This window comes from Persicobacter diffluens, assembly GCF_036244895.1.
In the GTDB taxonomy this organism is placed as follows: Bacteria; Bacteroidota; Bacteroidia; order Cytophagales; family Cyclobacteriaceae; genus Persicobacter; species Persicobacter diffluens.
Genome location: NZ_BQKE01000001.1, coordinates 2,941,243 through 2,998,913 on the forward strand (window position 1 = coordinate 2,941,243; position 57,671 = coordinate 2,998,913).

The following is a 57,671-nucleotide window of genomic DNA, read 5'->3' on the forward strand; positions in this document are numbered from 1 at the left end:
AAAGCACGCATTTGAGAAGGCAAATAATTACTCTGTACAATGACGCCCTCCAGTTCCATGGAAGCTTCATCCATTCTGATTGCTCCAAGGTTCACCCGATCGCCTGCCGGTATGGTGACTTGCTTTTTCAGCTCCTCATAACCGATAAAGCTGAAGATAATCACCTGCTCGCCGGCAGGAACATTACTAAAATAGAATTTACCCGAAGGATCGGTAATCGTACCCATGGCGGCACCCTCCAAACGAATACTTACTCCAGGCAATGCCCCTGTGGCATCCTGTACATTTCCAATTACCGCTCCTTTATCTTGAGCAAAGGCAAAATTACTCCCCAGTAGGAAAGTCATTAGTAAAGTTAAAGAGTAGAAATACTGCTTCGATTTCATCTTATTTGGTTTTAAATGATGCCCGAAATAAGGATCATCATTTAAAAAAATCGTCCATTTTAATTATCACCCTCAAAAAAGGTGAAGCCCAATCAACAAACACCTCTTAGCTACTAACAATCAAATAATTACATCGTATTACGAAAGCGTTAACAAATCATTTTGACAATGTACTTTTACCTTTTCCGGCAAAATGTAACCCAAAATTTTACTTAATTTCTTGCTGCCATCCGGTAATGACTCGGGGTATGTCCGGTCATTTTTTTGAAATAAGCATTGAAAGTCGCCTTAGTATTGAAGCCACAATCAAAAGCCAAATGCAGCAGCTTTCTCCCGGGGTTTTCTTCTATCAGACGCATGGCCTCCCGGACACGATATCCATTGACAAACTGATAAAAGTTTTTACCCAAATGCAGGTTCAGAGATTCTGATAAATGATGCTTGGGGATGCCGGTTTTTTCAGATAAATCAGACAAGGAAAGCTCCTGATTTAAGAACATCTTTTGTTGGGTCATTAAGCCCTCCAGCTGCCGGGCATATTGCTGTGCCTGTTGAGGAGTCAGAGCTGAGCGTTCATATTTTTCCGACTTTTGCACGGGCACTTCCTTTTCGGGCATGGATTCCTGTGCAGACTTCCATTCCTGCACCTGCTTCCGGACTTCCAGTTCATATCGCAAATACTGAACCGCCAGCATAATAAAGCTGCAATAAATCCCCCAACGCAACCAGAAATCGGGCAGAAGTTGTACCCAACCAACCAGCAAAAAGAATACAACCGTTGCAGAAATGGGAATAATGGATTTAAGCACCTGCACAGGATAAGTAGATTGGCGAAGCAAGTAAAAAAAGAGATAGGCAAAATAGCCAATTAAAGAAAGGAACATCAACAGGATGATATAAGACCTGTAAAATTCCATATAGATCATTTCATGGGTTGACAGCGTCATTCCACCTACAAAAAGGTAAATCACCCCGAATAATACCGCCGGAAAAAAATGTAGCCGGTGTAATCGTTTCCTGCCATATTGCATTTTCACAAAATCCAGAATCAAGGGGCCGTAAGCAAAGTTAAAGCAGGTGCCAAAGTATTGAAACATATACTTATCCTGCAGGACATACAGCAAAAAGCCCTTGATGGAAAAATGAAAGGAAAGAAAAATCAGCAAAATAATCATGGGGCTTTCCTTCAGCCGGACCGGTCCGCGGTCAAAAATCAAAAAAAGCGAAATGATAAACTGAACAATTCCGATGGTTAGTAAGGTCTGCATAGTCTTGGTTTTGAACCTCCAAATTAACCAATGAAGTTTACCTGCATTTTATGAGGATGTTGTCAAGTGAATAATGTCGCGAGCTCAGCTACTTCACTATCATTTTAAGCTACCAATTTTAAAAAACATCAATTCCGTGGATAATTTCATTAATTTGAGCCACCTAAATCACGCTACTTTCTGTTCATGAAAAATTTCGCGGCAGTCAGGCCACTACCTTTTGGGGTTTATTTACATGCACTGATTATCCCTGCCTTTTTGCTTGGGGCATTCATCAGTAACGAGCCTCAGTTTATTCCCCTGCTCCTGCTCCTCCCGCTGGCTTTTTATCGGCTTAAAAGAAACACAGGGGTTCGGGAGATCCCCTTTCAGGTGGAAAAAAGAGAATGGAAATGGTGATCAGACGCGCAAACCGGGAAATAATAGCCTCTCAGACTACAGAAAATGAAGGATGGATCAGACTGAGCACTCATGAGCGAATGCCTAGAACGTCAGAAGTATGTCGGGTAAAATTACTGGAGGAATCATTTTTGGTTCAGCCTTATACCGAAGAAAATAAAGCCTTCACAATTCTTTTCCGCCGCCCGGACTTAATTGAATCGAGCCTAATCCGTCACGCCCGCGATGTCGAAAATGGTATCCCTTTCGACAAACGGCTACCCAAAATTCGGGTGGAAAAAATCGCCAAAGTGAGGCGCAGATCCTTTGATCTCTTATTCCTTTCGGTCATTGCCTTCTTCCTGTTCATCATCATTTATGCCCTGACCAGTCATCCAGATAATCCTGATACTGTGTTAGGGGTTCTACTTTGCCTGATTGGCATTTTCATTATGATTTTAGTCAAATATCAGTTAATTAAAACAAGAGATTATTAGTAGCCCAACAATATCTTTTATCGAAAAAAAAAGTCCGGCGATCAAACCGGACTCCTGTGTATCATAGATATTATTATCACCTAACTTTTCTCCTGCTCATAAATATCAAATTCCGCCGATACCGATTTCATCAATTCCGCATCCGCAAAATCACTGTCTGACATTTTGGAAAGCTTTTCCAAATACTGATCAAAACGACCGTTCTTGAAAATCGTCAGCATCTTCCCGCCTTCCTTACAACTCGCAGCATGCCAAACATTCGGTGGAACCGTCAGGGTATCCCCGGGCTTTAGGTTAACCGTCTCCTCATCAAAAATCAAACCCACCTCCCCTTCCAGTATATAAAATACCTCCGTCATGATTTTATGGTGATGACGCCCCAGGTAAAAACCCGGCTTCAGCGTATCCTCCACAAAACACAATTCCCCATTGGTCTTCAGAGAAGATAATTTCACAAAACAATGGTCCTGCGCGTAATTATAATTTTCGCCTTCCCCTTTTCTGATAAGTTCCTTTTCCTTCATAAAGTGTTTTTGTAATGAGTAATGAACCGGCCCGCATATCTATTCAGTTTACGAACCTCATTACTAACTACCGCCCACCCCTTGAATTGTTACTGAACAAAAGTCAATCGATGGTCTTCCTCAAAATCGGCAATGCTGATCGGTGCTTTACTTTTCAGTAATTGTATCGCACGCTCATCCCGCTTGTACTTCACCCCAACCGTATAGTTTTCAAACTGATAGACAAAAACCGAACAGTCATACAATTCATACTTCATCTCCAATGGCTTTCCCCAGCGGCCCACATCCTGCACCACCTTGAAGGTTTTATAATAAGCCTCCTCTTCCGTCTCAAAGCGTGTCGATTCCAGATAATAAGCATGCCCGTTCAGCTCCAAATGCCGTTTACTGCTTAACTTCCCATATTTCATAAGGCCCCGCCTATCCCCATAAACCAGCACGAGGATCATAATCAAAACTAAAACTACAAACCACCACATACGCTATTATCTCTTGGTAATCTTCTAATTTGTATATACAAACATGACGCCAACTTGAGCTCCTACAAATGGTTATTTTGGGGCGCCTCACAAGTTCGGCCGGGCTGGCGCAGCTCGCTCTTTTTCCGAGCCGCTACGCTTTAAGGCTGGAAAAAGGAGCTCAGACAAACCTGCTTCATCCCTTCGCCAACGCGCTTCGATCATCCATTCTGCGAAACGCTCAAAACGAACAAATACCTATTACTCCAACTCCAACAAAGCCAGATAAGGATCCCCCTCCAAAGCCAGCAAATAAGCAAAGGCTGGCTCCGTCTTCATGCCCTCCGTTTTCAATCGTATCACTTCGGCTTTGAAGCACACTCCCCTTTCCTGTAAAATCCGATGTTCCACCAACATATGGCGAAAGGCATGTTGCTGAGCGGAGGGATATTGTTGTCCGAAGATTTCAACGGGAATGCCCTCCAGGGTAAAATTCGCAATCGTCGAAGTCCTGCCTTGGAACATTTTCATTTTCATTTCAAAGCCTTCCATCGTCCCGAAGGTCTCCTTCAAAAAAGAGGCAAAGTCCTCATGATCCCCGCACTCACAAATGATATCTAAATCACTACCGGGCAAATCAATTTCAATGGGAATTGTTCCAGCCAGTAAAGGCGTATAGGGTTTCAGCTTTTCAAAAACCTGAAAAGCCGTCAGGACATCATAAGCCTTTTGCTGTCGCGAATTCCCCATCTTCAAATAATCGATCTGCTTAAAGTCCATCCAACAAATATTTTCGACCTCACTAAACTACAAAAATATTTTCAACCTCTATTTCTCCCCCAAAATGAGCGATGCCATTTACATAAAAAAGCCCATCAGACACGTTCCATCTGATAGGCTTTCCATTTTAAAAAATTCCAACTATGCTATTTGGCTCTACTATTAAAAGCCTCCAAATCTCTCTTACATGGCCAGTCAATATCCTCATAAACCCCAATCTCCCGGCTCCCCGGATAACCTGTCGCCACTTCTTTCTGCCAGTCATCCCCGGCCTGAATCAACTCCTCCACCAAGTTCGCGTAGGCAGGATCATTTGCCAGGTTATGTTTTTCAAATGGATCTGTTTTCATATTGTACAGCTCCACTTGCTTATTGCGTAGACGCAACAATTTCATATCTCCCCGGCGAAAAGCCATTTTCTCCCGATGCATCCACACCATATCACGCGCTTCTGCAGGCTTATCCTCCGCCAAATTAGACCAAAAAGACTGCCCGTCGCTTTTCCACTTTTCCGGATAAGGCATATTTACCGCTTCGCATATGGTCGGGAACAGATCCTGTATAAACATGGGCGTATCATTGGTCAGTCCCGCCTGTAGCTTTCCTTTCCAATAGAAAATTGCCGGCACCCGGATCCCTCCTTCATACAGCAATTCCTTATGCCCACGGAACGGCCCGTTCACCCTGCCCTGCCTCATGCCAATGCGCTCCCCGCCATTATCCGAAGTAAAAATGATCAGGGTATTCTCTTCCAAATCATGCTTACGCAGCGTCTCCATCATTTGCCCCACTCCTTCATCCATGGCCTTTACCATTTGGGTATACCGGCGCATATAATCCGTGGAATCCATTTTCCCATCCGCCCGATAAGCATAGAAATCATCTGTTCGGAGCGCAGGATCATCCGGTCCCTGCATGGGTACATGTACTGCCGCATGCGGAATGTAAGCGAAGAAGGGTTGGTCCTTATTCTCCTCAATAAAATCAGCCACCGCATCATTCAATAAATGGGTCACATAACCCTCCCGGTCTACCGGCTGGTGATGCTCATACCAGTCCACTTCGCTTTCGGTATTGTGTTTGGAAATAAAATCTATATTACCATCCAAAAATCCGGTAAATTCATCAAATCCAGCGGACGAAGGCAAGTACTTTTCTCCGGACCCCAAATGCCATTTCCCGAAAATTCCGGTGGTATATCCGGCCGCCTTAAAGGCTTTTTGAATCAAAGGATTCTCTGCCGGATCCAGCCCCTTATCCCTTTCACAATAATAGTAAATGTGATCAAGTCCAACGCGCTGCTGGTACCTTCCGGTCAATAGGGCCACCCGGGTTGGCGTACAAACCGAACTGGCCGCATAGAACTGATTACACTTCACCCCATTTTCGGCTAATGCATCCAATTCCGGGCTTTCAATCCCCATTCCACCATAGCTACTTAAACCAGCCCAACCGAGGTCATCCGCCAGAATAACGATTACATTCGGGGGATTATCCACCCTCCCGGCACAGGAAGACAGCAACAAAGCTAAAATAAAAAAATGAAATAAACGCTTTAATAACAACATCGCTAATAGTCTAATTTTCAGTTAAAAACAAAATCGGAACTTACGAATAAATCATTCCACTTGGGTTAAAAATCAATAAAAAAATATTGATGTATACATTAATCCAATGATGCATACTCAAACCGGATTATTCAAGCTAAAATCCTCCATTAACCGCAAGGCGGGAAAGGGGAAGGAATAATTTCCTGTTTCGAGTGTTTTCCATGAAAGCAGACGAATCAGCAGAAAGCAAGCCCACTCATCACAACTCTATCAGAACAAAAACAGAAAGCCTACTTCCGGGCCTTCATGTGAACCGCTTCGAAGCCTAAAAAATATTAATTAAATTGCCCTGAAGAATGAAGATTTACCCATGGAGCAGCTCACCTTTATAGACTTAGAAATCAGCCCGCAGCAAAATAAAATCCTGGATATTGGCGCTATCAATACGGAAGGGCAACACTTTCACGAGGGCGCAATTGGGCCATTTTTTCATTTCCTGTCCAACTCCAAATTTATTGTGGGCCATAATATCCTCCGCCACGATTTCCCTTATCTTTCAGGAGCTTTGTCAGACTTCAATATTTATCAGTCAAAAATCATTGACACCTTATTGCTGTCTCCACTTCTATTTCCCAAAAGGCCTTACCATTCCCTTTTAAAAGATGATAAACTACAAACCGAGGAATTAAACAATCCCCTGAATGATGCAAAAAAGGCCCGGGATTTATTCTGGGAAGAAGTAAATGCTTTCCGACTCCTTCCAGCGGAACTGCAACAAATTTACTGTCAGCTACTGCAAGCACTGCCGGAATACGCTGCATTTTTTCAATACATTAAGCTGAAGTTCGAACCCTCCTCCCCGCTTATTCCATTAATCCGGGAATACTTCCGGGATTTGATCTGCGAAAACAGTACACTGGAATACCACATTCAGCACCACCCGCTGGAACTGGCCTTTTGCCTGGCGCTGATTCAAACTCGTAGCAGGCATTCCGTCAGTCCGCCCTGGGTGCTCAAAAATTATCCAAAAGTGGAGCAGATCATGCGACGCCTGCAAAGCACGCCCTGCCTTTCCGGTTGTACTTATTGCCATCAGCGGCTAGATATTCACCGCGGACTGAAGGAGTTCTTTGGCTACGATGAATACCGCACTTTTGATGGAGAAGCCTTGCAGGCCAAAGCCGTTCAGGCAGCTGTAAATCATCAGTCATTATTGGCCGTCTTCCCCACAGGAGGAGGGAAATCCATCACCTTTCAAGTTCCCGCCCTGATGGCCGGAGCTAATGAAAGGGCGCTTACCGTAGTCATCAGCCCACTGCAGTCTCTGATGAAAGATCAGGTCGATAATCTGGAAAAATCAGGCATCACCGTCGGGGTGACCATTAATGGACTGCTGGACCCTATCGAACGCGCCAAATCCATTGAGCGGGTAGCTGATGGCTCGGCCTGTCTGCTGTATATCTCCCCGGAATCCCTTCGCTCCAGGACGATCGAAAATCTTTTGCTGGGTAGAAATATCAGCCGGTTTGTCATTGATGAAGCCCACTGTTTCTCCTCCTGGGGGCAGGATTTTAGGGTAGACTATCTCTATATCGGTGATTTTATTCAAAAATTACAGCAGATCAAAAATCTGGAAGCGCCCATAGCTGTTTCCTGCTTTACCGCTACGGCCAGACAAAAAGTGATTGAAGATATCCAGCAATATTTTGAGGATAAACTGGGACTGGAGCTGGAACTCTTTACCGCCGGAACAGGAAGAAAGAATCTCCACTATCAGGTATTTGAAAAACCTGAAGAGGAGGAAAAATACCAGGCGGTGCGTGATCTTTTGGCCGAAAAAAAATGCCCCAGTATTATCTATGTTTCCCGCACGCGTCGCGCCTATGAATTGGCCGAGCGCCTGAGTCGGGATGGTTTTCCTGCTTTGGCTTACCATGGCAAGATGCCGGCAAAGGAGAAAACCAACCATCAAAATGCCTTTATTGCCGGGGAAATTCCCACCATCGTGGCTACTTCCGCTTTTGGTATGGGAGTGGACAAGAAGGACGTCGGCATGGTGATCCATTATGAAATTTCCGATTCCCTGGAAAACTATGTACAGGAAGCAGGCCGGGCCGGAAGGGATCAGTCCATGGAAGCGGACTGTTTTGTACTTTTCAATGAAGAAGACCTGGGCAAGCACTTTGTTTTGCTTAATCAAACCAAACTTTCCATACGGGAAATACAGCAGGTATGGAAGGCGATCAAAGACATTACCCGCTTCCGGGGAACGGTATCCAACTCTGCATTGGAAATTGCCCGAAAAGCAGGATGGGATGATAGCGTTATGGAAATCGAAACGCGTGTCACCACTGCCATTGCGGCATTGGAGGAAGCCGGATATTTACGCCGCGGCCAAAATATGCCGCGCGTATTTGCCAATAGTATTCGCAGTAAAAATGCCAATGAAGCCATTGAGAAGATTAATCAATCTGAAAAATTCAATCCCAGGCAAAAAGAAAAAGGAGCCCGGATCATTAAAAAACTCATTTCCAGCAGAAGTCGAAAGGAGGAAGAGGGGGCAGAATCCCGCATCGACTATATCAGTGACCACCTGGGCATTGTAAAGGAGGAAGTGATCAATATCATTAACCTGTTACGGGAAGAAGACATCCTGGCAGACGCCAAAGACCTGACCGCCTACGTCCCGGTAAAAAATGCACAACGGGGCCCAACAGCTCTCTTAAAGTCATTTAGTAAAATTGAACTATTCCTATCCAAACAGGTCAACCAGGAAGAACAAACCCTGCACCTTAAAAGCTTAAATGAAGAAGCTGAGCTTGCTGATATAAAAGAAATTTCCCCACAGCGGATCAAGACCATCCTTAATTTTTGGGCGATAAAAAACCGGGTTCAACAAAAGCGATTACCGACCTCGGCCAACCACATTGCCACCCTTAGTCTCTACCCGCCGAAAGAGCTAAAGCAGTGGATTGAAAAACGCCAGCAGCTGGCAGCCTTTATCCTGTCCACCCTTGTCAAAAAAAGCCTCCAACTGCCTGCCACTTCAGATCAGAGGGAAGTCCTGGTAGAATTTTCCGTGCAGGAGCTTCGGGATCAGTACGAATACAGTCAGCTTATTTTTGGTCAAAAAACCAGTATTGCAGAAGTGGAAGAAGCCCTGTTTTTTCTTAGTAAAATCAACTGCCTGCAAATTGAAGGCGGCTTTATGGTGGCCTACAATCGCCTGACCATTGAGCGGCTGGAAACGGACAACCTTAAACGATATACCAAAAACGACTACCAGAAGCTGCAACAGTTTTACGACACCAAGGTGCAGGCTGTGCACATTGTGGGGGAATACGCCCGAAAAATGATCGACAACTATCACGATGCGCTGCAGTTTGTCGAAGATTATTTCCAACTGGAATACCGCACATTTCTCAAAAAATATTTCCCCGGTAGCCGCCTGGATGAGCTTCAGCTGAAGATGACCCCAAAAAAATTCCGGGAACTATTTGGGGAACTCTCCCCCGCACAACTGGACATTATAAAGGACAACGAAAGCAAACACCTGGTAGTGCCTGCCGGGCCAGGCTCCGGAAAAACGCGCCTGTTGGTACACAAGCTGGCTTCGCTATTGCTGATGGAGGATGTCAAACATGAGCAATTATTAATGGTCACTTTCTCACGGGCTGCGGCTACTGAATTTAAAAAACGGCTGCTCAAGCTTATTGGCAATGCCGCCAGCTATATTGAAATCAAAACCTTTCACTCCTTTTGTTTTGACCTGTTGGGAAAAATGGGAGACCTGGAAAAATCGCAAAATATCATTCAACAAGCGGTAGAAAAAATTAATGACGGAGAGGTAGAACCCAGCCGCATGACTAAAAGTGTGCTTGTGATTGATGAGGCGCAGGACATGGATGAACAGGAATTTCAGCTGATTCAGGCACTGATGCGCCATAATGACGAAATGCGCGTCATTGCGGTAGGAGACGATGATCAGAATATCTACGAATTCCGTGGAGCAAGTGCCCAATACCTGGAGCAATTTATCCATGACAACAAAGCCATCCGTAAAACACTGCTGCGAAACTACCGCAGCAAAGCCAATCTGGTAGATTTCAGCAATCAATTTGCGCAGACCATCGGCCATCGGCTGAAGCAACAAGACATCGTCGCACATCAGACCGACTTCGGCGAAATCAAGCTCACCCGATACCAACATCACCACCTTTTCCAACCGGTGACCGAAGCCCTCATCAATGGAGATATTCAGGGCAGCACCTGTCTGCTTTGCATCAGCAATAAGGAAGCCCTTCAGCTCACTGGCCTACTACGTACTGCCGGCCTGAGCGCCAGTCTTATTCAGACTAATGAACATTTTAACCTCAAGCACCTGGTAGAGATTGAAGCTTTCCTCCAACTTCTCAAAACCCATCCCGGCCAACACCTCATCGCGAATGAGCAATGGGAACAGGCCAAAACAAGCCTAAAACACCGCTTTTCAAAAAGTGACAAGCTTGGACTGTGCCTCAACATATTGAAAGACTTCGAGGCCACCAATCCCAAAACCAAATACCTGTCCGATCTGGACGTTTTCCTGAAGGAGTCTCGTCTGGAAGATTTTTATAGCAGCAAGGGTAGTAATATTTATGTCTCCACCATCCATAAAGCCAAGGGAAAGGAATTCGACAATGTCTTCCTGATGCTGGACCATTTCGTCCCTAAAACCGATGCCGACAAACGCATGCTTTATGTCGGGCTAACACGCGCAAAAAAACGACTGGAAATCCACTACCATGGGGATTATTTTGAATCCATTCAAACGGCCAACTTGCAAAAACATTTTGACCGCCAGCAATACCCGCTCCCTAAAAAGCTCATCAAGCAGCTCAACCACAGGGAAATTTGGATCAGCTTCGCCGCAAATTGCCAGCCGGCCATCAACAGGCTGCAAGCCGGTGATACTTTATTACTTCACCCTCAGGGTTGCCATAGCCCACAGCAGGATACGGTAGTACGCTTCTCCAAAAGCTTTCTGCAGTTTCTTCAAGAACTCCAAAGCAAAGGCTACAAGCCACATCGTGCGAAAGTAAATTTCATCATCTTCCAGATAGAAGATAACCGCAGGTATAAAGTTGTACTACCCGAAATTACCTTCAAAAAAATTATGCCTGTAGCAGCATCCATTCCGGTCACCTAAAGCCCAAAAAGCATACGGAGGCTCGCATCCGCCTGGCGGCAGTCGCTCTTTCCGGCCTTCAGTTCCACCGAATCCTTGCATGTCCGGCTGTCCGAAAGGAGCCCTACCACTGGCACCGCACTTCTTGTTAAACCCCGGCCTTTCTCAAATAAATATCACCGGAAACGGCTTTCAGCTGAATCAACTTTCCTCCCCCCTTATATTCCTGCGCTAATTTGAGCCCTACCCCTGATCCCTGCTTTTTCCGGAAATCAAAATCAGTATAAATTTCACCTTCAATCGTGGAGAACCGGAAAGCGCCCCCCCAATTTTCTGACCAGTCCACATCAATATATCCGCTGACTGTTTTAATATTCATCGCATTGGGAACTGCCCGTACTTCCACATTACCACTGATCGTTTTCAGACTCAGGGAATGCCCGGCAGGAACGTAAATTTTATACAAGGTCTTGAAATGAACCTGAGACGAGACAGTCGTATTATTTACCACCAGCTCCTCCCTCTTCAGTTTCTCGAAATCATAAACGGATTGAATATACAACTGCCCATCTTCAGACTCACCTGCTAGTTGATATACTTCCTCATAGGAGAAATCCGTATCAAATTCCATTTCCACCACCACCTTCAACTGCTTCGATTTCGAGGAAATCAACTCAATGTGCTCCGCAAATTTCAACTCAATAGCAACCGCTTCATCATCCGCCAATGTCCATTGCTTTTCCAAAGTATCCAGTGACGGATTTGTATCGAATATCCTCACCACCCACAATAAATAAAAGAATATTTGCATCATGACAAATTCACATAAATGAAAGGATCAGACTACTGCTTTACCTTCCTCAGGTAAATATCACTTTCCATTGATTGCAGATCCAGGGTGGCCCCGCCACCATTTATCGTTCCCCGAAAATTGTAAAGGTTAAAGAAGGCACTTACTCCGGCCTCTTTCACTTCCGTATCGATCTGAAAATCCGTATAAACCTCCCCATTAAAAGATCTTATCTTCAGGTTCACCGCAGACTGCTCCGGCATTAACACCTCCAAGGAGCCCGTGGTGCAGTGCAACAAATTGGCTTTATCCTTCATATCCCTAAAGGCGCAATAAATATCACCACTCACCGTTTTGGCAACTACCGGCCCCGAAATCTCCTCCAACTTCAGGGAGGCCGCCTTGGCATTTATCTCCAGATCACCTTGCAGCCCCTTCAGCGTGTAGGTCGTTTTATCCATATAATTTTTTTCCTGCACTTTCACCGCCACCTCCATCGGCACTTTCATGGTAATTTTAATTCTTCCCTGAATGGCCTTTTGCAAATAAAGCGTATTCCCCTCCTGCTTCATCGACAAGCCTACCCCTGTATTATCCTGTGACCGGCTCAGAGGCGTCAGGCCCTGAGCACGCTCCGGAATTTCCTTAAAATCGCCCTCCACCTTAATCAGCACCTCATTACCATTATAGCCCTCAATCATTAGATCGGACTGATCCAGATTCAATACCAATTGGTTTTCAGGTGAATTTTTCAAGGCTGCTTTAAACTCCTTTTCCGCTGCCATGACCATCGTGGACCACAGCATGACCATCAGCATTATTCCTGATTTCTTCATAATAATATATACCTTTTTATTAAATTATTTTATTAATACCTTCCGCCGCTTTTCGGTGAATAATCGAAGGGTGATCTTTATTCAGCATCAACTCCCGCATACGGGGCAAGGCGGACTTCACCTTCCAGTGGGCCAAAACCTCAATTAAAGCATACTGCACCGCTAAATCGGTCTCTTGCTCCAGGGCCGTAGCCAGCACCTGCTGCACCTCCTCCTGTCGTGCAAATGCTCCCAAAGCATAGACCGCATTCTGCCGGACATTGGGGTTTTGATCCTTAATCGCCGCATGAAGCAATGCCGGCACTACCTCCTCCTTTTCGCCCACCTGCGCCACCATATCAATAGCTTCAATGCGGTCACTGGCGGAGGATGCTTTCAATAGCGCCAAAATCAAATGCGTCTTCGTTTCCTTTACTTCAGAGGACAGTCGCTCAATTTTATTTTGAAATTCATCTTTAGAATCATCAAACATATGACCCGTTCGAAATCCCAGAACAAAAATCAGAAAAGAGGCCGCTATCGTTAAATACCTTTTCCAATGAGCCGACAACGAATAAACCTTAGGCTTTTGTTCTTCTACTTCAGCCTCCAATGCGGCATAAAAAGCCTCATCCAACTTTGCGGAGGGCGCAACTTCCCCCGGCGCTTCAAAAATGAGAAAAAGTGATTTATAACTTTCATAATGATCCTTAGCTGCTTTGGAGGCCTCCACATAAGTCTCCAACTCCTGCTGTTCCTGCAGACTCAAATCACCTTCCAGTGACCGGATCACCAGGCGTTCAAATTTTTCCTTTTCCATGGCGACTATTGATTTTCCAGTTGAAAATAAATTTCCCGTAAACGTATTATGGCCCGATGCACTTTTACCTTCACATTCGACAGGCTTAACTCCAGTATGCCGCCAACCTCGCTGTACTTCATTTTCATGATTTTGGCCATTACCACCAGCTCCTTATCCTGTTCACTTAACATCTCCAGGGCCTTACGTAATTGCGTTATGGACTCCAACTGCGCCAGCAGCTCATCTGCCGAAGGTTGACTCCCCTCCATTAACTCCTCCTCCAGAGGCAAATGAGGCCCTTTTTGTTCATTATAGTACTGCGACCGGAGGTTCCGGGCTATTCCAAATAGCCAGGGAGAAAAAGCATGGTCCGCATTATAAGTCGTTCGATACTTCAACACTCTTAAAAATACGTTTTGCGTCAAATCTTCACTTTCCTCCGGGTCCCTGATCGTATAATAAAAGTATTGGTATACCTTTCGCTTGTACCTTTCAAATAATATGGCGGTCTTCTGTACATCCCCCTGACTGATTTGCTGCATCAAATCTTCATCAGTCATATGGTTTTCGTTTCGGTTACACTATAGGCTATCAGTAGTTTTACAAAAGGTTACAAATCTTTTCCAAAAAAAATAATACTGCCCCTTCTAATTCCATTTCAATGGCCCTTTATTCGGCACAAAAAAAAGGTGTATCAATAAAAATAAACACCTTTACTTTTCACAAAAAAATCAGCTTGTGGGGGCCCTCGCATACGCTCGGCGGGCTAGCGGCAGTCGCTCTTTCCGGTGGGCAGTTCTCCAAGATCCCCTAAGTCCCCAGGCCGGAAAGGAGCTCCAACAACCGGCGCTGCCTCTGCCTTCATCCCTTCGCCGGGGGGCGGTGAACTGGTACCAATCACGCCAAGATCATTTATGCGGTGAATGGGGATTATGCTTCGCCGGCAGCGCTGGCGCTGCCGCATTGGAGGGAGCTCCTTAGGTAGAGATAAGCATCCCTTTCTAAGGGAGAAAAAATAATTCCCCATCCAATAATATCATTTCTTAGATAATGGTTTTGCCTGGTAGCCGGATTAGTTATGATGTGGAGACAAGGCATGCCTTGTCTGTACACATTTTGAGAGGAGGGGTGGTATCGTGTGGAATTTGGATCTTATTGCGGGAGGGAAAATATCGGAAGCCTTCAGATGTGTGGGCGGGCCAGGCCCAAGGATAGAGGCGGAGGCGAAGCCGGTTGTTGGAGCTCTTTATGGGCGAGCCAGGCATTTGGAAAATTCAATCCACATGGCCCGCCCATAAAAGCGACCGCCGAAAGCCTGGCCGAGCGGATGCGAGGGGGCCCCTGCAAATGATCCATTATACGGAAGTGTCGCGTCCCTTTTTATGAATTGGGACGTGCCAGATTGCGCCTGAAGGCTGATTTTTTGAATTCGGTGCGCAGTTCCCGAAGGCCTGCTATAGGTTAGGATTAATAAATTTTTTCTACCGGAGCCCTCCGGTGCTTACCTACCCAAAAAAATTATGAAGATGCAATGTTTACGTTTTTGCCTGTTGCTGCTAGGCAGCTGGATGCTGAGCGCTCCGCTCTCCATGGCACAGACCGACTTCCGGGAAGAGACGATTTACTTCCTGCTCACCACCCGCTTTTTTGACGGGGACCCGTCCAATAACCGACCGAATGAGTGGAGCTCCTACAATGAAGATCCGGAGGTAAATCCGGGGATTACAGATCCGCAGGATGTCACCTGGCGGGGAGATTTCAAAGGGCTGATTCAGAAGCTGGATTACATTCAGGACCTGGGCTTTACGGCCATCTGGATTACGCCGATCGTGCAGAACTGGAGTCCGCTGGATTATCATGGTTATCATGCCTATGATTTCACGAAGGTGGATCCGAGACTGGAATCTCCAGGCGCTACCTTTCAGGACCTGATCAATGCAGTACATGCCCGAGACATGAAAATTGTGCTGGATGTGGTGACCAACCATTCCGGACGGTTCGGAGTAAAGGGCCTGTCAGAGATTAAATACAATACGGACCCGACACAGCCCTGGGGACAGGACAGCAATGGCAATGTGCTGCAGCCCAACCCGAATTGGGAATACGACGGGATGACGCCCAACCCTGCGGACGGGAAAATCTGGAGCCGCGCCAATATCCCAACTATGCCGGCCCCTTATAATAATGACTTGTCTCAATTCAACTGGCCCTCGACCGAATCCTATGTAAACACCACGGATCCGGACTGGTACCACCACAGTGGCAATGGCTTTGCGCAGGGCTGGGATGATACGGAGAACTTATACAACCGTGCCCTAGCGGGAGACTGCCCGGACTTTAACACCAGTAGCCCGGTAGTCAGGGAATATTTGGTAAATGCTTACAAAACTTTCATTGAGATGGGGGTGGACGGTTTCCGCTGGGACACCATCAAGCATATGGACCGGGAGGATGTATTGTACTTCCTAGATGCCTTTAAAGCGATTAATCCGGATTTATTTGTCTTTGGAGAGGTGGCGCAGAAGCGGCATGAATTGCATAATGTGGAAGAGATCAACCCGCATTGGTATACCTGGCGGGGAGCGGTGAATAATTCCGCACCTTCCGGCATGGCGGTGATCGACTTTTATGCCCAGGCCTCTTTCCACGATCCTTTTGAATATGGTGGAAGCTTCTCCGGTGTGCAGGCTGCCGACCGCTATGATCACCTTTATGCCGATGCTTCCACCAACTTACTTTGGCTGGACAATCACGATTTCGGACCGAATAATGACTGGAACAAACGCTATGGGGGCACTGATGAAAATCTGGCAGCCTGCCTGAATTTCATGTTCACCTGGCGGGGCATTCCGATCGTGTATTACGGCACCGAGATGCGCTTTAAATCCGGTACCTTTGCTGACATCCATGACTCGGAAGGCATCAAGAAGTCCATCAATGAAACCGGCCGGGCATACTATGGCGACGTCATGGATCAGGCACCCGGCCATAAAATCTACCAGCATATTAAAAAGCTGAATGCCATGAGAAAGGCGGTACCGGCATTGCAAAAAGGAAGCTGGCGCTGGGATGGCAGCCAAAGCGGCAATGGCGTTGGCTTTGTGCGGGTACATGGCGACAGCGAAGTGGCGGTAGGTCTGGCCAAAGACGGTTCGGCCTCCTTCCATTTCAGCGGACTGACAGACGGCCTGTACCGGGATGCGGTAACCGGCAAAGAGTATATGGTTTCCGGTGGAAGCCTGAGCTGTACCGTTGCTTCCGGTTCTGCCGCAGTGTTTGTGCGCAATGGTCCGGGAATGATCGGGGCCAATGGTCCTGGATTCTTTGAGGCGGGAGAAGGCGGACCGGGCAAACCTTTTGTAAGTGCCAGCCCTTCCCCAGGTCGCTATGCTGATCCGGTATCCGTCAGCCTATCTGCCAGCCTGGGTGCCGGTGGCCCTTACCGCATTTATTATACAACCGATGGCAGTCTTCCTACTACCGGCAGCAACTCCTTCAGCAGTGCGATTCCGGTGAATGCTGACACGGACATCAAGGCCATCGCCATTGACGGGGAAGGACAGCAGTCTGAGGTGATGACCTTCAGCTACCGCATCGGGGAAATTCAGGGGCTGGAAGTTTATTTCAAAAAACCTTCCGACTGGAATCAGGTGAATGTCCATTACTGGGAAGAAAGCCCGGCCGGAACTTTACCTGCCAGCAACTGGCCCGGTCCGCTGATGACTGCCCTGCAGGATGACTGGTACCAGTATGTTTTCGAAGATACGGAGTCCGTAAATTTACTTTTCAGTGATAATTCCGCCAATAAAACCGCCGACCTGTTCCGTGATAAAACCGGCTGGTATAAAGAGGGGCAATGGTACGATAGCTGTCCGGATTGCAGCCCGGGACCCGTGGATCCTCCGGTACTTAGCCTTTCCGGCAGCGGAGCCACGGTAACCCTTTCCGCCACCAACGGAGGACAAATCTATTACACCACCGATGGCAACACGCCGACCAGTCAAAGTATGGCCTACACCGGAACAGTGCAGTTGAGCGGAAGCCCGGGCAACACCGTTACGCTGAAAGCCATTGCCATCAACAGCGCCGGCAATTCTGATATCGAAAGTTATAGCTACACCTTCCCGCAAAATGGCGATGGCATGACGGTATACTTCAAAGCAGATTGCAGTAATCCCGGTATTTATTTCTGGAGTCTGCAAGGAGGCAGTATGACCAGCAGCTGGCCCGGCGAAAGCATGAACCCTTCCGCCAAATACGAAGGCTGGTATGAATTTTATCTGGATGGAAGCTGTACGAATTTGATTCTGCTTTGCGGTGACAGTAAAATCACCGGAGATGAAATGAATATCTGCGGAAATGTATGGTATGATAACGGCTGGGTACCGGAGCCCGTGCCCATTGATGATACCTTTGCCCCGACAGTCAGCATCTCACCCGATGGCGGACAATTCAGTGGATCCGGAACTGTAACCATCACGGCCACCGACAATATGGACCCGAACCCCACCATTTACTACACCCTCAATGGCAGCGAGCCGGATACGGGATCTTCCAGTGCGCAAAACAGCATCAGCCTGAGCATTGAACAGAATACCACCGTCAAAGCCATGGCCGTGGACAATGCCGGAAATGCTTCTGCCATTTACAGCGCGGACTTTACAGTGACTACGCCGGAGGGCGGATTCACGGTTTATGTAAAGGATTACCCTATGATCCACCATTGGAATGCCAGTCCGGAAGGGAGCCTGGCGAATAGTAACTGGCCGGGTGAAAACATGTCCCAAAGCAACGGCTGGTATGCTTTCACCTTCCCGGAGAGTGTGAGCTCCACCCAACTGCTGTTCCATGATAACAATGGAAACCAAAGCGAGGACTTGAGCAGGGACCGTAACGGCTGGTACCAAAACGGCCAGTGGTATGATACCGAACCCGATGACACCACAGCCAACGGCCTGACCATACACCTGAAAACGGAATGGACCAGCCCGATGCTGCATTACTGGAATGCTTCTGACGGCTCTGCCTCCAACTGGCCCGGTGTCCCTATGAATGCCGAAGGCAACCAGTGGTTCAGTTATACCATTGCTGATATTACTTCCACCCAATTGCTTTTCCATGATGGCAATGGCAACCAGACCGCTGACTTAAATCGCAGTACAGAAGGCTGGTATTTTAACGGGCAATGGTATGACAGCAATCCGGAGGCGAATAACCGCATACTGGCGGTAGAACCGGCCGCCGCTGTTGACCTTTTCCCCACGCAGATACGACAATATTTCTATCTGCAGGTGAAAAGTAAGCAGGTGCAAACGCTTAGCGTGGAAATCCTTAGCCTGAACGGCGCAAGATTACTTCCTGCCCGGCAAATGCAACTCAAAGCCGGCACTAACCTCCTCAAGCTGGATCAGCTACAACTTCCAAAAGGATTGCAGCTGGTGAAAATACAGATGGGCAATGAGGTGATCCTGAAGAGAATCATCGGACTGTAAAACTTTATTAGTGTTAACCCGGATTATTTATGCTTAAATCCTCGTTTAGCTGCAAGGCGGAAAAAATGAAGGCATAGTGCTCTATTTCAAGTTTTTTCCAACGAAGCAGATGAATGAGGAGAAAGCAAGCTTGCCCAAATTTGGGCTATTATAAATCAAAGAAATTAAATAATAATAAACTGAAATTAAGATACTTGCACTTAGTTAATAAATTTATCGGTGAATAATTCGGGTTAAATTTTGATTGGCGTCACCTCGTGAGGGGTGGCGTTTTTTTTGGGGCCCTCGCATGCGCTCGGCGGGCTGGCGGCAGTCGCTCTTTCCGGCGGGCAGTTTTCCTGAAATCCACCAATGCCTGCCCGCCGCAAAGGAGCTCCAACAACCGGCTTCGCCGCTGCCTTCATCCCTTCGCCGGGGAGCGGTGAACTGGTACAAATCGCGCCAGGATCATTCATAAGGTGCACCGGGCTTATGCTTCGCCGGCAGCGCTGGCGCTGCCGCCTCCCTTTTCGTAATCCAGCGAAAAGGAGGCCGACCAGGCGTGCCTTGTCTCTACCGGAGGTCATCCAGGCGATCCACCGTAATCACGCGATAAGTATAAGCATTAATAGTAATCCGGATATTATACTGGGCATTGGACACATAAAAATTCTTCCCTTTCCTATGAAAATTTTCTTCCGGGCTGTCTTTTAGGATGGCATAGAGCTTTTCCTCGATCTCTGAATTTGAATCGGTGGTTCCAAGTTTTTTATTGATACGACCGTAGACTAAGGGCGTGTAACATATACCCTTGATAATCAAATGATTCGCAAATGTAATTACAGTCATTATTACTATACCGCTAATTTTACTTTACATACTTTTGAAATATAGCACAACCTGACATCACCAATAGCATCCCTATCCCAAAATCCAATAAGAGATTTGCAAGGGACCAATGATAGTTGAAATCAGGACAATCCACCAGCATCTCCTGATAGTAAACCAAGGGGAATCCGATTTTGAATTGAATTCTGTCAGGTCGAAAAAGAAAGCTATGCAATTGAGGAATAACCGTCATGAAAGAAATCGAAAAGAACAACATAAAGGAGGCGATCAAGCCTGACAAAAACTTCGCTAATATATTTTTCATAGAAGGGGACTAATCAGGAGCTAATACACAGGACTTTTTTGGTTGCACTAAATATCATGCGTTCTTATTTGATGCTTCAATGAATTCCAATTTAGGAAAATTTAAACGAGGACGAGATGGATAAAGGAATCATTTTACCGGAATCAGAGGTGGTTTAAAATTCCGGTGAATCGGTAGAGGCAAGACTTAGCTTGGCCAAAAGATAACTCCTCTGAGGTAAATGATATGCTAAAAAAATTACCCGATTGATAAGCACCATTATATCGAATAAACATTCCTCCCCGCATTTTAATACAAATACCACCTAATTTCTCGTACTCCATTCAGATATTATTTACCCCCATATTTACGAATTACCACCTCACCCCCCTATAAATCAAAGCTTAAATTCTGATCTATTTTTTAACCCAAAGTAACTAAAACGAAAAAACTTATCTTACTAATGACGCTAAGCCTTTGCTCGGGTCTGATTCATGCGCAAACGGCTAAAGTATGGCCCAAGAATGCAAAAGGTAATGGGGTAACCTATGGCGCTGATGTAAAACTAACATTGTTTAAGATTCAGGATGTGGATCAGATGAATGGAAAATTTGAAGCACTGGGAATGGATCTGGTACGCATTCCAATCATTGCACCCTGGGGATCGGGCGATAATCGATACGCCACCATAAAGGATTATGCCGACAATGCCCGAGGCCATCAATTGGATATTTTTGCGAGCATCGCCAATACCAATGGGGTGTTCAAATCAAATGGGGAATTGGATGATGCGCACAATGGCCATAAGTTTCCAAACTGGATGAAATGTACGGATGCAGGTGGTACCCTTAGTTGTACTAATGATGAAAACGGATACTATGGCGTAAAGCTTCCTAAATATAAATCTTACTTAAATATTGTGGTGCATGATAAGCTGGGCGGGGCAGATTACCTGGGCCCCTGGAATGAGGACGCCGCTGGTTTGAAGGACTATCAGCAACTGGATATTGGGATTCCAATGGTGGGCGCGGAATTGTGGTCTTTGGAAAAATCTGCGGCAAAAATGCTGGAGGTAAAATCGGCCATTTCCGTGGGTGGGGCACACAATTATGATGATGATAAGGCCGATGGATTATTGAACTCTTATCAGTGGTGGGCCGATTTTTATGAGGCTGGAGGCCGATGGTTTACGGAATCTACCCGGTTCAGCATCAGTACCGCCAATGGCATCGGGCAAATTCTACCTGCTATTGCAGAAGGCATGAGTAAGATTATTGTATACCAAACAGCACCAAGAATTTTATGGTATAATGGTGGAAAAAATACGGATCGCTATGATGCGCTTAAAACCCTTATTGATCATTCCAAAGATCTGGGAGCCGCCTGTGAAGTAGAAACCAATCATGGGGATTTCCCTATCGCCGCTTTTAAGGAGGGAAATGACTTGCTCTTACACCTTTGCAATTTAAGTGAAACCAGTCAGACGATGTTCATCAATCTTAAACAAAGCATGTTAGTCGATATGAATGGAGAGGAGGTCATCGCTTTCGGAGGCGGGGTGGATAATGTAAGTTATGGCAATAATGGCAAACAGATTAAGGTGAAGCTGGCCCCACAAACCTATGCGATGGTAAAGACGAAAAACCTGCGAGAAGAAAACCTTCGGGTATTGATTTCTAAGGAGGCCCAACGTTCAAGCTATATTGCTCCGAATCCAGTGATCGGTAAACAGCTATGTTTATTTGATGCGGAGGATATTAACCCGAATACCGACTTACAAATCATCAGCTTAACCGGTGTACGGCAACCTTTCAACATCTTGCAAGGAGAAGGAAACGCTATAAAATTAGACATCTCTTCTATCACACCTGGAGCTTATTTATTAATCCTACAAAAAGAGGGAAAAACCGTCAAACAGCGATTTTTAGTTCAATAAGATTGCGCATCATGCCGGGAAGCACGGTCTATAACAGATAAAGCGGAGCCGTTGAGAATTACTAAATGGATTTGATGACCTTGGCCCAGGGATAGAGGCGGAGGCGTAGCCGGTTGTTGGAGCTCTTTATGGGCGGGCAGGCATTTTGGAAAACTACCTCATTGCCCGCCCATAAAAGCGACCGCCGAAAGCCTGACCGAGCGGAAGCGAGGGGGGCTCCAAAAAAAATCCCGCAACCACATCGCCCACGGGATAATATTCTTGGTGATGCTGAACACCGCATCAGGTTCATTACAGCTTAGCGCTGAACCAATCTGCACCCTTTTCCACTGCCAGGCTCACTTCTTCCGGCTGATCATAGAAGTTAAACTGTTGCATGGGCGATTCCAGATCGGTATCTATCCAAACCAATTCTTTATCGGTCGCTTTGATGTCGTTGAAGAAATTTTTAGTGTATTGAGGCAAAACACAACCATCGGAATGAACCATCAACGTTGGCGCTTCCAATTTTGGTGCATAAGGCATCGGATCCAAGGTCAACCAATCCTCCCAGCTCATCACTGCGAATTTGTCATTACTCCATTCTTTCAACGCTCCACGTTCGGGATTTAAATAATAATCGAAAGAACCGTACATGGCAGCTGCAGGATTGGTAGTGGAAATGGTTTCGATATATTCCACAAATCCTTCTTTGGCAAAAACTTCTTTGGCCTTTCTTGCCGCGGTGACTTTCTCATTCACGCCTTCTTCACCTCCGTAGAATAATTTCACGGCCTCCGCATCGTGCAACCAGGAAGCGGCAGTCACCACTGCTTTAATTCGAGTATCCTCTGCGGCCGCCATCAAAGTATACATAGAACCCGCACAAACGGCAAAAGCACCGATCCGATCATTATCTACTTGCGGGAGCGTTTCCAGAAAGGATACCGCATTTTTGATATCCTGCACCTTCATCGTCGGATTCTCCCAAAAGCGTGGTTGGCCTTCGCTTTCTCCATAATTTCTGAAGTCAAAAGCCAAAGTGATAAAGCCTTTTTCCGCGAATTTCTCTGCATATAAAGCTGCCATTTGTTCCTTTACCGTTGTCCAGCTTCCGGATACAACAATGGTAGGATATGCTTTTCCTTCCTGATAATCTGCAGGGTAATACAGATTCCCCACTAAATTGAGTCCTTCGCTATTGAATTTTACCTTTTCCATTTTGGTTTCGTTTTGAGATTTAATTTGATCAATAAGTCCAAAGCCCTGAGCGGCCACTATGGGGTTAAAGATTTCTACATATTCTTCGATCAAGCCGGCTTCATTGAATTTGAAAGTGGCGTAATAGTCATTTTTATACCATCCGGCATCACCCTTCAATTTAATTCTACCCTCAAATTTCACCAGCACCATTGCCGGATCTTCCATGGCGAATTGTACTCGATGGGGAATTCCATCCCATCAAAATTGGGAAAAACAGGCTCCCAATAGGCTTTAATGGCCTCTTCCCCTACCGCACCCTCAGAGAATAAGCCTGAAGCATAGGGGTTATGATGGACCCCGTTTTCCGCAAATAGTTCGGCTACTGCCCCGGCATCTTCAGCTTCCAAGGCTTTAAAAAATTCTATTACCAATTGTTTATTTCGCGCTGCTATTTCCATTTTATTTTTGCTTTTTTCCCTGAGAATTTACGATTGAAGGAAGTCACTGATGCCAACACCACTGCTAATAACAGCAGCCCGGCGGAGGTTAATATTTTCATGCCTACTTCGCTTTTTCCATGGCTTTGACCGGTAGCCCGGTATTGCCATCCTGATATTTAAAATTGAACTTCATTTTGGTGATTTTCCAGGCACCCACCTGCTTATGAAGATCAAAATCATAGGTCCCGACCACCGTCCATACATTGCCGGCTTCATCAGTCAGAAAGTGTGTGGCGGTGCCATAACAAAAAACATGTGCATAGCCCCCCTCCACTGTGGTTAAGATATTACCCAACTGATGGTGTGTAAATTCAAATCCTGGAAGAACGGCCTTCCAGCTATCAGCAATTTCCTGCGGACTAAGTTTAGCAGCAGGGCTTCCACTCATACTCAAATAGTCCAATTCCACTTCTGGGGCGAAAAGCTGGTCTAGTGCCTCCCAATCCCTTTGATCCGTGGCAATGAAAAGTTGCACCACCGTATTGTTGACTGTTTCCATTTCCTGTGCCTTTAGTGTGAATGACATCAAACTCAAAAATAGAATCCCGATTATCCTCATAAGTGTCTGATTTGGTTAACATTCCAAAGGTCAGGAATCAGCAAGGAAAGGAGCTTAGGAAATCAAAGCAAAAAGTATGAATTTCAAAGGTTATCGATTTTTTCTGTAGCTCAGAGGTGTTCTTCCTGTATGTTTTTTGAAAAATGCACTGAAGTTGTTAGGAGCATCAAAATGAAGATTATAGGCGATTTCCTTTACACTGGCCGTGGTTTGCAGGAGTTCCGCTTTGGCCAATTTCAATACATGGAAGTGAATATGATGAATAGCAGTTTGCCCACTGATCGATTTCACGACCGCATTTAAATGGTTGGGGTGCACATTTAAAATCTCGGCATAATAGGATGGGGAATGCAAATTGGCGCCAGCTTCAAGGACAGCATCGGGGTAAAAGCTGGTTTTGATTAATTTTTGAAAACGGGCTAAAAGTTTAATATCCGCAGATCTGATTTTTTCATGAGCGCTTTCCGCATCAAATTTCTCATTGAACAAACGCTTCACCTGATTGAGCAACAGCAGGATATAAATCTCAATAAAATTAAACTTATCCTCCCCACTACTTTCGTATTCCTTCTGAATTTTCTCGTAAATGGGCAACAGATTATTCAGGTCTTCTTCCTGAATTTCAAAAGGGATGGATTCATCAATTTTCAGAAAAGGAAATTCATCCAGCAGCTTTTCAAAATGATGCGAGCCTGCGATAAAGTCCTGCGAAATCATCACATAATAACCCGACCAGTCCGGTACGATATCCCAGGAAAGAATCTGGAAGGGGGAGTTGAAAAAAATGGTAACGCCCTCCGGGAACTGATCATGATAACCGGTAATGGCTTTTCCCCCACCATCCGCCTTTAAGGCGATGGAGTAGAATTCATGTCGAAAAGGCTTCATTTGGGGAATAACCTTTCCCATATTATCTTCAAAACTGCGAATGTCAAAATGCGGGTGAAGCGGAGCAGACAGGCCTATCGCCTCACAATATTCGGTTATGGTTTTGAAGTGTTGCAAATCCGGGTCTTTTTCTTGAATGTTATAACGATTCTATTCTTAAAACTAAATTAAGAAAGATGGCGCTATTTGGGAAGGTAGTTTAGCCATAAAAAACCACATTCAAAACAATACAAAAAAGCATTAGTAGAAGCGATGTAAACTTTGATTGAAAGTACCTCTGACAAATCACTTTCTACCACTTATGATATTGAAAAATCACTAATTAACGGTTGGAATACAATTCAATCCTCATCGACATCAATGAAAACTACCCTTCCTCCAATTACTCGCTTAATTTTCAACAGACTCGAATCGCGCTAATCCGAAAACGGCAAAATCCTTTTGGCTTTTCTGTTTATAGACCACTCTTAAACGTCCCAAATCCATCCCATTATCTGATAACATCTCATATCTGATGACCTCCTCTCTTTGAATTTCCAACACTTTATATTTCCCAAAAGCGTTCAATAGGATAAGATTCAAGGAATTATCTGTGGGCTTTATTCCGACCACATAGGACAACTTCAGTCCAGAGAGGCTTACCAAGGTGGAGATTATATAAGCTTCCATTGAATAAGTGGCGTCCAGAAAGCGTTGGGAAAATAAATAGAACAGTCCTGTCAATAAAATGGGTAGGAAAAAGCACCTTTTCCAGAAATAGATCAGGAATTGCTTTTTGATGTTAGGCGTCATAAGCATTCAATGATTAGTGCAAATGATATTTTATAAGTTATCATATTCACCAAAAAAATAAAATTTACTATCCCAATAATTCCCTAATAATAAGGACCATAAACAAAAAAAGAGTGGCTAAAACACATCACCACTCTTTTTTAAATGCATTCTATCCGTATGCTTAAATATCGTTTTCCACGATGAGGTCAGCCTTCTCTTGGAGCTGATTGACCCTTTTGACATTATCATCCACCACTTTTTCAATCATGATCTGTCGAGGATCAACCGCTGCCTTTAAAGGCTGCTCATCCAATATCAAACGAACTTCGTTCTTTCCTTCCTTCACTTTTACCCGCTTCCTGAACGCCAACTCCTTTTGCGCCTCATCGGAAAAAACGCCTACATCAATCCAATCCTGCATTGGAACTTCCTGCTCATTACCCAAAGAATCCGCCTTGATCTTTTTGGCGGTGAATGTTAAATCCAGTTGGTATTGATCGTTTCCAAAAGGCCGGGCCTCTGCAGTTTCCATCCGAAAATCATAAAGGGTAATTTCTTTTAACAGATCCGTTACTAAATACCGCAAAGAGTCCGGCGTATAATTTTCTAAATGTCTCAAAAAGTCCAATGAAGTCGGATATGGTGGAGCAGCATAACGGTACTCTTCCAGGAAGTCTCTCAAAGCTCCATTCACTTTATCTTCACCCAAATAATCCTGAAGGGCATACAATACCACTGAGCCTTTACGGTAATGCAAATACCCCTGGTTCTCCACCTTATACAATGGCAATTCCTTTTCTCTTTCCATGGATCTTCCACCAAGGTAACGATCCATATTGTATTTGAGGAATTCCTTCATTTCCATATCTGTGGAAGCTTGCTTCATCACCATCAATGCAGAGTATTCCGCAAAGCTTTCGGTAAGCATGGTTACTCCCTGCATAGGGGCAGAAACGAGCTGATGTGCCCACCATTGATGCGCCATTTCATGCGCGACCACTTTATTTACAAAATTATTCTCACCTTCCTCTTTCAAATCGATGATGAATCCCATGGACTCCGAATAGGGCATCGTTCCGGGGTAGGCCTGAGCATAATCTCCAAAGCGAGGAAATTCTATAATTCGAGCTTGTTTATGGGTATAAGGCCCAAAATGAGTACTGTAATAATCTAAAGAATTCTGAACAGCATCAATCATGCGATCCACATTCTCAGGATGCTCTTCATTGTAGTAAATTTCAATATCAATACCGTTCCATTTTTTACTTCGTACCGCATAGTCTGCTGAGATGAAAGCATTAAAGCGCTGAGAAGGATGATCTACCTTATAATGGTAATGATTTCGGCCATCCCTTTCTTCCTTAGCAATCAAACTTCCGGCAGCTATCGGAATCTGATCCGCCGAAGTAGAAATGAAGGTTTCCATCGGAATCCAATCGGACTGTCCGTAGGTGAGGTAATTCTTATTCCGCGTTTCGATATCATTTTGATCCAAAACCGCTGCTCGAAGTCGCTTCGGAAGTCCTTTCTCTTTGCGACTATGGCGATCCTGCAATTCCAGTTGCGCATCATATCCAATGGTAGGCATGAACTGGAAGTTCATAATAAAGGTACCATTTTTCAATATCCCGCCATTCGACACATTATTCTCAAATCCCTTGGCCGCATAAGATGTATTAATTTGAATTGTCATGCTATCTCCTGGCGCCATCGGTTCCTTCAATGTATAAATACAGAAACCATTCTCATCCATATAAGCTAATGCTGAATTAGGAATGTTGAATGTAGGGTGATAGGATTTATCGAAAGAAAATATCAGACTATCCAAAGGTGTTTCATGTGCATTATAAATGGTCCAGTCTACCTTGGCTTTCATTGCTCTTTCTTCTGGAAATAAATCTACATGATAAACAACATCTGAAATCTTGGGCTGAGGAAAACCGCGGTATTTGCTATATTCTTTTTCATAATTCACTGCCAATTCCTCCAACTCCTCACCGGTTTTATAGGGGTTTAAAATTTGTGTATTATAATAGATCCATCCACCAACAAAAACCCAAATCACGAACAAAGAAGCGCCACCCATCATTACCCTAGCCGATAATTGTTTACTGGCAAAAATTATCCTCTGCTTAAATGTCTGCCCTACTTTATCCTGAAAAAATAAAGACGCTTTCCAAAGGATGATACCGGAAAGCAATAACCAAAATGCCGAAAACCAAATATTGGCCTCCAATGAAGGGCCAAAACCACTCAAGTCAGAATACTTGACATAAGGCACTTCGCCAATACTCAACATCTTACTTTCCACCTTCAAAATAGCCCGTAGGATATCGGTACAAAAATAAAGCATCACCGTAATGAAATAAGCAAAATACTTATTACTCATCATTACTTGAATAAAAATCGCAACTACTAGCCAGATCACATTTGAAGCCAGCATATTGAAAATCAAGCTACCAAAATAAACGGAGGGCTTGATCAGGTAATAGCCGGAAATCAACTGGTAAGCCATGCCCATCAACACTAAAGTCGTTGCCAGCAAAACATACATCCCTAAAACAGCGGAAACCTTGGCCAGTAGATTGACAAAATTCAATTTGGGGCTCGCTCCCATTACTTCATTGAGCTTCGCGTCACGGTCCTTCCAAATTAATTCCCCGGAGTAAAAAATGGAAAATACAATTAACATTAATCCCATAGAATTATGAACCAAATCTACCATTTTATAGGTCACGGGAAAACTCTGCAATCCATAGTATTCAAAGCCCTGTAAAAGATCGGCAACAAAAAGGGAAAGGCTGAACAAAAGCATCACCTTAAATAAGGTACTCTTCATCAAACTTTTAAAATCCATTTTAAAAGTACTGATAAATTGCGAAATGGAATATCCTTTAGAAAAATCCTGATGAACAGTCGGCATGACCATACCTGTTGCTGTTGGAGCGATTTCCTCCTTCGGCTTCTTGATGGACTTCTTTCCGCTTGCTACCATTTTAAAACTGAAGAAATAGTAGCTCACCAAAAGCACCAAAACACTAACGCCTGCCCACAAAAAGCGATTCAATACTAACCACTTTTCCAGTGGCACCCCAATGGCGTTCTTATCCGCTGGGGTAAAATATCGGGTAGCATGGAAATAGGATCTCACCCCTAAAATATCGAATAAAGACGCCAGATTTTGATTCTCCAAATCAGACATTAAGGTACCAGCGACCAGATAAGCCACTAAAATCACAATAATTCCAATAAAGGAATACATGGTATTTTTGAACCGATGTGCGAGCGCATACACCACGGCGCCGGCCATCAGCATATTCGGAACTGCAAAAATCAAAAAGCCAGAAGTAAAGGCAGCCCATGGCACCGGACCCAAGCGGTCTACATCTGTCCAACCAACTGCCGGCCCCATAAACGTTCCGATGATCACCCCAAGGTAAATCCCCAATATGGGAATGACCGACAAGCCCCAAGCGGCAAAAAATCGCCCCCAATAGTAGGCACCGCGATGGATGGGCTTGGAAAATAAAATTTCATGAAAGCCATTATTATAATCCCTTAAGGCGGCATTATTGAAAAAAGCCGCCGCTACTACCAATGCAAAAACACTGAGTACAAGGGTAAAAATCACCACTGTAGAAGGACTATTACGGAATACATTCCCAATACCTCCTCCAATCATCACCTTATCACTCATCACAGCAGTAGCACTCAATAAAGCAAAAAGAAAGAAGAAGATATATATCATCGGTCGCTTTACTGCCGACCGAAACTCTTGTTTAAAAAAAGTATAAAACATGATCTATTCGACTTTATAATGCGACATCCTGTTCTAATAATTCAGCAAAAAAGGCGTCTTCCAAAGAAGCTGGAATCGCCTCAAAGCCTGCTCCAGGATTTACCTCGGACAGCACATGCACCAAGGGCTTCCCGGCCACCATTTTATGAGAAATCAATTGATATTGAGATTCGTAAGCCTCCAACTCCTTCCGGTCTATTTGTTTCTGCCAAACCTGACCCTCCCATTTACCCAAAGCCTCCTCCGGCGCACCATCAAAAACGATCCTCCCCTTATTCATAATGGCCATTTTGGTGCATAATTCTCGGACATCCTCCACAATATGAGTCGATAAAATCACAATAACTTCCTCTCCCACATCCGCCAATAAATTATGGAATCGGTTTCGTTCTCCGGGGTCCAGGCCGGCGGTGGGTTCATCGACAATCAACAGTTTCGGCGCGCCAATCAATGCCTGGGCAATCCCGACTCTCTGTTTCATTCCACCGGAAAATCCCTTTACATACTTATCCTTATGCTCATATAAATTAACCTTATTCAAAAGATAGTCTACCAACTCCTTTCGTTCCTTTTTATGGCCAATCCCCTTGAAAACCGCAATATGCATTAACAACTCCTGAGCAGTAACACGCGGATAAACCCCGAACTCCTGAGGTAAATACCCTAGCACCTGCTTCAATTTCTGCGGTTGTTCGAAAATGTTGATATCATCCAGCTTTGCACTGCCGGAATCGGCATCCTGAAGCGTTGCCAGGGTACGCATTAGAGACGATTTCCCGGCTCCATTTGGCCCCAACAGGCCAAACATTCCATTTTCAATTTCTAAAGTTACATTGTCCAAGGCTTTTACTCCGTTAGGATAAACCTTGGTGAGATTTTCAATTTGTAATTTCGGCATAAGTATTAAAGGTTAAGTCCATAGCAGGCCAATTAGTACTTGCTACAACATATATATAATTATAAATGTAAAAAATAGGACTTAACAGCAGATCAATTAGTACACTAACGGTAAGCTCCTAGTGACTAACGGTCTTCTTAACCCCAATTATTTACCGCGAGATTTCGTTGTCCAATCTCAACAACTTATTATCAGCTCTTTACGGTTGTATTTTCTGAATCTTTAAAAACCTAAAATTGGGTAAAGGGGCTCTTTCCCCAATCATATGCATCATTTCAAAAAACTCGAAATAGGAACCTATTCCTTCACTTTTCCGCTATGCAGCTAAAGGAGAATCGAAGCAAGAGTAATTCGGCTTAACACACTCAAAGCATTCTGAAAAAAAGAACAAATTGAAAATACCTATGAATTTTCCCAGAAATACACGCCTAATAATTCTTATGTCCAGCAAATATTGAGCAATATCTAAAAGGATGCTTATTTTTGAATATTCATTAGGCATTAGAACTCCTTCCAATCATTCCTACATTGTAGGGTATAGATTTCTCTTTTAATAATCATGGCAAAAAGAACCATTTACGGCAAAACCCCTTGGGGGAAACAATGGCTTCAATCTCTTGAAGCAGTAGACTTTAGTAACCGACTTCCTCGAGGAAGGTCCTATGCTGGCCGTGGCATGGTAAAAGATATTCAAATTAATGGAAGGAAAATCCTGGCGAAGGTAGCTGGTTCTCGCCCGCGACCGTACAAAGTCGATATCGAAATCCCGCAAATTAGCCCAACGGTGGCACAGCAAATCGATGATAAAATTAGGGAGGAAAAACTATGGCAGGTGGCTTTGGCCAATCAACAGTTTGCGCCAGAATTTTTGGAATGGCTGGATACTATTAAAGGTGTTTTTCCTAAAAAATGGGATGACTGGAAGATGAATTGCAGTTGCCCGGACTGGGCAGTACCCTGCAAGCATTTGGCTTCTGTGATTTATGAATTATCCCAAGAAATAGATCGCAATCCATTATTACTATTTTCATTGATTGGCTATGAAACTCCGATCCAAATTAATGAGACGGATGATCAATACCATCATCAATGGACGGACTTTTGTCAGGAAGAAGAAAATACCATTGACCCACCTATAGCGTTTAAACTGCATGAGATCAAAACCGATGGAATTGGTCTGATCGATATGCTGGCCAGCACCCCTCCTTTTTATCACAAGGATTTCAAGAAAGAGTTAGTCACCTTTTATAAATCTGTCAAAAAAATCCGCTTTACAGAAAAGGATGGCGAGGAAGAAAAGTCGGAATTATTCCAGGAGTTTAGGAAAACGGGAAATATCTCGCTGGAACTATCTGAACGGGCTGAACTTTCCGCTGTAGCCTATCAAATTGAGGACACCCATATCCTCATCAATGCAGATGGCCAAGCGTTTATTGCTTTTTTGGACGAAATACATCCGGCTGATTTACCCGCATTTCATCCCAAAATTCAATGGCTTCAGAAAGCCTATATGCTGGCCAAACATTTGGTGCAACTGCAATTGATCCGCCCGGCACTTTGGCAACAGAAGGGTGCATATTCAATACTTTGGGGCCCGATGCGAAGTGAGCCAACTGTCGAAGCTGTCCTTGAGGCCCTGACTCATGAATTACCCGCAGGGCTTATTGATCTGGAGCCGAAAAAACATCCACAACTTACCGCCAAGGGGAAACTTCATGCCTTAATGTGCTTCTTGGTGGAAGCGCTCATTCAGCCGGCCTTGGAACAGGCTCCGGATACCGAAGACATTGATCATTTATTCTTTCGAAAATCATCCTTTTCCTTTGACCGACTGGAGCACCAGTCGATACCGGAGGCAATTGCACTTTGGCTCAGACCCTGGGAGGGCCTAAAGAAAACAGAGCATTACCTGCTTCAAATTGAAGACAAGATGAACTGGCTGGAAATCCGCCTGAAAATCGCCCCCTTAAATCATCTAGAACTAGCTCAGCCACTCATTGAGGCTTTAAAGCTGGATTTGCCGATAAAGGTTTTACAAAATCTGGAATGGCTGCACCGTCGATGGGCTCCACTGGCTAAATTGTGGAAAGCCCCCTCCATTCAATTCGAAAATGATCCATTGGCGCTTCAGCAATTGTTGCTCGAAATCCTGCCTGAACTGGAACGTCTCGGGATGGAATTACAACTGGATAAATCCCTTAGAACCATCATCCGCCCACAACTTTCCATGCGTGTAGACAGTTCTTCCACGCGAATTCAATCCTTCTTCTCCATGGATGATTTGTTCTCCTTTAACTGGCAGATGGCATTAGGAGAGCAGTTAGTGGATCCGGAGGAATTTTTCCGACAGACCGAAAATATGCAGGGCATTGTCCGCCTTAAAGATCAGTATGTATTCATTCAGAGTAATGAAATAGAAAAGATTAAAAAGCGACTGGAAAAAATCAAAGCCCCTAAGCCTGTGGAGCTTTTACAAATTGCCCTGAGCGGAAAATTTGAAGGAACGACCGTCGAACGAACGGAGAATCTGATAACGCTTATCGAAAATTTGAAAGCCCAGCAATCTTTGGACACGCCAGCACTTTTATTAGCCGAATTGCGCCCCTACCAGCTGGATGGTTATCATTGGTTATATAAAAATGCCAAACTTGGAATGGGCAGTATTTTGGCTGATGATATGGGATTGGGTAAAACTTTGCAAGCTATCACCTTCTTATTAAAATTAAAAGAAGAGCAAAATCTACATCACAAACAACCTGCATTAATTGTACTCCCCACCGGGCTCTTAAGTAACTGGGCGCACGAATTACAGCGTTTTGCACCCTCCCTGAATTTTAGAATTTTCCATGGACAGGATGCCATTGAGGGTGACTTTGACCTATTGCTCACCAGTTATGGTATGCTTAGGAATAAGACGCCGCTCTTCAAAAAAATTAAATGGCAGGTGATGATCATTGATGAGGCCCAGGCGATCAAAAATAGTAATACCGCGCAAAGTAAGGCCGTCAGAAGTATTTCCGCCAAAATAAAAATTGCCCTGAGTGGAACCCCGGTAGAAAACAGCCTAAGCGAATACTGGTCTATTATGGATTTTGCCAACAAAGGCTACCTCGGCGGGCTCACTGCTTTTAAAAAGAACTTCGTAAAGCCCATTGAGCTTAAGCAGGATCAGGATCAACTGGCTATTTTCCGGGAAATATCGGCACCCTTTATCAAAAGGAGACTTAAGACAGACAAAAGCATCATCTCTGACCTACCGGATAAAATAGAGGAAAATAGATATGTTAATCTAAGTCCCGAACAAAGCAGCTTATACGAGGCGGTTTTAGCCGAAAATATGGAAAAAGTCCGAAGCCTCTCGGGTATTGAAAGAAAAGGAATGGTATTGAATATGATTACCGCCTTGAAACAAATCTGTAACCACCCTGCGCAATACACCAAAAGTGGATCAAAAGAGAGCAATCTTTCCGGTAAAGCAGAAGTGCTGTTGCCCCTGGTTCAGGAAGTAATTCAGCGAGGTGAAAAGATCATCATTTTCACGCAATACCGTACTGCCGGGGAATTGATGCAACATTGGATTTCTGAACACCTTGGTCTGGACGCCAACTTCCTGCATGGTGGTTGTAGCCGAAAGGAGCGGGACCATATGGTGGATCAATTTCAGCAAAACCCGGATCACAAAATATTATTGCTCTCTCTGAAGGCTGCCGGCACCGGCTTAAATTTAGTGGCCGCCTCTCATGTCATTCACTTTGACCTTTGGTGGAATCCGGCGGTAGAATCTCAGGCGACCGACCGTGCCTTCCGTATCGGTCAAAAGCAAAATGTGATGGTTCATCGCTTTATTGCCACCGGAACTTTTGAGGAAAAAATCAATGAGATGATCAATTCGAAAAAGGATCTTGCTGATAAAGTGATGGAAGGAAATGCGCAGAAATGGCTTGGAGAAATGTCTGATCAGGAATTGGATGATTTCTTCAAACTCAATAAAAACCTTGCGGTCTGAATTATTATCAGGAGTAGCTTCCCACTACTCCTGATACTGACTCCTTCATAGCTTACTATTAACCCGGATTATTCATGCTTTAATCCTCGTTTAGCTGCTAGGCGGGAAAAATGAAGGAATAGTTTCTTATTTCAAGTTTTTCCAACGAAGCAGATGAATGAGGAGAAAGCAAGCATACCCAAATTTGAGCTATTGATAATTCGATAAAATTAACAATAACAATCTGATAACTAGGTTTTTATATCGACCAACTAAATCTAGCGGTAAATAATTCGGGTTAACGCTTTACGAGAGCGCCCTTACAAATTCACTATACTCCAAAATAAATCCTATCTCAAACGTATTTTTTGCGTTTACCCAACATTACTTACACCAAAAATACCTGAACACCATACATTTTTTCATAGTTAAAAACTTAATATAGTGCCAAATAACACCCGCTAAATAGATCTATTCCCAGAAAAATTACCAGGGTAAATCTTCGAAAGGCCACTCTTCCCCCTCCTCTTCTTCTGCACTCATAAATGCCTCAAATAGATCAAAAGGATTTGACCTCAGTCTAACCTCTTCATTTAGTATTTCACAATGCTCCAACAAGGCCTTTCTGGTCTTCATCCTACTCACTTCAATCGCACACTCGGCTACAGCTTCCATATACTCCACCTTCATGTCCTTAATTTCTTTTTTTCCGGAGCGAAGACTTTCTAAAATGATTGATGAAATAGACTCATATCGAGGGTGATGACACATAGAATGAAGCTTTTGCTTTAATTCCTCAATCTGCTCTTTCAGCACCTGATTATAAGCCTTTAATTGTTTATCCGTCAAATTTTCTAAATGGTCATTTTCGGCCATCAACCATTTCATTTCCAACCGCAGCAAAGAGGGTAAATCTTTGGTTTTATAGGCCTCGGTCACTTCTTTCATCAACTCCTCTTTTTCTAATCTATCAGCTTCTGAACTGGCCGTATCCGGATGAAGCATTTTGGCCAAAGCGTGATAAATGGATTTAAGGGACCGTAACTTCTCTTTTTCTTCCTGCTGCGCCTCTAATTCCTTTTCAAGTTGACGCTTGGTTTTCTTTTTCGTCTTTTTCTTTGATCCTTCCTCCTGGATACGCCCCTCTATTTGAGCTTTAATTTTGGCTTCCATTTCAGCCATTTTTTCCGGTGATTCCATATCTTCCTTAGTCATCCCGGAAAAATCCATATCCACCCCAAACATATCAGACATCATCTGCTCCATTTCTCCAAGCATATCCTGTGTTTGCATCTCCATTTCCTCTTCAAAAGTATGGGGGCTATGTCGGTTAAAAATGGCGATCAGCTCCTCATCCGGATCCTCCAGACTAGAAAAAATGACATCCAAACTGAATAAAGTAGCCTCATTAACCGTCTGCTTTTGTCCCTTATTATACTTAAAAGATTGATAAATTTTATCCATCTTTTTTACCAACAAAATCTGCTGTTGGGTCAGCTCCTGTTTATGAGCATATACCTCCTTTTGATAAAGGGCTAACAACTGTTCGAGTCGGTCCTCCTCCTTTCCTATTTTCTTATGCAAATTCTCGATTTGCTTCGTAAACCGATTAAATGCCCTTTGCTCCTTTGATAGCGTTTCTTTGCTTTTGTTTACTTGAAGAGGTATTATTTTAGACATAACTATTTATTATTCAAATGATTAAAAGTCAGAAAAGCTGACTCACCGGAAAGATTTAGAGGGTGTTTAAAAGCCAAAATTCGCATCGAAAATATGAAGTACTGCAGTAGCGATACCCGATTATTTTGAGAGAATAACATCGCTATTGTTGAGAAATTATCCAAAATCTCCTCCAACAATGCTAATTTACAGCCAGTTGATGTGTTTTTTAAACACGCTCTTTTATTAATGACAAAAATACAAAGCCTTTTTGGGATTGAAAATAAAAAACGACTAAGCCGCCTTGGTAAAAATCTCCTTTCATGATTTTTCTCTCATGACACTTCTTCTCAGTCAGCTTCCATTTGGCTCTTTACACATTTTTTTACTCAAATCATGCTACACCAGACTTAATAAATCTAGTCAATGACCTTATCTTCAACTCAATATAGGCACTCCCTTAGTTTTTTTATTGTCCAAAGTTTGAATGAGCTGACAGCTTCTTATTCATCTGCTTCATTGAAAAAAATTCAAAACAGGGAACTATTCTTTCTTCCAGCCAGGTAGCTATTCTAGAGCCATAACATGCATAAATCGAGTTTATTGATCCCAATTTTTCTACTTAAGAATTCGGGAGTTTTCCAACTCCAATTGAAAATCAGTCAACCTCTTCAATGATAATCCGGTATTAATTCCGACAGTTGCAATTAGTATGTTCAAAAGTTGATTAAGATTAACCATATCGTCTTCCTGCAGGGAAGAGGTTTTAGAAATATAATTGTCTTCTTTTATATACGCTGCTAAAAACTTCTGATCTTCCTCCCAGTTCAGCTCTTTTATTAATTCATTAGCCGGCAAAATTTCAATAGCATTCTTCATTTGTTTTTCAATTGCTGATAGCTCCGCCGCATATTTCCTTTCCTCCTCCTCATTGACTCTTCCTGTGGCAAAAATATGATTTGTCAAGACCTGAAACTTGAAAATTACCTCCTCCAATTTAGTATAAGTGTCGGTCCAAAAATAATAGGATTGATATTTAGACCACAAAGCTTCTTTTTGTCCCAAATTTTTGGCTTGATGTAAATGATATTGAACTGCAGCTATGTCTAACTCATCCAACCAGGATTGCAATTCTTCATTTTCCCGCTCAAGATTTTCTATTAGTACCTTAGCTTCCTTCCTTTTATATTTCTCTCCATCAAAGTCAAAATATCTATTGGGAATATGCTTATCTCTTATTTGCCCCAGTATCTCTAAATCAGATAGATTCGACTGTAAATACTTTATTCGCTCTCCATTCTCAAGATTATAAATTTTATCAAATGACAGACAAGTCGTCTCTGAATAAGTTTTTTCCAGCTCATCCTCTTCTACTTTTCTTAAATATCTCCCGCCATAAAACCCCTTAAATTCCTCCTGAATATTAAACTTATCAATCTCTAACTGAAAAGAATGTTGATACTCCTCATGTGATACTATCGACATAGGTTTTTCCGGAAAACTATTGGTATATAATAGTTCCGTCATTTTAACTTGAATATCCACCGAATTTCGAAATAATACCCAAGCTGAATCAGAAATTTCAGGAACCTCAATATTTACTTTATTAATATTTTCCTCTCGTTCGAAATGAGAAGGATGCGAAGCCCACTGGTCCTTCACTTCGACCCTTGACTGAACCATATGATTTTTCAGCGCATCCTCTCCTATTTTAACTTGTCCATGATCACCCAGTAGTTGATGGTATTTTGCATAAAAAAGATGGGTAAATTGGTGATCTAAATATATGTTTCTTGTAAACTTATCCGAAGCCGCCAGCAGGTTCAAATGTTCCAAAGTACTATCAAAAGTGAAAGCGGCGAAATCAGTTTTTCGTAGTGCATTTTTAAAAGCCTCATTACCACTTACACTTACTGCTATCAGATCCGCGTGATACTCCATCTCACGAGATAACTTCATGTATGATTTATTGATAATATTATATGCGAACCTCAGCATACTCCTCACCCCTTCCACAAACCAAGAAGTCACCAATGCAAAAAAACCGAATATCCCTCCAGTTTCAGCCCAACGGGCTAAAGCATTATCCCATTTATCGTACTCATATACTAAATCATAGATCACCCGATTAACGGTATAAATATAACTTCCCACCGCCATACTTTTCTGTGAGAAGTGACCAAACTCATGTGCCAAAATGGCCTTGAACTCACTTACGGTCATCGCATTCACCAAACCCATACCTATTTCTAAATTCTTTCGAACGGGGAAGAATAGACTCCAAAAACTAGAGTTATAAAAAACCATTGCATTTACCTCAGGGGAAAGAAATATCCTCTTTGGAAAAGGGGTTTTAGTATCCCTTGTTAATTGACGAATAAATTCAAATAATTCAGGGTAGTCTTGCTCTTTAATTTCAATTCGTTGAGGGTTATCCTTTTCAGAAGCTGAAAAAATAAATTTAATCATAAAAACGAATAACATGAGCCCAAAAAGAAAAAGCCCCCCAGCTACAAGAAGAGTGATCAAAGATGGCTTATTCAACAAAATAAATAGCCCTCCCATTCCACAGAGCACCAATAAAACCCCAGCCAAGGCTAACAAAAGGAAATAAAAACAAAGAAATAAGACAATTGAGATTATGACGCCAATAACCGCCTTTTTAAAACCAGAAGAGGGCTGAATAAAATCGTAGTTGGGTAAAATCGGAGACTTCGGATAAAAATTATTTTTCATAATCAAATACGCAGGGATCATGTGAGCAATAATATCTAAAACTCACCTTAACCCCCTGCTCTAAAAAATTATATATTAATAAAACTATCTCATTTGCTAATAGCAACAAACGTTTTAAAACTACAGCAGTATACATCAATCACTTAATAGTGCAAAATTTCAATCAAACTATTTTATCCCTATTTCCCCTATCAAAAAAATCGACACTTTGAGAAGTGTTTTAATATGCATACTAATCAATTACAATAACTAATAAAAAAAGTTAATTTGGATAATATCTCACTAATAATACGGGGCTACTGTACTAAATGAGCTCCAATAGATGTATTATTTTTTTGTAGATTTGAATCAGGATCAAGCCATGGGGGCACAATATACATGGTGGTTAAAAGAGCATGATCAGGGGGCTAATACTTGTATTCAGACGACACGAATGGCTTTAATAGGGGTCTTTTCATCTCCAAGCCCAAAGTAAAAATGCTTTCCCTGATTGTTTCATGCTTAAATCCTCGATAGCTCCTAAGCGGAAAAATGAAAAAATAATTTCCTATTTTGAGTTTTTCCTACGACGAAGATAAATAGGACAAGTAAGTTCGCTCCTTTTTAAGCTATTTTGGGCTATTAAAAAATCAGCAATACCAACCACAGCCCCTGGCAATGAATCATTAAAGACACCTATTAAATCTAAGGATGAATAATGCGGCTTACTCCACCCCGACCACTTCACTCCTGCGCTCCATCAACACCACATCGCGCCAACGGCCCTCCATTTTCCCCACCCGCTCACGAATACCCAGTTTTCGAAAACCATGTTTAAGGTGCAAATGAATACTCCCCTCGTTTTCCGGAAAAATACCCGATTGCAAAGTCCAGATATTTACCGTTTCAGAAGTCTGAATCAAGGCCTTCATCAATTGGCTACCGAATCCTCTCCCATGGTATTCAGCTGCAATATAAATACTTACTTCTGTTACCCCTGCATAGACGCATCTGCTAGAAACCGGAGAAAGAGCGGCCCAACCCACCACCTCCCCTTCTTCTATCCCAACTAATCGACATTTCTCCAAATGACTGGCATTCCACTCCTCCCATTTTGGTGCCGTTTTTTGAAAAGTCGCATTACCAGTATCCATTCCCTGCTGGTAAATCCGTGACACTTCTTCCCAATGTTCGGGCAATATTTCTATTATTTCCATTTTTATGCATTTTATAAATAATCAGCACCTAAATAAGAAATAAACAGGATTAACGCAATATAAAAAAAGGCGAAAAGAAAAACTCCCTTCGCCTTTACTTTATTCATCCTATTTATTGCTTAACCCGAATTATTCACCGCCACACTTAATAATCCACCATAAACCCCTAGACTTCATCGTTTTCTGATTAGTTTAATCAAATTACCAATAGCTCAAATTTAGGTATGCTTGCTTTCTCCTCATTCATCTGCTTCGTTGGAAAAAACTCGAAATAGGAAACTATTCCTTCATTTTTCCCGCCTAGCAGCTAAACGAGGATTTAAGCTTGAATAATCCGGGTTAATTAATATTTCATCACCTTGATCAATCGCTGGCTGTCTGATGCCGGCAATCGAAGCAAATACATACCGGTAGGCAGGGCAAGCGATGTGGCAGCCTTTCCACCAAAAAAGGTCAATGTTTTTTCCTTTAACAAACTTCCCTGCTGACTATACACCTGCAATAAATAACTTCCTTCCAGCCCCTGAACATGTAACTGAAGCTCATCACGGAAAGGGTTTGGATAAGCAAACACTTCCGGTTGCAGTCTCACAAACTCCCGGTTATTGGGAGCGCTCACCCAGCCGTTATCATACCAAGACTCCTCACAGACATTTACCAGATCTTCAGTTTGCGCCCCTCCATTGTCATTAAAAATAACATTCGCGCATTCCACTGCCTCCAAAGTATACGACCACCAACCATTGCCCTCATCATTCATGGGGACGCCCGGCCAGCTGGTGGTTAAGTTGGTTCCGGTGGTATTCCAATAGTAGAGATAAGGACGCTGCCAATTATTGTTATTTTTATAATGAACAGTCAAACCTGTTGGAGCATCAAAGGTAAACTGAGCTTCTGCAAGCTCAGAAATACCATTAGCGTTTACGGCAATGGCTTTTACGGTAGTGGCCGACGTTAATGTAAAAGCATTGGAGTATACTGCTGAGGAGGTGGTCGGTGTACTACCATCAAGGGAGTAATAGATATCCGCCTGCTGATCAGAAGATAAAGTAACAGCAACACTACCGGATGGAAAATTACCCCCATTCGGCGCAATACGTACCAGCGGTACTTCCGGCAGGGGACAATCACCCGGACAACTGTTGTACCATTGATTTTCAGAAAGAACATACCAGCCCTCCGTATTACGGAAGAGGTCATCGGTCTGATTACTGCTACCATCATTAAACACAATGCCGACCTCCACACTTTCCTCCACCAAATAAGCATACCATGCTGTACTTCCTTCCTGACTCATTGGAATACCCGGCCATGACGGGAATCCTGCAAGTGCTGAATTGGCATTCTTATCAAACAGATAAACATATACCTGATTCCAATTATTCGTGTTTTTAAAATGAATATTAAAAGTATCTTCCTGCTCTTCGATAGTAATTGTATAGGTCTCATCCACCTGATTGGAATCTCCGGCACTATTCACCGCCACCGCTCTTAATCTGCTGCTGGCCGTAAGATTCAAACTACCCGAATATACCGGACTGCCACTACCCGGCTCACTTCCATCCAAGGTATAGTAAATAACGGCGGAAGCATCATCTGCTGATAAAGAAACGGTCACCGAATTAGCATACGTTCCTCCTACCGGGCTTATGGATAATATCGGTGGCTCATCCGGTTCAGGACAATCTCCCGGGCATTCATCATACCAGGTACTGTTACTATAATCATACCATCCAGTCATATTCCGCTGCAGGTCATCCGTCTGACTTCCTCCCGCATTACTGAAAATTACACCGAGATTAATAACCTGTTCCGTCTCCACCCTATACCAAGGGGTATTGGGTACAACGGTCATACTTATTCCAGGCCAACTATCAAAACCGGAAATAGCAGCGTTCGCATCAAAGTCCCAGATATATAAAGAAGGGTTATTCCAATTATCCGTATTTTTAAAATATATAGTAATTGGTTCCGGATCACCAATCGTATATCGACCACTCCAAATATTTGAGGTATTTCCATCACCATCCACTGCCAAAGCTTTCAAAGTGGTATGTTCTGCAATATTGATAGGAGCACTGTAAACCGAAGAAGAGGTGGTTGGCGTGCTTCCATTGGTGGTATAATATATTTTCATACCATTAGGATTAGCCGTAGTCGTCGCACTTAAACTCACGCTCAGCGGATCAGCATACTGCCCGGGCGCGGGATTGGCGCTTACCAATACCTCTTCTCCCACTTCAAAAGGCTGCCCGATTAATAACATGCCATAAGAGGTTTGGAAAGTAGCATTTCCACCATTCACCGTGGCCGTTGCTCCGGAAAAATAGTCTTTCAATAACGTACCATCTTCCCAGGTTCCCCGAACATTCAGGGTATAAGGATTTGCATTCTCTTCAATGCCCATCACCACCATCGTCTTATCTCCCGAAGTGGAACGACGGAAAATATAAGGCTGATCTGATAATTTCTCATGGCTACCCGCCCCCACAGAAAGATGTTCCCGGCGAAATCTCCCCAGCTTTTGCCAGTGATTGAGCATATCCATATTGTACTTCGTATGGGCGATATCATTCCAATTCATAAAGGACCGATAGCCGGCATCCCCATAAGTTTGAGGAGAGAAAAATGGACGAGCAGACTCATCTCCATAATAAATTTGCACGCCACCCGGCGCCAACATTAAGGTGGTTCCTGCATAAAAAAGATTATCCCGATTATAAGGAGAAACATCATGGGAGGCGATATAACTTAATATATTAAAACCGGCATCATTATTCACCCTGTTAGCATAATCTGAGAAAATCTGCTCTTGGGACTTACCATCTAAATCAGTCTTAAAAGCAAAGTTAATCACATTATCAAAACCATTACTGAAATAATAATTCTTCCCATCATACACCGATTGCCCGAATACCTCACCCGTCATCCAGAAGTCCAGATCATCCGGCTTCTTGCCCGGATTATTTTGCTTCCACTCCCGTAAAGCCTGCACGCACTGCTCCTTCAGCGCACGCCAAACATCCACCTCCACATGCTTGGCCGTATCCACACGAAAGCCGTCAATTCCAAACTCTCGCACCCAATCCACCAGCCATTTAATCAGGTAATAACGGGGAACTCTTGGATAGCCTGTACGGTTAAAAAAATCGTTCAGGGAGGCCAATTCCTGATCTTTGATCCCTTCATATTCCCATTTCGACACTAACCATCCCGGCAAATCCACATAACCGGAAGTCAGATTCGTCCGCATATCCGGCAAGCCTGCCAGCGGACAATAAATGGTCGCATCTCCCCCTTCACAGTCGGAGCGCACCCAGCTTGAGGGCCAGCCAGCATCCTGCCCCGTGGGGTAACCACTATGGTTCAATACGATGTCCATCACCACCCGAATACCATGATCATGGGCAGCATCCACAAATTGTCGAAATTCCTCTCTCGTCCCCATATTGGCATCCATTTGCCGCCAATCTTTGGTCCAGTAGCCATGATAAGCCCAGGCATTTTCCGCTCCAATTGATCCATGCATTTGCTCATAGGGAGCCGTGATCCAAATTGCACTCACGCCCAGGTCATCAAAATATCCCTCATTAATTTTTTGGGTTACCCCGGCAATATCACCTCCCTGCCAATCCAATTCTCCATTTTGACTATTCCGTTGACGTCCATAGGAGTAATCATTTCCGGTGTTCCCATTATTAAAACGGTCGGTCAGCATAAAATAAACCGTGGCATTGTCCCAAGAAAAAGGCAGGCTTCTCCCGGATTGCCCCATCACCTGCCCGGACAGCAATAGCACCAGCAGGAGACCAAAAAGGTTGGTAAACTTTCTCATAGTAATTTAAATTGAGCTAAAGCAGAAGTACTATTGATGTACTGCTGCATGAAAAAAATCAAAGTGCGACAAGAAGCCTCAGCCTACTGATAGAGAAAAATGAGTATTACATTTTCGCATTCAAATGAATGACCAGCGGTCTCACAAAGCACTATGCCTTACTTCCTGATTGCAAAATCAATATGAGTAAATCTGTAAACGCCATCGTTTTATAACTTAAAAATACTTGAAGCGTCCCACTTTCCACCGACCCATTTCATGAATTGAGCCGCAATAACTTCCCCTATCATAAATAATTACCATTTTTATCATGGATTGCATCTAATAATTTTCTTTTCCTCATGAAATATTTATTTTAGGTAGTAGTCATTTTTTTACTTATGAGACCCACTTTTTACACGAGCCTTCTCCTTCTATTCCTCCTTACATGGCAGCTTACTCATGCCCAGCATCAGGTACAGTTCATCATTAATCACCTACCGGAGTACAGCCCGGAGGACGATACCCTATACATGGTAGCCGATTTCAACGATTGGGCACAGCAGCAAAATCAACAGCAATTTCTCCCTTATCCGGATGGCACTTTTCGGCTCACGCTTTCCGTGACAGACCTCAAGGAATTTGAATACAAAATTAACCGGGGAAGTTGGGAATCTGTCGAAGGCAACCACTTTGGTGATTACCGAAACAATCGGATTTTTAAAAAATCCGCCGGGGTCATGAGCCAGGAAATCACCATCAAAAGCTGGCAGGACCTGCATAAAGTGCATCACCCTCCACTGGAAATTACCATCAATGAAATCCCGGCCAACACCCCCAAAGGCGCGCCCTTATTTTTATCCGGCACCTTAAATGCCTGGACTCCTGACGATCCCGATTTTCAATTTCAGCAAAAAGAAGATGGAACCTATTACCTGCAACTGCCTCCCGGCTTCGAGACTTTTCGATATAAAATTACACGCGGAAGCTGGCGGGCCGTTGAGGGAAGGGCTGATGGAGGCATCATGAATAACAGGATCTGGGACCAGTCAGAAAATACCACCAAAGTCATGAGCAACCTGACCATTTCCAGCTGGGAGGATTTAAGTCCCTGGCCCTGGATCAAAATTATTCTGGTGGTTTTCCTCCTGGGGATACAGGTACAAAGCGTCACACACAACTATATCTACAAACACCGTTCTTATATTGATATTTATAGCCTCCTGGCCATTATATTTCTATTTTTAGGCGCCATCCGTCCAATAGCGGACCCCTTTCCGTCCATCAGCTTAGTGCCCACAGCCCTGGCCATGCTATTACCTATCCAATTAATCGGCAAGCGAAAACGGCCCACCCTTTGGTATGGCTTATTACTCTTAAATATCTGCATATTTTCATTATTGTGGATCAGTGATTTATTAAATATCTACCAGGGAAATATTTTCCAACTCTCTATTATATGGAAAAACATCGCTTTCTCTCTATGTTTCCTAACATGGGGATACTATCTACAATATCAATTTCCATCCAAAAAGATAAGCATCTGGATGGCAGGCTCTTTTTCCCTGTTCTTTTTTATCCTCAGCGGGCCATTGAATGTATTCCAGCTGGATTCGTATTATCTTTCTGAATACTTGCCTTATTGCTTTTGGCTTCTAGTCAGTTTAACCCATTTTTTCCAAATTTTCAACACAAAAAGAGGACTGAAATCACCCAGGCAAAAGGAAGAGCAGGAAGGATTACCGGAAAAGCTCGTGGAAATGTTGCATAAACACATGCAGGACAAACAGGAATACAAAGACCCGGCACTAAGCTTAAGCTCCTTATCAAAATCATTAGGGACCAACAATCAATACCTATCCAAAGCCATCAATGAACAATTAGGAAAAAGCTTCCCGGACTATATCAATGAATTAAGAATTGAGGCCTTCATACAGGCCGTTCAGGAAGACCAAAACCGGAAATACAGTTACCTGCAGCATGCCTTGCAAGTGGGCTTTAACTCTAAATCCTCCTTTAACCGATCCTTCAAAAAAATCACCGGCAAAAGCCCCTCCGCTTATTTTGAAGAAGATGAAATATCATCAACCTCCTGAAGCCATGTTTAGCACGTATTTAAAAATTAAAATTCATAGCGAAAATTTGAAGTATCCCCTCCAATAATTCTGATTTGAAGTCGGGTGCTGCGTTTTTAAACGGGCTCTTAACCCGGATTATTCATGCTTAAAACCTCGTTTAGCTGCAAGACGGGAAAAATGAAGGAATAGTTCCCTATTTCAAGTTTTTTCCAACGAAGCAGATGAATGAGGTGAAAGCAAGCTTGCCCAAATTTGGGCTATTAATAATTTAGCAATAATGACCCTATCAGACTAAACATAAGTCACTTAAGACGACTCACTAAATCTAGCGGTGAATAACTCGGGTTAAGCAGGGTGCTTGGGGGGGCTGCTGCCGCTTAGACGTCAGCACCGGGCTCGCGCGGCTCACCTCATCGGCCTTTTGGGCCGCTGTGGTTCAAACAAGCCCGCTTCATCCCTGCCCCTGCCGGGCTATTCGCCCGGATGGGATCTCGAGAACTGCCGGCAGAAGGATAGAGGCATTGTTGAAGCTCTTTTTGCAGCCTAAAAGCGTAGCGGCTCGCAAAAAAGCGACTGCCGAAAGCCTGCTAGTGAGCCTGGGCGAGCTACTGCCCCAAAAACAAATACTTCCACACAGCAGGTTGAAATATAAAATATATAATAAATTATTCCCCACCCCTATCTTATTCCCCCATCAGCAAAAACATTCACCACAGTTTAACAATAGAGCTTCCATCTGACGCCCAAATTCTGAAAGGGAATAATTCGTCTAAAAAGTAGCATTCACATGTTTACAGACATTGATATACTAGATAAAAATGATGTTATCCTTACTGACTAAGCTAATTTTCGCGCTTCCAGGGTATCAATGAGCGCAAAAAATAATAAAGAACATGAAAATCTTAAATTCTCCTGAGGGTCTACAGGTTGATAATCTTTAAATATTTTACCCTCTTCAAACATGTAAAAAGCCAATACGCCACTATTGGGATATCGATTAATTTTAGCCTGCAGAATATCATTTTTTAAATCTTCATCCTCTTCTTGTCGGGATAGAACGGAAATAAAATCAAGATTGGGTTGAATAAAGGATACATATTCATCAGCATCTACCTCTTCATCCAATACCCCGGCGGTTTCGGAAAAGTACTCTACCAGCGTAATGAGCATGGCATAAATAGCATGTTGCTTTTCATCTCCCTCCTCAATGGCCAATGCCTTAACCAGCTCATCAATAAAAACTTGCCGGAGGCCTATTTCATGGATTTGAGCCAAAACTTGAACTTTGGGTCGGTGTTTCACCAGCGTAAATCGCGCCTCCAAAGCTTGTACATTGGCCAGGAGTTCAGGAGGGAAGATGTCGGACATTTCAAAAAGTATTTTTGCTTTTTAAACTCCTCCCGCTCGTTTTCAGTTACAGTTCCTCAGACCAAATACAACCTTTAAAATCGAAATAGACAGAAACATGACGAACTTATCGCATCACCTCAATTCCTTTTTGCTCAATGGATTTGATAGTCTCAAACTGTTCTCGATTATATGAAAAGTCAAGATCGTTATCCTGCAAATCAAGATGATAACTTTCATTATGCGTTTTATCACCATATTTTCTTCGCCCTTTAAAAGCTCCGTTTTCTGACAATTCCTTTAACACCCGAATATCCTTCACCTTATTCTGACTCAGATTCAACTGCCTTAGTTGCGTCATTGCTGCCAAGGCATCAATATTTCTAATTTTATTCCGGCTCAACATCAAATAGTGAGGATTAAACCCTTTCAAAAAATCAATCTCTTTTAAGCCGCAGTCCATCATGGACAAGGATTTTAATTCCGGATTTATTTTTTCAAAACATGAAAAGTCCCGGAAACGAAGGCCCGCCAACCAAAGTGTTTCCAACTCCTCCAAACCTTCCAAAGGGCATAAATCCGTGACCCGACTATAACCCAAATTCAAGTCTTTTAAAAACGTCATTCCTGCCAATGGACTAATGTCTCGTACGGAGGTATACCAGCAATCCAGCTTACGCAACTCCTGTAATTGATTCAAGGGCGACAGATCATGCACCTCAGTATATCGAATATTCAGCTCTCTTAAATATTTAAAATATTGAATTGCTCCGATATCTCTAACCTTATGAGCTTTACTCCTGGGCTTAGCGGACAGATCCAATCGGTCCATCGATTCGGCATCTTTTAAAGTAACAGGAGTACCCACAGGGATTCGCAAGGCTAACCTTACCTTGGTTTCAAACACATTATCATGAAAAACAATATGTCCTTCCTCATTTAAATAAGACTTTTCTGTAGCCATTGATGACCACGAACAACAAAAAAATAATAGTATACAAAAAAATGCTTTCATGTCTATTTTGGTTTATATCAACAAAATAGGCATACCAAACACGCCCCTTATTAAAACACCCTTAGATTTACACAAATACCAAAACGGGACAATCCGAACCCAATAAAGACAAAGGAAGCCCGAACACCTAACCAAAGGTTTTAGCATGAAAAATATGTCTATATTATACCCTCATTTAGTAACATATTAAACATTACTTATTTCATAACTATCACAGTCTTTTCAAATTAGACTTCTATGGTTCATTTAATCGATGAGAAAAAAGAAAATTTTCTAAAAATCAATTACCGAAAGGAGTCGCTCCAAGTTTATAAATACATGATTTCAAAGCGAGTAATCCAAGTCTGAATGGAGTATAGAAGATTTATCCCGGTTTATTCCTACTTAAATCCTGTTTTAGCTGCAAGGCGGGGAAAATGAAGGAATAGTTCCCTATTTCAAGTTTTTTCCAACGAAGCAGATGAATGAGGATAAAGTAAGCCCACCCCAATTTGGGCTAATATAAAATCGCAAGAACTATTTTAACAGAATAGTATAAAGCAATTTACACCAAACGCCTGAATCTAGTAATAAATAGTTCGGGTCAAAAAAGGTAAAACCAGGCTACTTCATAAGTAACCTATTGCTATTAGATATACGGGCTTTATTTATTGGGACAAGAAATCATCAATAATTCGATCGTGATCCAATAATACCCCTCAGCAGCAATCAATAAAAGCGGTGCTTATCAATTAATAACTTTCCTTCTTCTTCTCAAATTGCAAGGTATCCGGGTCATCACTGATATATAGAGCGTCCATTCCGGATTGCATGACTAAAATCTTCCCAAAAGCTTCAGGCAACTCCAGCTCTTGTGCCGTTACCCATCGTCCCTCTCCATAAACAGCAATTTTTTCTCCGGGCTCCAAAATCCCTTCGTGATATTTGAAGCTCTTATTCATCCCAAGCCAGTTTTCATCATCATGACCATGATTTTTTAAATATTGTTTTAATTTGGGACTGGCGTCATTCAGAAAACCGGAATCAAATTTGGCATCCTTTACGATATAAGATCTTTTTTCCGATGCCTCAATGATCGCAAAATGATCTCCTTCCTTGATCAGAAAAGGGATGCTTTTTTGATCATCTATCACTTTCACCCATTTGGAGCTTTTCCCCTGGCTTTTTTTCTGCTGTACCTCCACATGATATTCAGCACAAGCTCTTCCGGACAATGGTGCTTTCAAGGCCTCATTCACCGGTACGACCTGACCCACAATACGAGCCGTCTGTCCGTTACGAAAGTTTTTGATTTTTTTTAGAGGAGCCTTTTTTAATTTTCGTTTAACAATGGCCTTCTCGGTAAAAAAATGAGAAAAGATGATAAACCCGAGGATAATGAATCCTATAAACCCAAAAAATATATATTCAACATTCATGATATTTAATTACTTCAACAAAATCAGATACATGCTCAATATATTATAAACAAATAAAAACCCCAATTAAATCAACTTTTCCTAATTTAATATTTTCGCAAAAAGCGGGTTTATCCTTCATCAGCGTGTACTTCACTGCCAACGCATGGAACAAAACCTGAAAGATTGCCGAGGTCATCCCTTTTATTTTGAGAAAATAACATCGCTATTATTGAAACATTATCCCAAATCACATTCAATTAACCGAATGATATATGCCTAATTCCGCTTTTTCCCCAACCTTACACCTCACTACTATCGGTGTCCTGTACAGAAATGCTGGGATTTGGGAAAAAAGGCCTAATTTTGGCTATTGAAAAGGAAACGCATAAGAGAGCTGAGATGACCATTAATCCTTCTGATAAAGACCGTTTAATACATGCTTTGCCTAAAGAGGCCGAGAACATAACATTACCTGAAAAATTCACTTTTCCATTTAACTACCAACCGCATGCACTCTGTGTATTGGCGGCGGAGGAGTTGCAGGCCTATTTGGCTCAAAAGGAGGAGTGGCAGGAAGAGCTGAGTCTGGAAGGAGACAATGAACGTGTGGGCAAAATGTTTGGGGTGATGATTGTGCGGGATAGCCATGGTCAATTGGGCTATTTGGCGGCTTTCTCAGGAGCTATTGCGGGTAAGAACCAATGGCCAGGATTTGTCCCCACACTCTATGATCGCTGGGATCCCAATTCCTTCTTCAAAATCGGGGAGCAGGAATTAAATGCCATCAATGAGGAGGTGGTAAAACGGGAAAATGCACCGGATTACCTGGCAGCCCTACAGGATATGGAAGAATGCAGAAGGATTGGAACTGCTCAGATTGAAGCTTTTCGAAAGGAGGTAAAAGACCGAAAGGCCGAAAGAAGAGCCAAACGCGCAGAAGCGGAAAGCACATTATCAGAAGAAGCATATTCGAAACTTTTGCATAAAGCAAGTTTAGAAAGTCAGGCGGATCGCAAATGGCTGAAGGGGGCGATTAAACAGGAGCAAAAAAGAATGAAAATTGCAGAAGAAAAAGTAGAGGCGATGCGTGCTCCTATTTTAGCTTTGAAAGAGGCGCGTAGGGAAAAGTCCAATGCGATTCAACAGCAGATTTTCGATCAGTACACCTTCCTCAATACCCGAGGTGAAAAGAAAGGGGTGCGGGAGATTTTTGGAGAGGAATTACCTCCGGCGGGTGCGGGAGATTGTGCCGGGCCTAGGTTATTGCAATATGCTTTTGCGCAAAATCTAAGTCCGATTGCCATGGCGGAGTTCTGGTATGGACCTTCTCCAAAGACCATCATCCGCAAACATTTGAATTATTATCCGGCTTGTAAAGGAAAATGTGGTCCGATCATGGGGCATATGCTTCAAGGCTTAGAGATGGAGGAGGATCCGCTACCGGCAAGAATTATCGTCCCGGATCATATTGAGGTCTTGTATGAGGATGAAGTGCTGGCCGTGGTCAATAAGCCTTCCGGATTTCTATCTGTTCCCGGAAAAAGCCATACCGATTCCATACTGGAAAGGATCAAACAGCAAATGCCAGATGCGGAAGGACCGATCATTGTACACCGACTAGACATGGACACTTCCGGCCTGATGGTGGTAACAAAAAATGAAGAAGTCTATAAAAATCTACAGGAACAATTCACCAAAAGAACGGTCAAGAAGCGATACACTGCTTTACTGGAAGGTTATGTAAAAAAATCGGATGGTTATATCGACCTGCCGCTTCGTGTGGACCTTGATGATCGCCCAAGACAGATGGTCTGCTACCAGCATGGAAAAGCCGCCCGCACCAAATTCGAGGTGAAGGAACGTAAAAACGGCCGAACACTGATTCATTTCTATCCGATTACCGGACGTACACATCAGCTGCGCATGCATGCGGCTCATCCGGATGGTTTGAATTGTCCGATTACTGGAGATGATTTATATGGAAAGGTAGATGAACGCCTGCATCTGCATGCGGCTTATCTGGAGTTTGAGCATCCGGTGAAGAGGGAGAGGATGAGCTTTGTGTTAGAGGCGGATTTTTAAAAACACCCCACCCAAAAACGGGCGATTACCTTCTAGTAATTGCCCGTAGCATTAGTAAATGAGTCAGTTTTAATAGGGGCCTATGTAACTCCAAAGTGGGGTTTTATCCGGAGCATGCAAGGCTGCATCAGAGGCATAATTTCCTGTAATCTCAATAATGGACTGGTATACGTTCCCTTCATACTGAACTAATTCATCCTGTTTATAGGCTGTATTATTTCCACCACCTGTTACTGCCCAGGTCTTTAAGGAAGGCCATGATGATCCCTGACAAATTCCTAACAACATCCATTTGTCATGATGTTGGACGGTGTAAATATCTTTATTTGACTGATATGACATAGATGGCTCATCTGCGTTGACTGAAGTATGACTTACTAAACAAATCCAGGTATAAGTAACTCCTATTGACGCTGCAGATACTAAATCCCCCCTGCTATAAGCAGTCCCTTTCACCCAATCCGATGGACAATCCTGTGGTGGGGCTACAATCAGATCGTAAGGGTTGATCAAGGTCATATACCAATCATCGGGCTGAAAGTTGGTAATACTGTAGGTGGTTTTAAAATCAGTAGTCAAATCCGTGGTTTGAGAAGTCACCAAAGCCCCAATTGCTTCCGAGTTCGGATCACTGTCCTTTTGATAGACAAAAGTATCGTCCACGGTTGTGGCGGTCACGGGAGGGAAAACCACTGAAACATCTAAAGATTCACCAACATAATTCAAGGGTAATATCATAACAGCCAAGCCGTATTTAACCGGATAATCTGAAATTAGATTTACTCCCGAATTTGAAACACTTAACGCTCCGGTATAAGCTTTATTAAGATACTGCCCACTTTGCACTCCGTTTACGGGTACCATGCGCGCGATTTCAAGAAACAGTCGCTCATAATCCCCAATATCTCCATCCAAATGACCGTAACCGATATCTGTCAAATCCCCTCCGGAAGTACTGGTAAGTACAAAATGAACCTCTACTGGCACAATACTATTTGGGGTTATTTCAAACGCAATAGGGCATGCATTAGCAGGATCATAACCATCCGGAATATTCCCTTCCACGGGCACATAGCCAATCACGTCCTTCATGCTATTCAATAAAGCGCAAGAAGTGATCACATAGTTACCGACAGGTAAAAGCAATTTTTCGGATGAAATACTCCCATCAGCATAAATATAGGCTTCTACAACATAAGTTTCCTCGGTCCCCAAATCGTCACAATCCCCATTCAAACAGGGGGCTACCTCATATACAATAGTACCCGTTTCCTCAACCATTGCCACTGCCGCCTGCCGGCCATTTTCAAACAGCTCCAACTGCATCGACAAGGCCAACTCTCCGGTTCCATTCAGGGGAGATTGTTCATCAACATGGCAACTGATGAAAAGGAAGGTCAATGAGAAAAGTAAAAAGACCGATCTGATCATTGGAATGAGTTTTATGGGTGATTGTATAGGGGAAAACACACCCTATGGGGAGGGTGTGTTTATTGTTTCAATTAGATACGATTAATTCAAAATCACATCAAATACATCATTTTGAGTCGGTGTAATTGGGTTGCCAACATCAACAGGCTTACCATTAGATGCATCAGCTTTACCATGGTACTTGATCGTTGAAATTGTACCTCCGGTAAATGATACAGTTACCGATTTACCCTCTGGAATACCAACCGTCCAGAATCCATTTGAGTAATTACCACTGCTATCATCTTCTTCAAAATAAACAATTGTAGCATCAGAAGAATCTGTAATTTTCAAAGTACCAGGAACAGCCACCCACTTACCATCAGCATCCAATTTTGTTGTTGTAATTTGGAAATCGGCTCTTTTTACAATGTTACCTTCGTGAATGATACCATTCATATAACCGAAATCGGTTGCGCTGTTTTCTGTCACATCTACTGCAGCGAATTCAACATTCCAAATTTCATTAGCATTGATTGTAATAGCACTTGAAGCTAATTTTGTTGTTGCATCTAAGGCTACCTCAGTAATAAAAACAGAACCAGCTGGCGCACTACTTTCATCAAACGAAATTGGATCTAAATTTTTTGTCCAATTTGCCAATATCGAATTAGTTTTGGGTGTCATCGCTAACAAATCACCACCATCATCAAATAGCTGAACATCTGTAAAGAAAATCTCTGTACCCGCTGGAAAAGCTACTTTATCTGTTGTTACAAAACCAGTTCCTGCTGTCTCATCTCCCCCAGGGTATAAACCTGCGTTCGTTTTTGTAAAAGTCAAAGGTATTGCTGTTGTCCCATCCGAATAAGTAACAACCATTGTCTCCACACTCTCCATTACAAAAGCTGAGATTCCCATAACACGAGCTGTACTCTCATTAGAGTGCATCGCAGAATTAAAAGTAATCTCCCCATTCCCAACCAATTCATCCTCAGTGGACTTACAAGAGAAAAGACCCGCTACTACCAGTAGCAACGTCAATAATTTTGTCGTTAAGTTTTGCATAAATATTGATTAATTATTTTGTAAATATGATATCGATAATATCGTCTTGTTCATGTATTCTATTGACCGGATAATCCAAGTTCAGGAATTGCCCCTGATCCAATACTAGTCGTACTTTTTCGACTTTCAAGTCGCTATCATCCGGTGTAAAAAAGATGGTCGTCATCGTCCCTTTCGGCACCCCAATCTTTGAAAATCCGGTATCCAGTCCCTTTTGTTCCACCAAGATCGCCCCCTCCTCATTTTCTATTCTGATCGTACCCGTTACTGGCACCCAAGCACCCTTGTCATCAATTATGGAAGCAGTAATGGTAAAATCGGTACGCTCTAGGATGCTGACACCCCAATTGGCATAGCCAAAATCCGCCTCCGAGAAACCATTCGCCAATACTACCTGCAGGCTTTCCTGATAAGTCTGATTAAAGGTTCTTACAATGCCGTACGGTAAGGGTTCTTGGACTTGTGGTGCCAAAATCGCCGTATCCATCGGGATAGCGGCCACTACCATTCCATGCTCACTCATCAGTTCCACCTTGAACAGCTCACTCGCTCCAATCAAGCCTTTGGAGGCCGGCACCACCACCCCACTATCAGTAGGATGCGCCAATAACTTTTGCGCCAAAATTTTATCCGAACCCTGAGATTGGATCACCGCATAAGCTACCTGATCGATCCAGTGTTGATCATTTTCACTAATGGAAAATACATACTGACAATCAGGAGATTGCGGGTAGAATAATTCCTCCTGTTTACAGGAAAAAAACAGCAACAAAAATATATATAGTATATTGATCAATCTCATCACTAAAAAGTTAAACCAGCCCCAAAAGTAAATCCATTGGTGAGGTGGTAACCGGTATAAAGGTAAAATGGAACGCTGGAGCGGGGGTTCTTATTCCAATCATTGAGCTCAAATAAAATCCCGGCTTCTAAAGCGTAGGTATATTCACTTTTAAAATCCGTATAGGGCACTTCTATTTCGGGGTAATCGGGATGCTCCATAGAACCTTTTTCATAGTTCGCCAATGTTTGCATTCCGGGGGAGAGCAGTATATGCACCCCTCTGCTTACCTTATATCCAAAATTCACGAGCAAATCTGCCTTTATCACTGTTTCCGCATCTTTTGTCATTTGGCTCATACGCCCATTAAGTCCCATACCAAAATTTTGATTACGGCCGTACCTACCTACCCTCAACGGAAGATACACCTGGGCTCCGAATTTTTGATCAGTAGTATATTGCACACCAACAAAGACATTGGACCCCTTTGATCCTCTCCGGCTTGTCCTTTTTCGCCTAGGAGGAGCGGCGGCCATCATTTCAGCAGCTATCGCTATGAAAATAATAAAAAGTATAAATCGTTTCATTCTCTATTTCTCCCGCCGTTTCTTAAATATCATCAACCGTCATCATCTGAGGAGTTCCAATTTCGACTTAGGAAACCACAAAATATTAAGTAAATATTCATACAGGCAATAGTGATTCTAATATCTATAAAACAATACTCCCTAACCACCTTAGCAGGAATCCTCCTCCCCACCATTAACATAGGGCAACCATTAGTGATTTCGGCAAATATTATAGGACAAAGCTATGGAATTAATTTCATTCTAATTGGGCGTTTTGCTCCGGAGGAACCAAACATCATTCTAAAAATCTTGAAATTTCACTGAAAAATGACACACACAAATCAAAGGTTGGCACGCAACAGAATCTAAATATTAATTTTTTTGTAAAAAATTATACTAAACAAAATCAATGAACAATAAAATACAAGTATGTTGTTAATAAACACAATCACTCAACCAGATGGTATCTAAGTCATTTTTTTTTGCAAATGTAATTTTTTACCCATTTTCAGCAGAAAATAAATCCCAACGCTTAAATAGGCTATTTTCACCCCAACATTCAAAACATTGATTAACAATCAAATACGAAAAAATGTAAAATTTACTAAAATTTACCAATAGGAAACAGACCTTCTAAAAAAGCTACTGCTTCAAAAATATTCTCAAAAGAACAATCAAGAGCCGGGATGTCTAATATTTTATCGGTGAGGATAATCAAGTACTCATGAATCACCCATTAAACCAGTATAGAAAAATAAAATAATTATCATAAAAAAAACACAACAGACTAAAAACCAGTCCACTAATAATTAAAATCGATTACGAAAAATCACCTATTTTTAAACAATTTGATGAAATTAACTAAACAACCTGCTTGATCAATAAAAACACCAACAGAAGTCCAAATATTTGATTGCCACCTAATTTGTATCTCCTTCAAAATTAATCTTTTAAAACAACAGAAAGAGGCACACAGTCATTAGGAAGAAAAATCCTCCCTCAGCTGTAAGGCGGAAAAAACGAAAAACTAGTTTCTTACTACAAGTTTTTTCCAAGGAAGCATATGAATAAGGAAAAAGCAAACTTGCACAAATTTGAGCTACTAGAAACGAAAGAAAAACACCCATAACAAATTAAGAATAAACAACTTAATTCAGTCAGATAAATCCACAGCGAATAATTCAGGTTAAACCTCTTTTGTCTCCCGATGGGCATTAAACACTGCTAATAATTCTTCATGTTGATCATCAGGTACGGCATCCAAATTTATCAAGTGAGCAGGCCCTTCCAACAACCCTAACTGCAAAAGCATCATTCTACCATTAAAATAAATAGCGCTATTGCAGACATCCTTTAGAAAAATTTCCTTTCTGGCCCCTGTCATCCGATTTTCTCTTACGATCTTATACTCATCAATGATCAATCGATTCCAATTGATCATCAGGTTTATTATCACCAAAATCAAGGCCGCCACACTACAAAATCCGGCGACCACTGGAATGGGTATAAGTAAACTTAATAAGGCAGTGATGCCGAAAATTATAGTGTTGCTCATTTTCCACCAGGGCATGGTAAAGGTATATCGCATTCCTGCTTTGACCGCAGGGGGGCAATAGTCCTCAGCTGCAAACTTTTCCAATAAAACTGCCTTTAAAGCATTAATATTTTTATAAAAATCAACATAAATATAATAATCCTGCCCTTGAGCGCTGAAATAAATAACCGGATATAAAACCGGAGCAATCCCTAAGCTAAACCATGCCTGTTGCCAGAGAAAAACCTTATCGATTTTTTGCCAATCAATTTCCTCCTGCCCGATAAATAGCCCTTTTGCGGTCAATGTGACTGGTGGCACCTGCTTTATTTGTTTTCGAAAACAATAAACTGTCCATGCGATAACCAATACACTTACCGTCAAAAGGAAATAATCCCTTCCCTCGAAACTGTTACGCCCGTGCTGATACATTCCATTTATTA

The 57,671-nt window shown here is 43.0% G+C and carries 40 protein-coding genes (2 of these 40 only partly in view); 9 read left to right on the plus strand and 31 right to left on the minus strand.

Annotated features, from left to right (window positions below; translation table 11 throughout):
• Both AAA970_RS11880 and AAA970_RS11885 read right to left on the minus strand, forming a co-directional pair.
• A protein-coding gene (locus AAA970_RS11880) for a TonB-dependent receptor (RefSeq protein WP_338237283.1) crosses the window boundary here: on the minus strand, positions 1 to 386 show its start. Its footprint begins 2,470 nt before the window's first position; the window shows 386 of its 2,856 coding nt (coding positions 1-386); the start codon lies at positions 384 to 386; the stop codon falls past the left edge of the window.
• A gap of 212 nt (positions 387 to 598) precedes the next feature.
• Positions 599 to 1,654, minus strand: coding sequence for an AraC family transcriptional regulator (locus AAA970_RS11885; protein ID WP_338237285.1), 1,056 nt, complete (start codon positions 1,652 to 1,654; stop codon positions 599 to 601).
• 186 nt (positions 1,655 to 1,840) lie between these two features.
• Between AAA970_RS11885 and AAA970_RS11890 the strand changes: the two genes are divergently transcribed.
• Together AAA970_RS11890 and AAA970_RS11895 are read left to right on the plus strand one after the other, a co-directional pair.
• A complete protein-coding gene (locus AAA970_RS11890) occupies positions 1,841 to 2,053 on the plus strand; it encodes a hypothetical protein (RefSeq protein ID WP_338237286.1) in 213 nt (70 codons plus the stop codon).
• Positions 2,047 to 2,529 (plus strand): hypothetical protein, encoded by a 483-nt coding sequence (locus AAA970_RS11895; protein WP_338237287.1) that lies wholly within the window; start codon positions 2,047 to 2,049, stop codon positions 2,527 to 2,529. The genes AAA970_RS11890 and AAA970_RS11895 overlap by 7 nt, the downstream gene beginning before the upstream one ends.
• An 80-nt stretch (positions 2,530 to 2,609) precedes the next feature.
• On the opposite strand, the gene AAA970_RS11900 is transcribed toward AAA970_RS11895, so the two are convergent.
• From AAA970_RS11900 to AAA970_RS11915, 4 genes are all read right to left on the minus strand, one after another.
• Entirely contained in the window at positions 2,610 to 3,053 is a 444-nt protein-coding gene (locus AAA970_RS11900) for a cupin domain-containing protein (protein WP_338237288.1), read from the minus strand.
• A gap of 89 nt (positions 3,054 to 3,142) precedes the next feature.
• On the minus strand, positions 3,143 to 3,532 hold the full coding sequence (locus AAA970_RS11905) for a hypothetical protein (RefSeq protein WP_338237289.1): 390 nt from the start codon (positions 3,530 to 3,532) through the stop codon (positions 3,143 to 3,145).
• Positions 3,533 to 3,772: 240 nt separating this feature from the next.
• Positions 3,773 to 4,291: a DUF4269 domain-containing protein gene (locus tag AAA970_RS11910; protein WP_338237290.1), complete on the minus strand. Its 519-nt coding sequence runs from the start codon at positions 4,289 to 4,291 to the stop codon at positions 3,773 to 3,775.
• A 146-nt stretch (positions 4,292 to 4,437) separates the two neighbouring features.
• Entirely contained in the window at positions 4,438 to 5,859 is a 1,422-nt protein-coding gene (locus tag AAA970_RS11915) for a sulfatase-like hydrolase/transferase (protein WP_338237291.1), read from the minus strand.
• Between the two features lie 352 nt (positions 5,860 to 6,211).
• On the opposite strand from AAA970_RS11915, the gene AAA970_RS11920 reads away from it, so the two are divergent.
• Positions 6,212 to 11,029, plus strand: coding sequence for a RecQ family ATP-dependent DNA helicase (locus AAA970_RS11920; protein ID WP_338237292.1), 4,818 nt, complete (start codon positions 6,212 to 6,214; stop codon positions 11,027 to 11,029).
• A gap of 127 nt (positions 11,030 to 11,156) precedes the next feature.
• Here AAA970_RS11920 and AAA970_RS11925 read toward each other — a convergent pair whose 3' ends face one another.
• Genes AAA970_RS11925 through AAA970_RS11940 form a run of 4 tightly spaced genes read right to left on the minus strand, consistent with a single transcriptional unit; the run spans position 11,157 to position 13,975 of the window.
• Complete coding sequence (locus tag AAA970_RS11925; RefSeq protein WP_338237293.1) at positions 11,157 to 11,822, minus strand: DUF4097 family beta strand repeat-containing protein; 666 nt, start codon at positions 11,820 to 11,822, stop codon at positions 11,157 to 11,159.
• A gap of 29 nt (positions 11,823 to 11,851) precedes the next feature.
• Complete coding sequence (locus tag AAA970_RS11930; RefSeq protein ID WP_338237294.1) at positions 11,852 to 12,634, minus strand: DUF4097 family beta strand repeat-containing protein; 783 nt, start codon at positions 12,632 to 12,634, stop codon at positions 11,852 to 11,854.
• A gap of 19 nt (positions 12,635 to 12,653) precedes the next feature.
• Positions 12,654 to 13,433, minus strand: a complete 780-nt coding sequence (locus tag AAA970_RS11935; protein WP_338237295.1) for a HEAT repeat domain-containing protein — start codon at positions 13,431 to 13,433, stop codon at positions 12,654 to 12,656.
• A gap of 5 nt (positions 13,434 to 13,438) precedes the next feature.
• Positions 13,439 to 13,975: an RNA polymerase sigma factor gene (locus AAA970_RS11940; protein ID WP_338237296.1), complete on the minus strand. Its 537-nt coding sequence runs from the start codon at positions 13,973 to 13,975 to the stop codon at positions 13,439 to 13,441.
• Between the two features lie 960 nt (positions 13,976 to 14,935).
• On the opposite strand from AAA970_RS11940, the gene AAA970_RS11945 reads away from it, so the two are divergent.
• Positions 14,936 to 18,907, plus strand: coding sequence for a starch-binding protein (locus AAA970_RS11945; RefSeq protein ID WP_338237297.1), 3,972 nt, complete (start codon positions 14,936 to 14,938; stop codon positions 18,905 to 18,907).
• Between the two features lie 552 nt (positions 18,908 to 19,459).
• On the opposite strand, the gene AAA970_RS11950 is transcribed toward AAA970_RS11945, so the two are convergent.
• Both AAA970_RS11950 and AAA970_RS11955 read right to left on the minus strand, forming a co-directional pair.
• Positions 19,460 to 19,735, minus strand: coding sequence for a DUF3781 domain-containing protein (locus AAA970_RS11950; RefSeq protein WP_338237298.1), 276 nt, complete (start codon positions 19,733 to 19,735; stop codon positions 19,460 to 19,462).
• Positions 19,736 to 19,754: 19 nt separating this feature from the next.
• The gene (locus AAA970_RS11955) at positions 19,755 to 20,039 is read right to left on the minus strand and encodes a hypothetical protein (RefSeq protein ID WP_338237299.1); all 285 of its coding nucleotides are present in this window, start codon (positions 20,037 to 20,039) and stop codon (positions 19,755 to 19,757) included.
• A gap of 442 nt (positions 20,040 to 20,481) precedes the next feature.
• On the opposite strand from AAA970_RS11955, the gene AAA970_RS11960 reads away from it, so the two are divergent.
• Entirely contained in the window at positions 20,482 to 21,954 is a 1,473-nt protein-coding gene (locus AAA970_RS11960) for a T9SS type A sorting domain-containing protein (protein ID WP_338237300.1), read from the plus strand.
• Between the two features lie 291 nt (positions 21,955 to 22,245).
• On the opposite strand, the gene AAA970_RS11965 is transcribed toward AAA970_RS11960, so the two are convergent.
• The 7 genes from AAA970_RS11965 to AAA970_RS11995 form a co-directional block, all read right to left on the minus strand.
• Positions 22,246 to 23,361, minus strand: a complete 1,116-nt coding sequence (locus AAA970_RS11965) for an alpha/beta hydrolase (RefSeq protein ID WP_338237301.1) — start codon at positions 23,359 to 23,361, stop codon at positions 22,246 to 22,248.
• Complete coding sequence (locus AAA970_RS11970; protein WP_338237302.1) at positions 23,334 to 23,594, minus strand: nuclear transport factor 2 family protein; 261 nt, start codon at positions 23,592 to 23,594, stop codon at positions 23,334 to 23,336. The genes AAA970_RS11965 and AAA970_RS11970 overlap by 28 nt, the downstream gene beginning before the upstream one ends.
• A gap of 103 nt (positions 23,595 to 23,697) precedes the next feature.
• Complete coding sequence (locus tag AAA970_RS11975; protein WP_338237303.1) at positions 23,698 to 24,162, minus strand: nuclear transport factor 2 family protein; 465 nt, start codon at positions 24,160 to 24,162, stop codon at positions 23,698 to 23,700.
• 123 nt (positions 24,163 to 24,285) lie between these two features.
• The gene (locus AAA970_RS11980; protein ID WP_338237304.1) at positions 24,286 to 25,200 is read right to left on the minus strand and encodes an AraC family transcriptional regulator; all 915 of its coding nucleotides are present in this window, start codon (positions 25,198 to 25,200) and stop codon (positions 24,286 to 24,288) included.
• A gap of 273 nt (positions 25,201 to 25,473) precedes the next feature.
• Positions 25,474 to 25,875, minus strand: a complete 402-nt coding sequence (locus tag AAA970_RS11985; protein WP_338237305.1) for a hypothetical protein — start codon at positions 25,873 to 25,875, stop codon at positions 25,474 to 25,476.
• A gap of 163 nt (positions 25,876 to 26,038) precedes the next feature.
• Complete coding sequence (locus AAA970_RS11990) at positions 26,039 to 29,656, minus strand: ABC transporter permease/M1 family aminopeptidase (protein ID WP_338237306.1); 3,618 nt, start codon at positions 29,654 to 29,656, stop codon at positions 26,039 to 26,041.
• 13 nt (positions 29,657 to 29,669) lie between these two features.
• Positions 29,670 to 30,554: an ABC transporter ATP-binding protein gene (locus AAA970_RS11995; RefSeq protein WP_338237307.1), complete on the minus strand. Its 885-nt coding sequence runs from the start codon at positions 30,552 to 30,554 to the stop codon at positions 29,670 to 29,672.
• 559 nt (positions 30,555 to 31,113) lie between these two features.
• On the opposite strand from AAA970_RS11995, the gene AAA970_RS12000 reads away from it, so the two are divergent.
• Positions 31,114 to 34,560 carry an SNF2-related protein gene (locus tag AAA970_RS12000; protein ID WP_338237308.1) on the plus strand — a complete coding sequence of 1,149 codons (3,447 nt, stop codon included), beginning with the start codon at positions 31,114 to 31,116 and terminating at the stop codon, positions 34,558 to 34,560.
• 465 nt (positions 34,561 to 35,025) lie between these two features.
• On the opposite strand, the gene AAA970_RS12005 is transcribed toward AAA970_RS12000, so the two are convergent.
• Positions 35,026 to 36,219 (minus strand): J domain-containing protein, encoded by a 1,194-nt coding sequence (locus AAA970_RS12005; RefSeq protein WP_338237310.1) that lies wholly within the window; start codon positions 36,217 to 36,219, stop codon positions 35,026 to 35,028.
• 597 nt (positions 36,220 to 36,816) lie between these two features.
• Positions 36,817 to 38,667: a M48 family metallopeptidase gene (locus AAA970_RS12010; protein ID WP_338237311.1), complete on the minus strand. Its 1,851-nt coding sequence runs from the start codon at positions 38,665 to 38,667 to the stop codon at positions 36,817 to 36,819.
• A gap of 589 nt (positions 38,668 to 39,256) precedes the next feature.
• On the opposite strand from AAA970_RS12010, the gene AAA970_RS12015 reads away from it, so the two are divergent.
• Positions 39,257 to 39,409, plus strand: coding sequence for a hypothetical protein (locus tag AAA970_RS12015; RefSeq protein ID WP_338237312.1), 153 nt, complete (start codon positions 39,257 to 39,259; stop codon positions 39,407 to 39,409).
• A 229-nt stretch (positions 39,410 to 39,638) separates the two neighbouring features.
• On the opposite strand, the gene AAA970_RS12020 is transcribed toward AAA970_RS12015, so the two are convergent.
• Positions 39,639 to 40,130 (minus strand): GNAT family N-acetyltransferase, encoded by a 492-nt coding sequence (locus tag AAA970_RS12020; RefSeq protein ID WP_338237313.1) that lies wholly within the window; start codon positions 40,128 to 40,130, stop codon positions 39,639 to 39,641.
• Between the two features lie 343 nt (positions 40,131 to 40,473).
• Positions 40,474 to 43,965, minus strand: coding sequence for a starch-binding protein (locus tag AAA970_RS12025; RefSeq protein WP_338237315.1), 3,492 nt, complete (start codon positions 43,963 to 43,965; stop codon positions 40,474 to 40,476).
• Between the two features lie 380 nt (positions 43,966 to 44,345).
• On the opposite strand from AAA970_RS12025, the gene AAA970_RS12030 reads away from it, so the two are divergent.
• The gene (locus AAA970_RS12030) at positions 44,346 to 46,040 is read left to right on the plus strand and encodes a helix-turn-helix domain-containing protein (protein ID WP_338237316.1); all 1,695 of its coding nucleotides are present in this window, start codon (positions 44,346 to 44,348) and stop codon (positions 46,038 to 46,040) included.
• An 819-nt stretch (positions 46,041 to 46,859) separates the two neighbouring features.
• Here the strand turns inward: AAA970_RS12030 and AAA970_RS12035 are convergent.
• The 3 genes from AAA970_RS12035 to AAA970_RS12045 form a co-directional block, all read right to left on the minus strand.
• A complete protein-coding gene (locus tag AAA970_RS12035; RefSeq protein ID WP_338237317.1) occupies positions 46,860 to 47,390 on the minus strand; it encodes a hypothetical protein in 531 nt (176 codons plus the stop codon).
• A 106-nt stretch (positions 47,391 to 47,496) separates the two neighbouring features.
• Positions 47,497 to 48,384 (minus strand): leucine-rich repeat domain-containing protein, encoded by an 888-nt coding sequence (locus AAA970_RS12040; protein WP_338237318.1) that lies wholly within the window; start codon positions 48,382 to 48,384, stop codon positions 47,497 to 47,499.
• A gap of 731 nt (positions 48,385 to 49,115) precedes the next feature.
• Entirely contained in the window at positions 49,116 to 49,802 is a 687-nt protein-coding gene (locus AAA970_RS12045) for a hypothetical protein (RefSeq protein ID WP_053405855.1), read from the minus strand.
• A gap of 345 nt (positions 49,803 to 50,147) precedes the next feature.
• Here AAA970_RS12045 and AAA970_RS12050 point away from each other — a divergent pair, with 345 nt between their 5' ends.
• Positions 50,148 to 51,866: a pseudouridine synthase gene (locus AAA970_RS12050; RefSeq protein ID WP_338237319.1), complete on the plus strand. Its 1,719-nt coding sequence runs from the start codon at positions 50,148 to 50,150 to the stop codon at positions 51,864 to 51,866.
• Positions 51,867 to 51,935: 69 nt separating this feature from the next.
• Here the strand turns inward: AAA970_RS12050 and AAA970_RS12055 are convergent, their stop codons facing one another.
• The 5 genes from AAA970_RS12055 to AAA970_RS12075 all read right to left on the minus strand — a co-directional run.
• Positions 51,936 to 53,297, minus strand: a complete 1,362-nt coding sequence (locus AAA970_RS12055) for a hypothetical protein (protein ID WP_338237320.1) — start codon at positions 53,295 to 53,297, stop codon at positions 51,936 to 51,938.
• An 81-nt stretch (positions 53,298 to 53,378) separates the two neighbouring features.
• Positions 53,379 to 54,344 carry a hypothetical protein gene (locus AAA970_RS12060; protein ID WP_338237321.1) on the minus strand — a complete coding sequence of 322 codons (966 nt, stop codon included), beginning with the start codon at positions 54,342 to 54,344 and terminating at the stop codon, positions 53,379 to 53,381.
• Between the two features lie 13 nt (positions 54,345 to 54,357).
• On the minus strand, positions 54,358 to 55,146 hold the full coding sequence (locus AAA970_RS12065; RefSeq protein ID WP_338237322.1) for a hypothetical protein: 789 nt from the start codon (positions 55,144 to 55,146) through the stop codon (positions 54,358 to 54,360).
• A gap of 2 nt (positions 55,147 to 55,148) precedes the next feature.
• Complete coding sequence (locus AAA970_RS12070) at positions 55,149 to 55,712, minus strand: hypothetical protein (protein ID WP_338237323.1); 564 nt, start codon at positions 55,710 to 55,712, stop codon at positions 55,149 to 55,151.
• A 1,168-nt stretch (positions 55,713 to 56,880) separates the two neighbouring features.
• Positions 56,881 to 57,671, minus strand: partial view of a hypothetical protein gene (locus AAA970_RS12075; protein WP_338237324.1) — the 3' portion only. The gene runs 94 nt beyond the window's last position; the window shows 791 of its 885 coding nt (coding positions 95-885); its start codon lies beyond the right edge, outside the window; the stop codon is at positions 56,881 to 56,883.

Coding starts and splice junctions, on each gene's coding strand:
- AAA970_RS12040 (WP_338237318.1), bottom strand. CDS start 48,384: ATGAAAGCATTTTTTTGTATACTATTATTTTTTTGTTGTTCGTGGTCA.
- AAA970_RS12030 (WP_338237316.1), top strand. CDS start 44,346: ATGAGACCCACTTTTTACACGAGCCTTCTCCTTCTATTCCTCCTTACA.
- AAA970_RS11955 (WP_338237299.1), bottom strand. CDS start 20,039: ATGAAAAATATATTAGCGAAGTTTTTGTCAGGCTTGATCGCCTCCTTT.
- AAA970_RS11905 (WP_338237289.1), bottom strand. CDS start 3,532: ATGTGGTGGTTTGTAGTTTTAGTTTTGATTATGATCCTCGTGCTGGTT.
- AAA970_RS11985 (WP_338237305.1), bottom strand. CDS start 25,875: ATGACGCCTAACATCAAAAAGCAATTCCTGATCTATTTCTGGAAAAGG.
- AAA970_RS11915 (WP_338237291.1), bottom strand. CDS start 5,859: ATGTTGTTATTAAAGCGTTTATTTCATTTTTTTATTTTAGCTTTGTTG.
- AAA970_RS11895 (WP_338237287.1), top strand. CDS start 2,047: ATGGTGATCAGACGCGCAAACCGGGAAATAATAGCCTCTCAGACTACA.
- AAA970_RS12020 (WP_338237313.1), bottom strand. CDS start 40,130: ATGGAAATAATAGAAATATTGCCCGAACATTGGGAAGAAGTGTCACGG.
- AAA970_RS12025 (WP_338237315.1), bottom strand. CDS start 43,965: ATGAGAAAGTTTACCAACCTTTTTGGTCTCCTGCTGGTGCTATTGCTG.
- AAA970_RS11940 (WP_338237296.1), bottom strand. CDS start 13,975: ATGACTGATGAAGATTTGATGCAGCAAATCAGTCAGGGGGATGTACAG.
- AAA970_RS12035 (WP_338237317.1), bottom strand. CDS start 47,390: ATGTCCGACATCTTCCCTCCTGAACTCCTGGCCAATGTACAAGCTTTG.
- AAA970_RS11930 (WP_338237294.1), bottom strand. CDS start 12,634: ATGAAGAAATCAGGAATAATGCTGATGGTCATGCTGTGGTCCACGATG.
- AAA970_RS12055 (WP_338237320.1), bottom strand. CDS start 53,297: ATGATCAGATCGGTCTTTTTACTTTTCTCATTGACCTTCCTTTTCATC.
- AAA970_RS12070 (WP_338237323.1), bottom strand. CDS start 55,712: ATGAAACGATTTATACTTTTTATTATTTTCATAGCGATAGCTGCTGAA.
- AAA970_RS11995 (WP_338237307.1), bottom strand. CDS start 30,554: ATGCCGAAATTACAAATTGAAAATCTCACCAAGGTTTATCCTAACGGA.
- AAA970_RS12045 (WP_053405855.1), bottom strand. CDS start 49,802: ATGAATGTTGAATATATATTTTTTGGGTTTATAGGATTCATTATCCTC.
- AAA970_RS12015 (WP_338237312.1), top strand. CDS start 39,257: ATGTATTATTTTTTTGTAGATTTGAATCAGGATCAAGCCATGGGGGCA.
- AAA970_RS11910 (WP_338237290.1), bottom strand. CDS start 4,291: ATGGACTTTAAGCAGATCGATTATTTGAAGATGGGGAATTCGCGACAG.
- AAA970_RS11950 (WP_338237298.1), bottom strand. CDS start 19,735: ATGACTGTAATTACATTTGCGAATCATTTGATTATCAAGGGTATATGT.
- AAA970_RS11885 (WP_338237285.1), bottom strand. CDS start 1,654: ATGCAGACCTTACTAACCATCGGAATTGTTCAGTTTATCATTTCGCTT.
- AAA970_RS12065 (WP_338237322.1), bottom strand. CDS start 55,146: ATGAGATTGATCAATATACTATATATATTTTTGTTGCTGTTTTTTTCC.
- AAA970_RS12000 (WP_338237308.1), top strand. CDS start 31,114: ATGGCAAAAAGAACCATTTACGGCAAAACCCCTTGGGGGAAACAATGG.
- AAA970_RS11920 (WP_338237292.1), top strand. CDS start 6,212: ATGGAGCAGCTCACCTTTATAGACTTAGAAATCAGCCCGCAGCAAAAT.
- AAA970_RS12060 (WP_338237321.1), bottom strand. CDS start 54,344: ATGCAAAACTTAACGACAAAATTATTGACGTTGCTACTGGTAGTAGCG.
- AAA970_RS11960 (WP_338237300.1), top strand. CDS start 20,482: ATGACGCTAAGCCTTTGCTCGGGTCTGATTCATGCGCAAACGGCTAAA.
- AAA970_RS11945 (WP_338237297.1), top strand. CDS start 14,936: ATGAAGATGCAATGTTTACGTTTTTGCCTGTTGCTGCTAGGCAGCTGG.
- AAA970_RS11890 (WP_338237286.1), top strand. CDS start 1,841: ATGAAAAATTTCGCGGCAGTCAGGCCACTACCTTTTGGGGTTTATTTA.
- AAA970_RS11965 (WP_338237301.1), bottom strand. CDS start 23,361: ATGGAAGATCCGGCAATGGTGCTGGTGAAATTTGAGGGTAGAATTAAA.
- AAA970_RS11970 (WP_338237302.1), bottom strand. CDS start 23,594: ATGGAAATAGCAGCGCGAAATAAACAATTGGTAATAGAATTTTTTAAA.
- AAA970_RS11900 (WP_338237288.1), bottom strand. CDS start 3,053: ATGAAGGAAAAGGAACTTATCAGAAAAGGGGAAGGCGAAAATTATAAT.
- AAA970_RS12010 (WP_338237311.1), bottom strand. CDS start 38,667: ATGATTAAATTTATTTTTTCAGCTTCTGAAAAGGATAACCCTCAACGA.
- AAA970_RS11935 (WP_338237295.1), bottom strand. CDS start 13,433: ATGGAAAAGGAAAAATTTGAACGCCTGGTGATCCGGTCACTGGAAGGT.
- AAA970_RS11975 (WP_338237303.1), bottom strand. CDS start 24,162: ATGTCATTCACACTAAAGGCACAGGAAATGGAAACAGTCAACAATACG.
- AAA970_RS11990 (WP_338237306.1), bottom strand. CDS start 29,656: ATGTTTTATACTTTTTTTAAACAAGAGTTTCGGTCGGCAGTAAAGCGA.
- AAA970_RS11925 (WP_338237293.1), bottom strand. CDS start 11,822: ATGATGCAAATATTCTTTTATTTATTGTGGGTGGTGAGGATATTCGAT.
- AAA970_RS12005 (WP_338237310.1), bottom strand. CDS start 36,219: ATGTCTAAAATAATACCTCTTCAAGTAAACAAAAGCAAAGAAACGCTA.